Consider the following 57671-nt stretch of genomic DNA (forward strand, 5'->3'; position numbering starts at 1 on the left):
GACGAGGCCCCAGCCTCAGGCGCTATAGCTATGTTCTCGCTGGTCACAGGTGCAATCCTCCATGATCGGAGTTACACCGTTTCTTTTACAGTCCCCCGATAAACGGAGCAGCCCGCACCGTTTTTCGGGTGCGGGCCGTTCTCGGGGGAGGGGGCGGGGTCAGATGCCCAGGTCCTTGATGATCTTGGCTACGTGGCCGGTGGCCTTGACGTTGTAGAGGGCGCGTTCGACCTTGCCCTCCTCGTCGACGATCACCGTGGAGCGGATGACTCCGGTGACGGTCTTGCCGTACAGCTTCTTCTCGCCGAAGGCCCCGTACGCCGTCAGGACCTCCTTCGAGGGGTCGCCGACCAGGGTGACCTTCAGGTGTTCCTGCTCGCGGAACTTCGCGAGCCTCTCCGGCTTGTCGGGGGAGACGCCGATGACGTCGTAGCCGGCGGTGGCCAGGACCGCGAGGTTGTCCGTGAAGTCGCAGGCCTGCTTCGTGCAGCCGGGCGTCAGCGCGGCCGGGTAGAAGTACACGATGACCTTGCGGCCCTTGTGGTCGGCCAGCGAGATCTCGTTGCCGTCCGCGTCGGGCAGGGTGAAGGCGGGGGCGATGTCGCCCGGCTCAAGTCGCTCGCTCATTCTCACAGTCTCCTCGGGAGGGGATCGGTACGGTGTCGAGACTAAGCTGCTGACAGACTGTTCATGGTGGGCTACGCCCGCCAAGGGACCGACCACGACGACGGAGGCAGCGCGGTGCCGGAAGCCAGGACCCCCGCACAGATCGAGGCGGACATCGTCCGCCGCCGCGAGCAGCTCGCCGAGGCGCTCGACGAGATCGGGGTGCGCCTGCACCCCAAGACGATCGTCGGGGACGCCAAGGCGAAGGTGGTCGGCAACGTCGACCACGTCGTCGGCCGCGCGGTGGCGACGGTGAACCGCCTCGTGACCGATGCCGGTGACGGACTGCGTCACGAGGACGGCACCCCGCGCGTCGAGCGGATCGTGCCGGTCGCCCTGCTCGCGGTCGGAGTCGTGGGCCTGCTGGTGATGTCGGCGCGCCGCAAGCGCTGATGACCCTGCGGGGTGCGGTGCGGGTGCGGGCGGGTAGGTTCGCCCCGTGAGCGAGAACACCACCACCCACGACAAGCTGCCCATCCGCATGCTCCACGACCGCGTGCTCGTGAAGTCCGATTCGCCGGAGGGCGAGCGCCGCTCCGGCGGCGGCATCCTGATTCCGGCGACGGCCGCGGTGGGCAAGCGGCTGGCCTGGGCCGAGGTGGTCGCGGTCGGGCAGAACGTACGGACGGTCGAGCCGGGGGACCGGGTGCTCTACGACCCCGAGGAACGCGCCGAGGTGGAGGTGCGCGGGGCGACGTACCTGCTGATGCGGGAGCGGGACCTGCACGCCGTGGCCGCGGAGCGGCTGGAGGGGTCGGAGGACTCCACGGGGCTGTATCTGTAGGGCCCGCGATCTGTAGCCCTGCGCAGAGCTGGGAAGGGCCGAGGGCCGGTGACCATCGTCACCGGCCCTTTTCGTCGGGTTTTGCTACGGTGGGGAGGAACCCCCGACGAGACGCGCCGTACCGGGTGGCTGTCGCGCTGTTGCCGATGGCTGCATGACAAGACGACGCACCCCGTTCCGCTCTCGTCCCGGAGGTGCCTGTCATGGCCTGGGTTCTGCTCATCGTCGCTGGTCTGGTCGAAGTCGCTTGGTCGATCGGCATGAAGTTCACCGATGGATTCACCCGGCTCTGGCCGAGCGTGTTCACGGGCGCCGGCATCGTGACGAGCATGGTGCTGCTGTCGATCGCGGTCAGGACCCTGCCCATCGGCACGGCGTACGGCGTGTGGGTCGGCATCGGTGCGGCCGGTGCGGCGGTGGTCGGGATGGTCGCCATGGGGGAGCCCGTCACCGCCGCCCGGATCTTCTTCATCTGTCTGCTGCTGGCCGCCGTCGTGGGGCTGAAGGCGACCTCCGGTCACTGAGTCACCGGGTCGCTGAGTAGCTGAGTAGCTGAGTCACCGGTTTACCGGGCTACTCCAGTAGGTCCGCCGGTGGGCGCAGGCCCTCGGTCGTGCCGCCCTGGGTGCCCGTGGTGGTGCCGCCTTCGGTCTGGCCTCCTCCGGTGGTCTGGCCACCCGTGTTCTGGCCGCCGGTGGTCTGACCCCCGGTGGTCTGGCCGCCCGTGGTCTGGCCTCCGGTGGTCTGACCGCCGTCCGTCCGGCCGCCGTCGGTCCGGCCTCCGGTGCTCTGGCCGCCGTCCGTCCGGCCTCCGGTGGTCTGGCCGCCCGTCGACGGGGTCCGCGTCGGGCGGCCCGGCCGGCCCGAGGGACGGTCTCCCGGGGTCTCCGCCGGGGACTGGCTCGGGTTCGGGTCCACGGGCGGGGGCTGCGGGGGCCGGTTGGCGCCCGGCATGAGCTCCAGGTCGAAGTCCACGGGGTCGGTGTCCGCCAGGGCCGTCTTCGTGTACTGGGCCCAGATCCGGGCCGGGTAGCCGCCACCGCTGATGCGTGCTTCGCCCAGGGCCCCGTAGAGGGGTTCCAGGGAGCCGGTGTCGGGGTCCTGGCCCATCATCGAGACGACCGTGACCAGGTTCGGGGTGTACGCCGCGAACCAGGCCGAGCGGTCCAGTTCGCCGGTCCCCGTCTTGCCGGCGGCCGGGTGGCCGGCGGCCAGGGCGGCCGTGCCGGTGCCGTTGTCCACGACGCTGACCAGCATGGACGTGGTCGTGTCGGCGGCTTCGCGGCTGACGGCCTGGGCCGGGTCGCGCGGCGGGAGCGGGACGGTGTCCCCGGCCTTGGTGATCTTCTCGACGAAGGTGTGCGGGATGTGGCGGCCGTGCTCGGCGAGGGTCGCGTAGGCCTGGGTCATGTCCAGGACGCTGGCCTGCATCGTGCCCAGCGCCATGGCCGGTCCCGGATCGAAGTTCGGGGTGTTCTCGGGGATGCCGAGGGCGATGGCGGTCTGCTTGACCTTGTCGGTGCCGACGTCGACGACCATCTGGGCGAAGACGGTGTTGACGGAGAGGTCGGTGGCGGTGTTGACGGTGATGTTGCCGTAGCTGACCTGCCCCTCGTTCTCCGGCGCGTAGGGGATGCGGGTGCCGACCACGCGCCGCTTGTTGTCCCCGTTGTAGATGGTGTACGGGGTGATCGTGCGGCCGTCCTGGGTGTGCGAGTCGTTCTGCACGGCGGAGGCGAAGACGAACGGCTTGAAGGTGGAGGCCACTTGGTAGTCGTGCCGGGTGGCGTTGTTGACGTACTGCTTGGTGTAGTCGATGCCCCCGTACAGGGCGACGACCTTGCCGGTGCCCGGGTCGATGGAGACGGCTCCGGTGCGCACGACGCGGTCCGCCTTGCGCTTGTCGGGTTCGAGCTTGCTGACCATCTTGTCGTTGACGGCGTCGACCATGGCGGTCTGGCGGGTCCTGTCGATGGTCGTGGTGATGCGGTAGCCGCCCTCGGCGAGGGTCTTGTCGTCGAGGATCTTGTTCTCGACGATGTAGTCCTTGATGGCCTCGACGAGGTAGCCGCGCTGTCCGGAGAGGCCGGCGGCCGGGCGGACCTTGCCGGGCTCGGGGAACTGGGTGGCGGCGCGTTCGGCGGGCGTCATCCAGCCCTTCTTGACCATGCCGTCGAGCACGTAGTTCCAGCGGGCGAGGGCGCGGCCGCGGCCCTGGGGGTGGGCGATCACGTCGAAGGCGCTGGGGGAGTTGAGGAGGGTGGCGAGGTAAGCGCCCTCGGCGGTGGTGAGCTTGCCGACGTCCTTGCCGTAATAGGCCTGGGAGGCGGCCTGGATGCCGTAGGCGTTGCGGCCGAAGTAGCTGGTGTTCAGGTACCCCTCGAGGATGTAGTTCTTCGACTTCTCGCGACCGAGCTTGATCGCGATGAAGAACTCCTTCACCTTCCGCTTGATGGTCTGTTCCTGGCCCAGGTAGTAGTTCTTGACGTACTGCTGGGTGATGGTCGATCCGGACTGGGTGCCCTTGCCCGTCGCGGTGTTCCACGCGGCGCGCAGCATCGCCGCCGGGTCCACCGCCCGTTCGGAGTGGAAGTCGCGGTCCTCGGCGGCCAGTACGGCCTCCTGGACGGTCAGGGGGATCTGGGAGAGCGGCACGTTGACCCGGTTGACCTCGCCGTCACGGGCGAGCTGGGTGCCGTCGGTGTAGAGGTAGACGTTCGACTGCGCCGTGGCGGCCGCGTTGGCGGGCGGGATGTGGACCAGCAGGTACCCGGCGACGAGGGCGCCGCAGACGAGCAGGGCGCACAGCAGGAACGCGCCCAGCAGCATGCGCCAGGTCGGGAGGAGCCGGCGCCAGCCGGTGCGCTTGCGCTTGGCCTTCTTCGCCGCCTTCGCCCGCTGTCTCTCCGCCTTCTTCGCGCTCTTGGCGTCCATCGAGGCCTGGGCGTTCTTCGCGCCCTGGGCGTCCTTCGCGTTCCCGGCGGGTACCTGCTCTCCGGATGGCGGGGGCGCACCGGCGCCCGGAGCCTGCTGCCCGTCGGGGGTGTCGGGATCGCGAGGCGTCCAGCCGGGCGGTGGTGACGGGTCGCTCATCTCCGGGACTCCTCGGCGCCGTACGAAATATCCACATCTGTACCTCATGCTGTCTACCCGATGGCCGCCGCTTCCGCTCCGGACGGGCGTAATTCGTTCGCGTGGATCGCCCCTCCGCACTAAGCTCGCGCCCTTTGGCCGACGTAGGAACGACGCAGCAACGACCTGGGAAACGGAGGGGCGGGGTGCGCCAGCCGGTGGTGGGACGAGCCGGGCTCTACGGGGCGGTCGCGGCCGGGGGCTTTCGCAGGTACGCCACCTACGGGACCGCCACCGCGGCCGGGGTGTTCACCAACACCGTGTTCGGTTTCATCCTGGCCTACACGTACATCGCGCTCTGGGACGAGCGGCCCGGGCTCGGCGGCTACGACCAGTCCCAAGCCCTCACGTTCATGTGGGTCAGTCAGGCGCTGCTCGCCGCCGGGGCGCTGATCGGCGGCGGCTTCCAGGAGGAGTTCCAGGAACGCGTCCGTACGGGTGACATCGCCGTCGACCTGTACCGGCCGGCCGATCTCCAGACGTGGTGGCTCGCGGGTGATCTGGGCCGGGCGGCGTTTCAACTCCTGGGCCGCGGCGTAGTACCGCTGGTGATCGGCGGGCTCGCCTTCCACCTGGCGCTGCCCACCGCCCCGCTGCGCTGGCTGCTCTTCCTGCTCTCCGTGCTCCTCGGGCTCGTCGTCAGCTTCGCGCTGCGCTACCTGCTGGGGCTGGCGGCCTTCTGGCTGATGGACGGGGCCGGGATCAACATGATGGCCACGGTCGTCTCCATCTTCTGCTCCGGAATGCTGCTGCCGCTGACCGTGTTCCCGGGCGGCTTCGGGGAGTTCGTCCGCGTCCTGCCCTGGGCGGCGATGCTCCAGGTGCCGGTGGACGTCCTGCTCGGCGGGGGCGCGGGGGCCGCGCGTACGGCCGGGGCGCTCGGCTTCCAGGGCGCGTGGGCCGTGGTGCTGCTCGGGCTGGGCCGGCTGGTGCAGTCGGCCGCGACGCGGAAGGTGGTGGTCCAGGGTGGCTGAGCGGATCGCGGAGGGCGGTGTCGGGAGGCCCGTGCCGGCGCATGCGGAGCCGGAGTTCGTCCTCCCGCGGCGCAGCCGGGTCCTGGAAGGACTGCGCGGCTACCGGCTGATCGCCGCGATGTGGATCCGGTCGACGATGACGTACCGCACGTCCTTCTTCCTCTCCACCTTCGGCAATGCGGCGATCACGCTCCTGGACTTCGTCGCGATCATGATCATGTTCTCGCACGTGGACGAGCTGGGCGGTTTCACGCTGCCCGAGATCGCCCTGCTGTACGGGTCCTGCTCGGCCTCCCTGGGCCTGGCCGACCTGCTGCTCGGCAACACCGACCGGATCGGCACGCGGATCCGCGACGGCTCCCTCGACACCATGCTGGTCCGCCCGGTCCCGGTGCTCGCCCAGGTGGCGGCCGACCGCTTCGCGCTGCGCCGGCTCGGGCGGATCGGGCAGGGGCTCGCGGTGCTGGGGTGGGCCGTCTCGGAGCTGGACCAGCTGCACTGGACGGCCGGGAAGGTGCTGATGCTGCCCGTGATGATCACCGCCGGGGCGGCGATCTTCGGCGCCGTGATGGTGGGCGGCGCGGCCTTCCAGTTCCTCGCCGGGGACGCCGCCGAGGTGCAGAACAGTTTCACCTACGGCGGCTGCACCATGCTCCAGTACCCGCCGACCGTCTTCGCGAAGGACCTCCTGCGCGGGGTCACCTTCATCGTGCCGCTCGCCTTCGTCAACTGGCTGCCCGCGCTCTACGTGCTGGGCCGGCCCGATCCGCTGGGGCTGCCGGGGTGGGTGGCGTACGCGAGCCCGCTGGTGGCCTTCGTGGTGTTCCTCCCCGCGTCGCTGGCCTGGCGCGCCGGGGTCCGTTCGTACCGCAGCACGGGGAGCTGAGCAGGCGTGCCGGATGCGCTGATTTCACTGCACGAGGTCGAGAAGGTCTTCGACGTACGGCGCCGGGTGGGCCTGGTGCGCCGGGAGAAACGCCAGGTCAGAGCCGTGGACGGGATCACCTTCGAGGTGGCCCGGGGCGAGATGGTCGGCTACATCGGGCCCAACGGCGCGGGCAAGTCGACCACCATCAAGATGCTGACCGGCATCCTCACCCCGAGCGGCGGCCGGCTGCGGGTCGCCGGCATCGACCCGGCACGGGAGCGGATGCGTCTCGCGCACCGGATCGGCGTGGTCTTCGGGCAGCGCACGACGCTGTGGTGGGACCTTCCGCTGAAGGACTCGTACGCCCTGATGCGGCGGATGTACCGGATCCCGGCGGCGCGGTTCGCGCAGAACATGGAGCGCTGCGTGGACCGGCTCGACCTCGCCGCGCTGCTCGACGTACCCGTACGGCAGCTCTCGCTCGGGCAGCGGATGCGCGGGGACATCGCGGCGGCGCTGCTGCACGACCCCGACGTGCTGTACCTGGACGAGCCGACGATCGGCCTGGACGTGGTGAGCAAGGCGAGCGTACGGGGCTTCCTGCGGCAGCTGAACGAGGAGCTCGGCACCACGGTGCTGCTGACCACGCACGACCTCCAGGACATCGAGCAGCTGTGCGAGCGGGTGATGGTGATTGACCACGGGCGGCTCGTGTACGACGGCTCGCTGGGCGGACTGCACACGGCGGGAGCCGCGGACGGCGCGGCGGCGAGCGAGCGCACGCTGGTGGTGGACCTGGAGCGGGAGCTCCCGCCCATCGAGGTGGCGGGGGCGCGGGTGGTCAAGGTGGAGGGCGCCCGCCAGTGGCTGGCCTTCCCGGCCCGCGCCTCGGCGGCTCCGCTGGTGGCGGCGGTGGCGGCGGAGTACCCCCTGCTGGACCTGTCGGTGCGGGAGCCGGACATCGAGGACGTGATCGCCCGGATGTATGCGGGGCGGGGGTAGGGGTTGGGTCGGCGGGGCCGGGGTCGGTGGGGCCGGGGGTTAAATCAGGGACAACCCTGAGCCCGAGGGGGGTTCGGGGCGTACCGCTCTCCGGGGTGACTGCATACGCTGGTCCGTATGAGTGATGAGCGGCCCGAGAAGCCGTTGCCCGAGAAGGCGCAGTCGGAGACGGCGTTGCACGGAGGACCCGCTCCGGCCCCGGCCCCGCTGCCGGAGCTGCGGGCTTCCGACGCCGACCGGGAGCGGGTTGTGGACCGGCTGCGGGATGCCGTCGCCGAGGGCCGGCTCGACATGGAGGAGTTCGAGGAGCGGCTGGACGCGGCGTACCGGTCCCGTACGTACGCCGAACTCGAACCGCTGACGCGCGATCTGCCCGCGCTCGGCGCGACGGCTCCGATCGCGGCCGCGCCGGTGACCCCGGGGGCTCCGGTCGGGCTGACGAAGGCGGGGCCGGCGGGCTCGGCAGCCGCCTGGCCGGCCCGGATCGTGGGCGGCGGAAGTACGGCGGGCGGTCCTTCCATGGCCGTGGCGGTCATGTCGGGCTTCCAGCGCAAGGGCAACTGGACCGTACCCGCCCGGTTCCACGCGGTGGCGTTCTGGGGCGGCGGTGACATCGACCTGCGCGAGGCGAACTTCGAGCAGCGCGAGGTCGTGATCAACTGCGTCGCCATCATGGGCGGCATCCAGATCACCGTGCCGCCGGGTGTGGAGGTCGACGTACGGGGCATCGGCGTGATGGGCGGCTTCGACCAGCACGTCAGCCCCGGCCCGGTGGAACCGGGGGCTCCGCGGGTGATCGTGACGGGCCTCGCCTTCTGGGGCGGGGTCGACGTGAAGGTGAAACCGCCGAAGCAGCGGGCGGTCCCGAAGCAGAAGCCGCGCAAGGAGCTGTAGGGGCGGCCGGTCGGTCGCAGGGCCGGTCGGTCGGAAGGCCGGTCGGTCGCAGGGCCGGTCAGTCGGTCGGAGGGCCGGTCGGTCGCAGGTGGGCCGCGGTCCACAGACGGGGGACCAGTACGGCGCGCCGGGAACTCCCCGGGCGTCCCGGGAGTCGGATGCTAGGGAGTCGGACGCATTGCGGACGAAACCGTCGCCCGGGGGAAGGCAGGAGCACGTGGAGCAGGGCAGCACGACGGCTACGGCGGAGGAGGCCGCGCCTTCGGCGACCGCCTCGTCGACCGGGGCCGCGGCACGCGGCGGGTTCGTCTTCAGCGAGGCGGACGAGGAGCGCCGGCGCGGCGTCCGCCGGATGAAGCGGACCGCCAGCGGCCTGCTCGCCCTGGTCGCGCTGATCTACGTGGCCGCGAAGTGGGCGGAGCACGCGGGCGCGGGCGGCTGGGCCGGGTACGTCGCGGCCGGCGCCGAGGCGGGCATGGTCGGCGCGCTCGCGGACTGGTTCGCGGTCACCGCCCTGTTCCGGCGGCCGCTCGGCCTGCCCATCCCGCACACCGCGATCATCCCGACGAAGAAGGACCAGCTCGGGGTCTCCCTCGGGGAGTTCGTCGGGGAGAACTTCCTCTCCGCCGACGTGGTGCGCACGAGGCTGCACGCCCTGGGCATCGGCGGCCGGCTCGGCGCCTGGCTGGCCGAGCCCGCACACGCCGACCGGGTCACGGCGGAGCTGGCCACGGCCCTGCGCGGGGCGCTGACGGTCCTGCGGGACTCCGATGTGCAGGCCGTCGTAGGGGAGGCGATCACGCGGCGCGCCGAGACGGCGGAGATCGCGCCGGGGATCGGCAAGACGCTGGAGAAGGTCGTCGCGGACGGCGGCCACCGCCGGGTCGTGGACCTGGTGTGCGCGCGGGCGTACGACTGGCTGGTCACCCACGCCGAATCGGTGGAGGCGGCGGTGCAGGGCGGGGCCCCGGGCTGGACCCCGAGGTTCGTGGACCGCAAGATCGGCGACCGCGTCTACAAGGAACTGCTCCGCTTCGTCCAGGAGATGCGGGACATGCCGGAGCACCCGGCGCGCGGGGCAGTGGACCGTTTCCTCGCGGACTTCGCGGCGGACCTCCAGTCGGACACGGAGACGCGGGCACGCGTGGAGCGCCTGAAGTCGGAGATCCTGCAGCGGGAGGAGATCCAGGACGTGATCGCCTCCACCTGGACGGCGGTCCGCTCGATGATCATCTCGGCTGCGGAGGACGAGCAGAGCGCGCTGCGCCTGCGGGTCCGCTCCTCGCTGATGTCCCTGGGCGCCCGGCTGGCCACGGACGGCCGGCTCCAGGCCAAGGTGGAGGGCTGGATCGAGGGCGCGCTGGTCTACGTGGTCACCACGTACCGCGCGGAGATCACCTCCCTCATCACGGACACGGTGGCCGGCTGGGACGCGGAACACACCTCGCGCAAGATCGAGGCCCACATCGGCCGCGACCTCCAGTTCATCCGCATCAACGGCACGGTGGTCGGCGCCCTTGCGGGCCTCCTGATCTACACGGTGTCGCGCGCGCTGGGCGCGTAGCGGGGCGGGCTCTGCGGCTCGGCCGTACTCGGGGCGGTGCTGGGGGCGGTACTACGGCTCGTGCTCGTGGCGTCGACGCGCGAGATGGACGGTGATGTCGGCGGCGATCTCGACCCGCGCCGGCAGGACCTGCGCGATCCGGCGGAACACCCGTTCCCTCACCACGGGCGGCAGGACGAGATAGGCCGAGACGGTGGACAGGTGGCCGAGGTACTCGCCGGCGCTCATCGTCAGGCGGCGGCCGATCACCACCTGCCGGACATCGGTGAACAGGGCGGACTGCCGGAGCTCCGTACCCGGCCACTGCATGTCGTGGCCGGGCGGCGTCCCGTCCGGGGAGGGAACCTCGTCGCTCTCCAGGAACGGAGCCCGTGCCGTGCGTACGGCTTCCTCGACGGCGGGATCGGCCGGCTGGACCGGTCCGCCGCACGAGGCGAAGACGCCCCCGGGCTCCAGGAGGGAGGCCACCCGCGCCCACCGGCCCGCCGGTCTCGTCCAGTGCAGCGCGGCCGCCGCGTAGACCAGCGCGTACTCCCGTCCGTGCTCCCGGACGTACTCCTGTCCGTACCCCTGCCCGTCCCCCCCGGCCCGGGCGCAGGTCCTCGAAGGCCGCCTGCACCGTCCTCACGTTCGCCGGGACCTGCTTGCGCAGCTCGGCGAGCATCGCCGCGTCGGGCTCGGTCGCGGTGACCGCCACACCCCGCCGGGCGAACAGGCGGGTCGCCTTGCCCGTCCCGGCACCGATTTCGAGGGCGGTCTCCACCGGGCGGCCCGCGTACTCCCGCACCAGGTCGAAGAGTTCCGCGGGATACCCCGGCCGGAACCGCTCGTAGGCTTCCGCCATCGCTCCGAAGCTCAGCGCGCGCTCAGGCATACCGGCGATCCTGGCACGAATCCGGGGCGGCCCCTGCCGCCAGGGGAGTCAGCCCCTGCCGCCCGCCGGGGGCGTCAGCCCCGGTCGGCGACGGCCCAGGACGCGGCGGCGACCACGCCCGCGGCGCCGATGACCGCCGGCCAGGCGCCGACCTTCTTCGCCAGCGGGTGCGCACCGGCGAACCCGGCGAGGTACAGCGCGCCGAGCCCGGCCGCCGCGGGGGCGCCCCCGCGCTTGTGCCACTCCCGCCCGGCGACGATGCCCGCGGCGCCGAGCACGACACCGCCGAGCGGCCGCTTCTTGGTCCACCGTGCGACGGCGTACCCCCCGACCAGACCGGCGGCCGCCACTGCAGAGCTCGGAACCCGTGCCATGCTGTCCAACTCCCTCACATCATCGGTTCATCGGTTCATCCGCGCACACCCATTCGCCCCCGAGGCTAACTCGACCCCTTGACCACCCGTCGGGCCCCCACCGCGCCCAACACCAGTACGGCCCCGCCGATCACCGGATCCGGCACCGCGTCCCGTACCCCGCGCGGCAGCACCGCCACCACTCCCAACACGAGCAGGAACGCGAGCCCGGCCCCGCCGGCGGCCCGAAGCAGTCTGTCCACGCGCTGCTCAACGCGGCCGCCCGGCCGCCCGACACGGACCGCGCCGAGGGGATTTGTCGCACACTCGCCGGATCCGCGCGATGTCTGTTCAGGGAACCCGATGGGCATAAATTCAATCTCCCACCCAAAGGGGCAAACCACCTCCGCCCCTCCCTCCCCACCCACCCACATCAGGAGCCAGGACACCGTGATCTGCTACGGACAGGCCGTCCTCGACCTCGCGGACGAACTGGTCGACGCCTACGCCGACGTCTTCTCCGCCCCGCCGTGGAACGAAGACGAAGAAACCATTCGCCAGTTCGCCGCCCGCCTGCCGGCCGACGCCCGGCGCCGTGGTTTCCGTACGGCCTTCATCCAGTCCGCCACCGGCATCGACGGCTTCGCGACGGGCTGGGTCACCCCGGTGGCCTTCCCGAAGAACCGCGCGTACGCGCAGGTCGCCGCGCAGCTCGGCTCGGCCCGGGTGAAGGAGCTCCTCACCGGGGCACTGGAGATAGACGAACTGGCGGTACGCCCCTACGCGCGCGGCCGCGGCGCCGCCCGGGACCTCCTCACGGAGATCACCACCGACGCCCCGGACCGCCGCGCCTGGCTGCTGACCAGCCGCCTGGCCAAGAACACGGTGGCCACGTACCGCCGCCTGGGCTGGCACGAGGTCACCCCCCTCCCCGGCACGGAGACGGGCGTCATCGTCTTCCTCTCCCCGGACCACCCGAACCGGGCGGCCTGACGGGGCGGCCCGTCCGGGCCCCCGGACGCCCCGGCCTGCCGGGATCGGCGCGGGCACCCGTACGCCGCCCGATGCGACCCGCCGCAGCCCTGCCCGTCCGCGGCCCCGGACGCCCCGGCCTGCCGGGATCGGCGCGGGCACCCGTACGCCGCCCGCTGCGGCCTGCCCAACCCCCGGCCCGCCCGGAGCGAAACCGGCATCCGGCGGCTGCCCATAGGGAGCCGCCCCGCCCTCTGCGGGGCGCCATCCGGGAAACGGCACCGCCATCGGGTCGCGGCCCGCCGAGAGCCGCCCCGTGCTCCCCAGAGCGCCATCCGGAACGGCGCCGACATCCGCCCGCGGCCCGCTGGGAGCTGTCCCGGCTCTGCGTGGCCCGCCCCGGAATGGCATCGGCGTCCGGCCCCCGTCCGCCGGGATCTGTCCCCGTCCTCTGCGGGCCCCCGCCCCGTACAGCATCGGCATCGGCCAGCGGCCCAACGAGAGCTGCCCCGCCCTGCATGAGCTGCCCCGTCCTCCACGAGCCGTTGCCGGTCCTACGCAGAGTGCGTCCCGAACTGCATCGGGCCGCGGCCCGCTGGGAGTCGCCCCTCTCCTCCGAAGAGCGCCCGTGCCCATCCGGAGAGGGGATGCACGCCGCCATTCCTCGGCCTACCGGCCCGGCGGACCGGAGAGGCGAGTTCCTCGACCGCGTTCCCCCAGCGGGACCGGGCCCGGTAGCCATGCCATGCCACGTGATGCCGTGTCATGCCATGCGACGCGTCACTGAACGGCTCGGCACACGCACCCCCAGGCGCCCGGCCGGCAGCTTCGAAAGATCCTCCGGCGAGGCGTCCGATCCACTCGAGCGGGGCATACCGGGCGCATGAACCCCACCACACGCCCCACCCACCCCACCCACACGGCAACGGCCACGCACCCGGCACACCCTCCACGCTCCGTGCCCGCCTCCCGGTCGGGGCCGCCTGCCTGGTCCACCGCCAATCCCGTGCCCGCCTCCCGGTCGGGGCCACCCTCCCGGTCCACCGCCAATCCCGTGCCCGCCTCCCGGTCGGGCCCACCCTCCCGGCCCACCCCCAATCCCGCGCCCGCCTCCACCCCCAAATCCACCTTCACCCCCACGCCTAAACCCATCCCCACATCCACCCCCACCTCCGCTCCCACCCCCAAACCCACGCCCGCCTCCACCGCCCGCCGCCAGCTCAACCTGGCCACGCGCCACCAACTCACCACCACCGCCGGCATCCCACCCGGCACGATTACCTCCCGCACCCGCCCCGGCGGGCCCTGGCAGCGCCTGCTGCCGCGGGTCTACCTCCTCCAGACCGGCCCCCCGGACCAGCGCCAGCGCGCCCTCGCCGCCGTCCTCTACGCCGCCGAGCCCGGCTCCGACCCGCTCTCCGGCGACACCGCCGCCCTCACCGGGGGCGCGGCCCTCGCGCTGCTCGGGATCCGCGAAGCCCCGTACGAGCCGGCCGACGTCCTGATCCGCGCCCCGCGCAAGCTCACCGGCGCACCGCAGGTGCGGCCCTTCCCGACGACCCGCTGGCCCCGCACCATCACCGTGTCCGGCATCCCGAGCACCCGCCCGGTGCGCGCGGCCGCCGACTTCGCGGCCCGGACCGGGGAGCCGGCGCACCGGATCCGCTCGGTCCTCGCGCAGGTCGTCCAGTCCGGCTGGTGCCACCCTCAGGACCTGCACGCCGAACTCCGTGCCGCCCGCCTCCTGACCCGACCCGCGATCCGCGCCGCGGCCGCGGAACTCCTCGCCGGCGTCCGCTCGGTCGCCGAGGCCCAGGCCCGCGACACCCTCTCGGCCACGGACCTCCCGACCCCCCTGTGGAACGCCCGCCTCCACACCCCGGACGGCACGTTCCTGGCGAGCCCGGACGCCTACTGGCCCGACGAGGGCGTGGCCCTGGAGATCGACTCGGCGGAGTACCACTACACCCGCGACTCCTGGCACGCCACCCTCCACCGCCGCCTCCGCCTGGAGTCCCACGGCATCCTGGTGGTCAGCGCCACCCCCTCGATGATGCGAGACAACCCCGGCGGAGGTCATCGCAGCCCTCCGCACCCTCCTCACCCTGACCACCACCCGCCCCACCCCACCCACAGCCCTGGCCCGCGGCCACGTTCAACTGGAGCTTCCCGTGGCGTGACAATGACGAGGTGGAAGCCCTTGAGAGCACGCCAGGCGACCGTGCTCGTATGAGCCGGCAGAAGAGCAAGGACACCGGGATCGAAATGGCCCTGCGGCGGGCCTTGCACGCGGCGGGCTTGCGCTATCGAGTCCATCGTCGGCCGGCGAGGGGAGTGCGACGCGAAGCCGACATCGTGTTCGGGCCCACGAAGGTCGCCGTCTTCGTCGACGGGTGCTTCTGGCACGGATGTCCCGATCACGCGACGTGGCCCCGACGAAATGCCGAGTTCTGGCGGTCCAAGATCGAGGGCAACCGGGCGCGCGACCGTGACACCGACGCACGCCTCGCCGAGTCCGGCTGGCTCTCACTCCGAGTGTGGGAACACGAGAGTCCGGATGAAGCCGCCGTCCGCATTGCACGAGCAGTCGAGGAACGGCGTGTCGCCCGCGCGTCCGCCGGGCGGTGACGGGCTGCCGCGACCCCTGGGTGAGCCCACACCGTCACCGCTATTTGACATCGCCTGACTCGTCAAAACTCCGCTGTTAGGGTGATCGTGACCCACACAATTGCGACCCTGACCAGCGGAGGAAGACGCATGGAGCAGCCGGGCGAGGAGTTCGGTCCGTGGCTCTCGCGTCAGTTGAGCCGCATGGACATGACGCAATCCGATCTTGGTGATCGGCTGGGGCTGACTCGGGCGGTGCTCTCCGCGTGGGTCAATGGACGGGGCGGGCCGCGAGACGAGACCAAGCGCGCTCTCGCCGAGTTGTTCGGCATCGATGCCGCGTCGGTGCCCAGCCGAACCACCGCTGTCTCACCTGAACACCCCCGACGCTGGCACCATCGTCCGGCCCACGCCGACGGAGGCCGTGAATACGGGAACGCCGCAACCTTCGCCTTCGATGCAGACATGTCGGTGCTGGCCCGGGAAGCGACCCAGAACTCTCTCGACGAGCGCCACGACCCGAGTGCTCCCGTGCGCATGCACTACACCCTGCACGAACTGAGCGGAGAGTTCCTGACGGACTTCCTCGCTGCTCTGCGCTGGGAGGATCTGCGACCGCACTACGACCAAGCGGCGTCGGCCGAGCAGAAGGTCTCGAGGAGTCTGCGGGCGGCACTGGACGATCTGGAGACGCGGAAATCCCTTCTCCTGCTCCGCGTCGACGACTACAACGCCAACGGCCTCACCGGCCCCGAGTATCAGGACGGGCGCTTCGCCGCCGTGGTCAGGCGTCAGCTCGACAGCCACAAGGAGGCCGGTGGTCGGGCGGGCGGGTCGTACGGGCTGGGGAAGGCCACGCTGTGGGCCGCGAGTCGCTTCGGCCTCGTGTTGATCAACTCCACCCTCTCCGAGCCGTATGAAGGGCGTACGGAGCGACGTGTCATCGGACGGTTGGATCTGCCTTGGAGGCAGGTGGGAGGTGAGGCGTTCGCGGGCCCGGCGTGGTTCGGCGAGCCCGACTCCGAACCTGCCCACAAGGACGTGTCGCGCTCCTGGTGGGCGAGCGGGGACGTGGTCCGCAGCCTCCATCTCGAAAGGAGGGACGAGGCTCCTGGCACGTCCTTCCTCGTGGTGGGCGCGCATGATGCCTCGGGAGACGCGGAAGAGCTTCAGGACCTCCACGAGAAGTTGGTCCGCTCACTTGCCGACGGGTTCTGGGCAGCCATGATCGGAGGACGGGACGCGGGCCCGCTGTTGGACGTCCGGGTGAGCGCCCTGCGCAACGGCCACGTGGTCATCGGGGAAGAACGAGTCGACCCGCATTCCCGACATCCGGCCCTGTGCCGAGCGTTGCAGTGCCACCTCGACGGCAGGGTGGTGGATGTGCTCACATCAGCCGAACAGGTGGCCCGTGTGGAGGTCCCGCTGATCGTGACGCCCCGAAAGGGCCAAGGGCGGGCGCGTGACAAGGGCAGGGAGCACCGCGCGGTCCTGTTGCTCACGCCGGCGGCCGATACGGATGAGAAGCACAGCCGTGTCGTCTGCATGCGTGGCAACCGCATGACCATCACGGAACACAGGCCGCGCGAGTTGCCACTCGGCACCACGCCGTTCCAGGCGGTCCTCCTCGCCGGGTACGCGACGGATCGCATGGGTGAGGACGTGGACCTTGCCGAGGCGTTCCTGCGGGCTTCCGAGCCGCCCGAGCACGACCGTTGGGACCGTACCGAGGAACTGACGTCCCTCTACGAGCGTGGCGCCGTCAGCCGTCTCAAGGAGTTTCGCGGTGACGTGGACAAGGCGGTACGCGGCCTCGTGGGGAGGCGGGACGTCAACCGAGCCCGAGGCCCTGCGGTGTTGAGGGACCTCCTGAAGTTGGGCGTGCCGGCAGCGGCGCAACGGAGGACGCAGAGCTTTCCCGTGGTCCAGAGCGTCGATGCGCGCGTCGACGATGCCGGAGCTTGGAACATGACCGTGGAGATCAAGCTGCCTGATGCGGAAGACCCCTGGCTGCTGACGCCGGTGGCGAAGTTCGACGTGCGCTCCGGTGGCAGACCTGTGGTCGATTGGGCCGAGCTCGTCGCGTCCGTCGACTGTCGTGTGGAGGCGGGCGATCTGGTGGTCGACCCAGGGGTGCGCACCGCCGTGTTCCATGGTGTGACCGATCCGCGCACCCACCCGGTGCACGGCGGGTTCGCCCGTCTCGTGGTGGAGGTCCAGAAGGCGCGCGGGGGTGTGAATTGACCGCGGTGTTTCCTTACCCGACGATCTTCGGAGACATCGATCTGAAGGTCGTTTCCGTCTCCGTCGACGGCACGGAGCTTCCATACGCCATGATTTCCGCTGCGGACCGGGCAGTGGCCCTGCACCGGTCCGGGCGGGACGAATGGGACCGTGCCAGGCTCCGGGTCGTCGTCACGGCTCCGAACGAGGAACTCCTCTCGGGGCCGTGGTCGGATGTCGCCTTTCTCGCGGTCCTCTCGGAGAAGGCCACCAATACGCGCTCCGCGACGGTTCTTCTGCGGGGCGCGGACGGGACGATGCAGGGAACGATCGAGCTGGACAGGGCGTGCCACGTCAGCCGTGCGACGCTGAGCGTCCTCGTGGTCGCGACCGTCGGCGGCGTTCCGGGCCGTCTGGTCGGTGTCTCAACGGAGGACTGGGCCGTCGACCTCAAGGCTTCCGTGCCTGTCCGGCAGCGTGAGATCGACATCGTCGAGGTGGACTTCAAGGAAGGCCCGCACGAGTGGCTGCGGCCGTACAAGGAATCCGCGTGGATCGTCGAGACCGCGGGGGAGATCCCCACCGTCTACCTCAACACGGGCGCCGTGGAAGGACTGATCGAGGCGCTCGCCGGCACCGGGGGAAATACCGCGGTGAGGACCCTGCGTGAGCTCAGCGCGAGTCAGATCGCGCAGGATGCCTGGACGGCGATGTTCCACACCGCGATCAGCGACCTGGACGTCGACGAGGACGGGACCCCGCTGATGCCCACCGGTTGGCGAGAGGCGGTTCTCCGCGTGATGCTTCCCGACGTGCTGCCCGGCCGGCAACTCACCGACGCCCTGTACGAACTCACCGAACGGCGTACGAAGGGACACGGCTGGGCGGAGGTCCAGACGGGTGTGCAGTTCGCTGCGGGACGCCGCAGTCGCACGACGCGGAATCTGACCAACGCGGTGCGCTCGGTGCACGGCGAGGAAGGGACGGGTGTCTCCAGGTGAGAGGCGTGAACCGTGAGGATCTTCCCCTGACACTGGGTCTCCTGTCCGATGCTGCGGTGGCCAAGCATCTGAGCCGCGCGGTGCAGACCGGCCAGGCCACACCGCCGCAGATTGCCCTGCGCAAAGCATCCGAGGAACTTGCGCGTGCCTCTCGCTGGCGTACGGCGCCGGTACGTGACCTCGTGGAGCAGGCGATGATCCGACACGAAGGCAACCGGGCAGCGGCGGACGGGTGGTTGGCCCCGCGCCTGCACGCGACGCTGCGCATGACACGTGCCGAGGCCGCGGACAACCGGCTGTGGAACCACCTGGCCATGGTCGTGGCACCGGATTACGTCGCTTGGCGGCATCGCCGGTCGGACACCGACGCGGGGCAGGGCGCGGCGACCGTCACCCGTTTCTCGGGCCCGCACTACACGCAGGCCTTCTCGCGGCTGTGGTGGGTGGCCGAGCTCTTTCGGGACGGATCGGACTACCGTCCGGTCGAGGTCGCCTGCCGCCTGCAGGACGTGCTCCAGACGACCATGCGCCTCGACGTCATCGATCACCGTCCGACGGCACAGGCGATCTTGAAGATTCTCGGCAGGCGGCTGGCTGCGGGGGAGCGGCGTATGGCGGATCAGGTCAATGCTCTGTCGGCTGCGGTGAACGCGGCCGGCAGTACATTGGTCTACGAGGTGCTCGCTCCCGACGGAGGACCGGAGATCGATGCCCTTCGCGACTGGATCGACGAGTCGGAGCACGCAGCAGCGGTCCCTTGGGAGCGGCTGCCGGAGGGCCCCGAGGACGGAACGGTGCGGCAGGCCTCTGTCGATGCGTTGGTTCCGATCTTCGACCGGCTCCTGGCCGAGGCCCCATTGCGCGACAGGGGGACGAGGAAGAAGAGCCTCGCGGAGCCCGTCTCGGCCGGCGTGAGCCTCGCCAAGCCATCGGACCGTGCGTGAGAACGCCGGTACCGGCGTTTCACATGCGCGGTGCCAGGTAGGTGTGGATGGCCTCGGCCAGGGTCGAGCCGAGGCCGACGGGTACGGCATTGCCGATCTGGCGGGCGATCTGAACCTTCGTCCCGAACCACTTGAATTTCGGCGGGAATCCTTGAATGAGGGCCGCCTCGTAGTGGGTGATGGGGCGATCCGCCGTGGGGTGGAGATAGCGCCCCTTTTCCGGCTTGTAGAACTCCGTGCGAATGGTGACGGAGGGCGTGTGCATCCGCAGACGCCCCATCACGTCACCTGACCCGGAATTGTGATTGTCCCAGCTCGGCGTCGAAAGATAGGTCTCTTCTCCCTCGAGTTCGGCGTACCCGGCATCCGTGGAGAGGTGGATATCGCCTGCCGTATCCATGCGGTAGAAAATTCCGCGCAGGTCGTTCCGGTTTCCGTTCTTCTTGATCGCCATATACCTCGCGCGGGACAGGCTCTCGGGGTTGCGGCGGAAATGGAGATCCGTGGTGAGGTAGTGCCCGGGCACGCCGTCGACGAGCGCCTTCCCCCCGCCCCGAGGTCCGGGCATCTCCTCTAGGAGGGGGCGCTTGGCGGACGTACCGAAAACCTTCGAAACGGGTTCCCAGCGAGGCCTGAACGCAGACCTTTCGAAGAGCGATTCCTGTGCGGGATCGGCATCGATCACCGGCCCGTTCTTCGTGTGCGTCGGCTCGGGGTGCCGGAGCGGGGCCCCGAAATCCTTGTGCGTGCAGATCACGATCACGCGGCGGCGAGCCTGCGGGACCCCGTAGTCGGCAGCGTTCATCATCGCCGGCACCACGGTGTAGTCGTACAGGGGGTGCCCCGGCGTTTCGGAGGCCGTTCGGAGGTCGTCGAACTGGGGAGACCTCAGGAAGCGGTCGACGTTCTCGATCACGAACAGTTTGGGGTGGACCTTGGCCACCACCTTGACGTACTCCTGCCACAACTCGTTTCGGGGGTCGTCCGGGTTCTGCTTGCCGAGCCCGGAGAAGCCCTGACACGGAGGCCCGCCCATGATCACGTCGACCTGGCCCTTGTAGGGGGTTGCGTCGAAGTGCGCGATGTCATCCGGGTATACGTGTGAATCACCGAAGTTGGCCGCGTAGGTGGAGGCCGCCGCTGGGTCGAACTCCACTGCCGCGACCGACCTGAAGGGGCTCACACCGCTCGGCTTGTATCCGGCGAAACCAGCGGAAAAGCCACCAGCCCCGGCAAATAGGTCCATGACCCGGATCTCTCCGGGCTGAGACGACTGGGGCTGGTTCTTGCTCATGAGGGTCAAGTGTAGTCACCGGTGTCGGTCGTATTGCAGGGGTTCGATGATGGTCAGGCGCGCAGCGCGGAGGCGATGGCGGTACCGAGGGCGCGGCCCACGGGAGGCGGTGAAGCATGGCCGATCTGGCGATATCGAGCCGTCTTGCGACCGGCGATGCGCCACTCGGGTGGGAATCCCTGCAACAGGGCGGCTTGGTCGACGGTCAACGGCATCATTCCGCGTCGGCCGAGCGCCGGATCCCAGCGGAAAGCCTCGTCGGGTACGTCATCGGCGACGGTCCCTCCGTCAACGCCCATGCGGGCCCAGGCGCCCTTGGACCCCGTAGGACCCAAATCGGCTCCTCCCCGAGCCCAGGACCCGCCCACAAGGGTCGGGGCCGGATCGACGGCCTGCGCCGCCCATCGCGCGGCATCGGGCCAGCCCCGCCGGGCCATCGATTCGACCAGGGCCTCGCCCACCGAGAGGTGTCTGTTCACGGTCGCGAGCGGTTCGACGAACGCGTCGAGACCATCGCCTTTGAACGCGACCAGGATGCCCTGACGTCGCATCTGGGGCACCCCGTAGTCGGCGGCGTTGATCACGAGCCACCTGTGCCGATAGCCGAGGTGGGAGAGTTCCGCGGCCACATAGTCGCGGATCGCCTCGTAGGCCGGCTTGGTTGCCAGGTCGGGCACGTTCTCGACGAGCAGGGCCTTCGGCTGCACTCCGTGCATGAGCATCATGGTGGCGCGCAGCAGTTCGAGCTCGACGTCGCTGTTACGTCGACCGGCAGTGGCCGTGGCCTTCACGCGGGGCAGACCCGCGGACAGTAGGTCGACGTCGTACGTCTGCTGGTGCTCGCAGGGGTCGAAGCCCAGGAGGTCCGTCTCCAGAACCTTCCAGTGAGGCCGGTTCCACCTGAGCGTCTCGACGGCCACGTCCCGATTGTCGAGAAGCAGCGCAGGGTCAAACCCCGCCTGCTCCAGGCCCAGCGCGAGACCGCCGGCGCCCGAGCAGACGTCCACGGATCGCATCCGTTCCACGACCGTCACGCGTACCGCCCCTCGACTCCCGGATCAGCCCTTGTCGATCTCCGCCCTGTCGATGATCGCACTCGCCGCCGAAGAGACCGTCGTGAATTGGACAACCCGACCGTTGGCGCTCTGCGCGGTTGCCGGGGCGACGAAGGCGAAAGCGATGACGACCTTGTCCGCGCCGATGCGACCCTCGGAGTCGATGGACGCGCGGTGATGCCGCTCGAGCACCGGATAGAGGACGAGCGCGCCGCGGCGCTCCCCCACGAGTTTCTCCGTTGCGGCGTCGCCGGAATTCGGGAGGGCGCCCGCGATCCGATGGGCGACTCCACGGTGCTTCCGGTCGCTGATGGCGCCGAACAGAGGATGCCGGTCCTTGCGGCGGTCACGGGAGAACCAGGAGTAGCTGCGGCCCGATGCGCCGAGCCTCAAGGTTTTGCTGTCGGAGGCCAGGTGCTGGGGGGCGAGGACGAGCCAGTCGTCGATCTTGCCGGGGGTGGCCCTGGTGATCTCCTCGAGGTAGCGGAGGTGAGGATCGAAGGGTTCGGCGGTCTCCCAGCGCAACTGCTGGAACACCGAAAGCATCGCCTCGGCGGGCACGGTGCCGGTCAGCGCCGGGAACCGGTGCGTGGTGCCCTCTTGCGGGAAGTGGTAGGCGTACGTCGCGGGCACTTCGCCCAGGCTCTCCAAGACGGGCAACCACAGGGCCGTGTTGTTTTCCAGGCCCTTCTGGGGATAGGCCGTGGGCTCCTCCCAGCGGCCGGCAGATCGGACGAGTTCCAGCCGGGCGTTGTACATCTTGTTCGGACTCGTCGGCTTCAGCCACGGCGCATGTTGTGAGACGAGCGGCGGGATCTGGTCGGGGGTGATCTGAGGGCGCCCGTCGACCATTTCGGAATAGCGTTCCAGCTCCGATCGGAACGCCTCCTCGTCCCGGCAGATTGCTTGGAAGCCGTCGTAAAGATCGAATTCAGACCCTCCGATCGTTTCCTTTCGGCCGAGATATAGGCGGACGAGGTCTCGATATCCCTTTCGGAATCCGAACCAACGGCCCATTTGCATGAGGGTGGAAGCGTTACCGGCCCGGCGCCGAAAGAAGGACACGGTGAGTCCCTCGACCGTGAAGCCACGGGCGAGTTTCTGGCCACCGATGAGGATCTTCCAGATCGCGCGCTTGTCGAAGTCGGCCTCGCCCGTTTCGAGGTCCTGGTCGCCGTTCACGACGATGATCGGTTGTTCGTCGCCGCCGATGCGGACGACCGCAGGTCCCACGTAGGGCAGGAGTTCGTCGTAGGAGGCGGGGACGGCATGCCCGTCGGACCGCACGGCGGAGACCAGGGAGACGTCGGTGTCGAACAAGTGGCGCAGCCGAGCGTGGCCCTGAGGTCCCGTGTAGCCGGATTCGTGCCACAACCCGAGGACCCGCTCGTGCAAGGACCGATGTACATGGGTTCGTACCGACTCGTGGATCAGCATCGTGTGGTGCTGGAAGAATCCGTCTCCGAGGCCCCCCAGGTCCTCTCGATACAGCTTCATCGCCGCACTCAGGACGAACATGTCCATTGCTTGCTGCATGCAGGTGTCGTCGTCGGCATCGTCCACGATGTCGCGCACGTGTGCCTTCTCGTTGGAGTTGGCGAAAGTGAGCTCGCCGGCCTCCAACGCGGAGTCCAGATCGTGAAAGTCTCGCGCCCCCATGTACCCGTCGGGGCGGGGGAGGGAGATGATGAAATCCTTGGGGAAGATGTCCTCGGTGTCACTGGGGTCGACGAAGACGTTGGCGAACGGTGTGGCGGTGTAGCCCACGTATTGGGCCCGGGGCAGCATCTTCAGGAGCTTGGAGATCTGCTCGTTGATGGCGCTGCGCTGAGCCGCATCGGGCTTCGACGTGTTGACGGAGGCTTCGTCCGACTCGTCGTCGATGATCAGGACGGGGATTTCGGAGAGCGGCGTTCTGATCTTGCCGAGGTCCTTGACGAGCTTGGCCAATACGGTCTTGTTCTTCTTGACCACCATGAGGCTCGCGGACGAGCGGTGAAGGTTCTCCCGGTCGTACAGCGGGAGCGCCGGCTCTCGCTTCTCGAATTCCAGAGCCGTGATGCCTTGGAGGAGACTCTTGTAGTCGTTCTTCCGCGTCGTCATGCGGACGATGTCGAAGGCCCCCAGCGCTGACGGCATGCCGCCGAAGGTGATGAACTTGCCGGCCTTCCAGGCCGGGTCGTCCGCGTAGTCCGACTCCATTTCGTCGGCCCCGCGCATGATGTTCTCCCGCCCCACGAGTTCCATGTCGAGACGGCGTTGGGTCTGGGCTCGCAGCATGTTGAGCGTGCCCCCGAGGACGATCACCAGGCGGTATCCGGCATCGACGGCCTTGGCCACGACCCCGGTGAAGTTGGCGGTTTTCCCGGACTGGACGTACCCGACGACGAGGCCCTTCGATTGGTAGACCTCCTCGTCCGTGGGGTCGGCCAGCCGTTCGACCACCTGGTCCGTCGCGATATCGAGACTGGCGATGGCGTGCGGGGGCCATCCCTTGTCGGCGAGGAGTTTGCGGTACGCCGGCCAATAGTGAGGGCGGCTCCGCTGAGACTCCGGGGTGTACCACGGCTTGAACGTCTCGCTGATCACGAGGGGACCGGCGGTCTTGGGGACGGGGATGAGCTCGTCGAGCAGCTTGCAGGTGGCGTCTTCCAGCTTGAGCAGGCGGTAAATCTCGCTGCGGCGCTCGTCTGTTCGCGCCACCGTATCCCCCCAGGCGGGACGCTCCGCGTAGTCCCACTTGGCGAGCTGGCGGCGCCACAATTCGACCAGCTGGTCGGTGGCTCTGGCGTCCCGCAAGGCCGACTGGAAATCGCCCTCGGAGGCGAATGCCCCGGCATCGGGATCCATGTCTTCGGCTTGATAGACCAGAGCGCGGGCCAAGTTCTTGGGCTTGCTGCCGTCCAAGTCGGCCAGCACGGCGCCGTGCAATGCGAGCCTGAGGGTGTCGTTGCCTGTCATCGGGAATCCTCGTTCGTCACGGGAGACGGAAGTCTGTGAGATCGACCGGGGATCCCGGCACGGGGCTCAGGTGGTTGACGTGAATGCAATAGTCGATCGAGGAAACGTGCTCCCTGACCGCGGCGGGAAGCATGTCCGTGGTCATCCTCGGCAGGTGGTCTGCCGGAACGAGCAGTGGTTCCGTACGCAGGGTCCAACGCTCGTCGTCCCGTTCGTCGGAGGACCATCCCGCCGAGGCGAGGGAGCCTTCGATGGACATTGCGGCGATGCGGTCGGCAGTGCGGGCGTCGCGGAGCACCGCGGCGGCCGAGTCCCCCAGGGAACGCCCCCCGATTCCGCCTCGTGTCAGCTGGACCGAGGCAAACCAGAGCGAACGCCCTTCTGACTCCTCGAGCTGCCTGATTCCGTGGACAGTGTGCCGGCGCTCTTCGGACGTCGTCGTCTTCACCTCGAGGTCCGTGGTGGCGAGTCCGAAATCGTGCTGTTCCCCACGAGGGCCCGTCCAGGACCGGGCCGCCGCCTCCCAGCCGTGCGACCGGGCAAGAGCCTGCAAGACGGCGAGTTCCCCGTGGAGACCTATGCGCTTCTCCAGACCGAGTCCGCGAGGTCGACCGAGCAGATCGCCCCAAGCGCGGATGGTTTCGTCGAGTGCTTCTTCCAGCGTGCGGTCGCCGGTGACGATTCGATCCGCCACGGCCATCAGGAGGTCGTGGAAGTCGCGTACGAGGGCCACCTGGGTGGTGCTGATGCGTGCCATGCGGGTGCCGTGATGGTTGATTTGGTCGATGGACACGGCAGGCAGGGGGGAACGAGGCGGCCTTTGGTGGCGGTCCAGTTCCACGGTGAGCGAGATGTCGCGCCCGCCGTGGCCGATCTCGTAGCGGACCGCACGCCGAGCCCCGGCATCGGAAAGTCGATAGCTCGTGGCCTGGCCCGCGCCCAAGTAGTGCTCGACCGTCGACCAGCCCAGTTCCGGGGCCGTGCCACGGTCAGTCATCGTCGCCCATCCGTTCCAGCTCCACTCGTGCCGCGGCGACCAGAACGGACTGCCACAACTGCAGGTTGTCCTTCTCTCGACTACCGCTGTACTCCTTCTCGAACACCTGGTGGAGAAGAAGGTAAACGAGGGCCTTGACGGTCGGAGCATCGTTCAGCCCACCACGGCGCCCGCCCAAGAGGGCAGTCCTGTAGTGCTGATTGAGAACGATGGTCCGCTCTTCGCGATCGATCTCGAAGAAGACGCTGTTGTCCAACTTCTGCCAACGGACCGAGATGGGTTCCTCACCTGGAAGCAGGGGGAGTTCATCCTCGATCGTTTCGCGCAGGGCGGGGTCGAATCCCTTGCCCGGCCCGATGACGGCTCTCCGGGTCGTGCTCGCCCGCTTGCGAGAGTCCCGATAGACCGCATCGGCCTCGGCCACGTACCCGGGGAACCGGCGCCCCTCGGAGTCCACGGCTCCCTCAAGGGCCGAGATGAACTCGGGGGAGACTTCCACTCCCTCCTTCTTCACGGTGAGTCGAAAGACGTCCGCAGTATCGGAGGGAAGATCGACGGCAACCCGCGCCAGCGCGAGGTGTTGTTCGGGCTGGCGGAAGTTGTTCCAGCCGCCCGCTTGAACCAGCCTGCTGTTGCGGTAGAAGTAGAAGCCCTGCCGGTCGAGCCCGGTGCCGACGGCTTTGAAGCCGTCCAGCGTGGATTTGGCCGGCCAGATGTGAGCCTCGAGGGACATCCGGGGGATCGACGGGCAGTCGACGGTGAACCGGCGGGGGTGGTCCGGGTGACCGGACACCGGATAGGCGAAGGGGTCGAGTGGCTCGACGCCGAAGTTCATGTATTCGGTTCCGGTATTCACGTCCTCGACGGCAATGGTGATGTTGAAGTCGTCGCGGGCCAGGAAGCGATGGAGGTACAAGCCGAGCTGGAGCCCGAGACGGTTGATGGTGCGCAGCAGATACCGATTGGTCTGCCCGCCCCCTCCGTGGCGCGGGAAGTCCTTCACACCGTCCCAGCGGATGACCGTTCCCTGCCACGTGATCGGCCGCCCGGAGTAGCGGTCGATCAGGGACTGGGCGTAGTCGCCCGCGACGATGTCGCACTGGTACCCGCTGACGGCCCGCTCCATGAGCCAACGTCGCCCCACGGCCCTCGTCCGTCGCGTCTTGCTCACCACGGTCACTGCGGCGGCATGACTCAAGGAGGCCGACTTGAGCCCCGTCCCGAACATTCCCAGGGACTGGGGGTCGTATCCGCGACGGCCACCGACGGTCATCGCGACGTCGAGTTCCTCCTCGGTCATGCCCTTGCCGTCGTCGATGACCAAGAGGCTGACCAGCCGGTCCTCGTCACGCAGGAAGTGGATGACGACGTCGCGCGCCCCGGCGTCGATCGAATTGTCGACGAGGTCGGCGATGGCGGTCTCGAACCCGTAGCCCTGGCTGCTGAGCGCTTCCATGTACCGGGAGTCCGGCGGGAGGTGCTTGGTTCCGATCGTGGGTACATCGAACTGCCAGTCGTCGGTCATTTCCTGCCTTGGAGACTCGCCATACGGAGTGACTAAGGGTAACGGCGGTCGTGATCCATGGACAGGGCCCTACGTCCCCACGGCCGGGGCGAGCAGGTCAGGCCGCCCCGTGGCACTCCCCGTAAGCCCGGCCCGACGTGCACCAGCAGGCCGTGGACGGGGTCGGGGGCCACGGGGTGGCTTTGCCTCGGGCGGCCAGGGTGGTGGCGTATTCCACCAGGAGGGAGGGGGAGGAGGGGGAGGTTTTCTCCGAGGCGGCGAAGGCTTCGTACGAGGGGACGCTGGCCGTGACGATGCCGAGGTTCGTGGTGCCCGAGGCGGCCAGGGTGCGGAGGGAGGATTCCACCTGGGCGAGGTGGGCGTCGTGCGAGGGGTACTCCGCGGACAGAGTGGGGTACGAGGTCAGGAGCTCTGCCAGTTCGCGGGCCGGCCAGTGCAGGATGGCCACCGGGAAGGGGCGGGAGAGCGCGGCGCGGCGGTCGCCGAGTTCGGCGCGCAGGCGGGCGATCTCGGCGCGGAGTTCGGCGGGGTCGTCGGAGCCGAGGGCCCAGATGCGCTTGGGGTCGTGGAGTTCGTCCAGCGGGATCGGGCCGATGTGGCGGGTGTCCGCGACCATGTCCCAGTCGTCGTGGGGGAGCCCGAGGAGGCGGCGGACGCGGTGGCGGCCGGTGAGGAGCGCGGTCGTGGCCGGGGTCAGGGGGGTGTTGTCCGGGGCCAGGAGGGTGGCCGCCTCGGTGAAGCACTCGTGGGAGGCCTCGAGTTCGTCGTGGGCTTCGAGGGCCTCGGCGATGACCTCCCAGGGGGCCGGGTCCGTGGGGGCTGCGGCGCGGATGCCCTGGATGAGGGCGCGGGCCTCGGGCTCGTGGCCGTACTCCCAGAGGTTGGCCGCCTGGAGGGCCTTGACGAGGGACGGGTCGTCCGTCGTGTCGGCGGCCAGGAGTTGGTCGTAGAGGGCGCTCGCCCGCTCGCGTTCGTCGGCCAGTTCGAGGTGGGCCGCGGCCTGGAGGAGCAACGGCTCCTGGTCCTCGGGGTAGCGGGTCGCCGTGCGGATGAGGCGCTCGGCTTCGGCGATGTGCTCGGCAGGCGTGTCGGGGCGCATGCTTTGCAGCGTACTGCCGCTGGTCAGTTGAGGGGGGAGGACTTAAGGTGCCGCCCGTGCGAGATCGCGTGCGGGTCGTGGTGCAGGGCAGGGGCCGGCGGTCGCGCCGGGCCGGTTTCGCGGGGGCGCTGTGGGCGGTCGGCGAACTGGCCGTCACCGTGGGCGTGGTGGTGATGTTGCTGGTGGTGCACCAGGTGTGGTGGACCAACCGGCAGGCGCTGAGGGCCGCACACGCGGTGGTGCGGGAGCTGGAGCAGGGGGAGGGGCAGGGTGCCTCGTCTTCCGAGTGGTCGGAGGGGGAGGGGGAGGGCGGGGCCGAGGGGGAGGCGGATGCCGATCCCTCCGTAGGGCCGGCCGAGGCGGCCGACGGATCCTCGGGCGAGGCGACCGGGAGCTCCGGGCCGCGTGCCGCCAGGCCGCAGCCGCGGGAGTCCGCGTACGGCATCCTGCGCATTCCGCGCCTCGGCGTCGCCGTGCCCGTCGCGCAGGGCGTGGACAAGCGGTCCGTGCTCGACAAGGGGTACGCCGGGCATTACACCGGGACCGCCCAGCCCGGGGCCGAGGGTAATTTCGCGCTCGCCGGGCACCGCAACACGCACGGGGAGCCCTTCCGGTACATCAACCGGCTCAGGGCCGGGGACGAGCTGATCGTGGACGTGCGGGGGAAGCGGTACGTGTACCTGGTCGGGCAGACGCTGGCGCAGACGACCGAGCACGACACCGGGGTGATCGCGCCCGTCCCGCGCAGCACCGTCACGCCGGGGGCCGGGTACAGCGAGCCCGGGGCGTACATCACGCTGACCACCTGCACGCCCGAGTACACCTCGAAGTACCGGCTCGTGGTGTGGGGCACCCTCAAGCGTTGACGGGTGAGCGGGCGGCGGGACCGTAGGGTGGGGCGGTGGGCCGAAAAAGGGTGAAACGACCGCAGTTGGCGTGGCTTGCCGCGCCGTTCGTCTTGTTCGTCGGAGCGCTGCCGTTCGCGAACCGGGTGGAGCCGGCGCCGGGCGGCGTACCGTTCCTGCTCCTCTGGTTCATCGGGGCGACGCTGCTGACCCCGCTCGCGGTCTGGCTGACCTGGCGCGGTGATCACCGGTGAGCCAGGCGGCCGTGGCGACGGGCGTCTTCGGCGTGTTCATGGTGGCGACCGTCGCGCTCGGGCTGCTCGCGGTGCGCGGACGCGGCGGGGGCGGCGGCGGACTCGCCGAGTGGTCGGTGGGCGGGCGCTCGCTCGGCACCGTGTTCATCTGGGTCCTGATGGCGGGCGAGGGGTACACGAGCTTCAGCTACCTCGGCGCGGCCGGCTGGGGCTACAACTACGGGGCCCCCGTGATGTACGTGGTCGCGTACATGTCCTGCGGCTACGCCGTCGGTTACGTCGTCGGCCCCGTGCTGTGGGACTACGCGCGCCGCCACGGCCTCGTCGGCATCACCGACATGGTGAGCCACCGGTACGGGCGCCCCTGGCTCGGCGCCGCGGTCGCGGTGCTCGCCACCGTCTTCCTGCTCCCCTACATCCAGCTCCAGATCACCGGCATGGGCGTGGTGGTCTCGACGGTCACCTACGGGGCGGTGTCCCTGGAATGGGCCTACTTCACCGCCTTCGCCGTCACCACCGGCTTCGTCGTGGTGAGCGGGCTGCGCGGCAGCGCGTGGGTGTCCGTGCTCAAGGACGTGCTGGTCATCGGCACCCTGGGGTTCCTCGCCGTCTACGTTCCCCTGCACTACTTCGGCGGCTACGGGGAGCTCTTCGAGCGGCTCACCGCCGAACGCCCGCAATGGCTGACGCTCCCCGGCGCCGGGAGCGGGCAGGGCGGCCGGGGCGAGCTGGGGATGGGGTGGTTCGCCTCCACCACCGTGCTGAACGCGCTGACCGTGGTCATCTTCCCGACCACGGTCGCGGGGTACCTGGGCGCGCGGAGCGCCGACGCGCTGCGCCGCAACGCCATCCTGCTGCCCGCGTACAACGTGCTGCTCTTCGTACCGATGCTGCTGGGCATGGCGGCGCTGTTCGTCGTACCGGGGCTGACGGGCGCGGAGTCCAACCTCGCGCTGTTCAAGCTGGTCGTGGACTCCCTGCCGGCGTGGGCGGTGGGGGTGATCGGGGTGGCGGCGGCGCTGTCGTCGATCGTGCCGATGGCGGTGTTCATGCTGGTCATCGGCACGATGTGGGGGCGCAGCGTGCTCTCGTTGCTGCCACGCTGGAGCTCGGGCGCGCGGCAGAAGCTCGCCTCGCAGGTGGTCGTGGTGGCCGCCGGGACGATCGCGCTGGTGATGACGTACACGGCGCCGAACACGCTGGTCAGGCTCTCGCTCGTGTCCTACGAGGGCATGGCGCAGCTGGTGCCGATGCTGCTGCTGGGTCTGGTGTGGCGCCGGTTCACGACGGCGGCCGCGGTGTGCGGGCTGGCCGCGGGGGTCGCGGTGGTCTGCGGGCTGGTGTTCACGGGCAACGACCCGGTGTGGGGCGTGAACGCCGGCATGGTCGCCCTCGCGCTGAACCTGGCGGTCGCTCTGACGGTGATCTGGCTCGGCCCGCGGGAGGGGGCGGGAAGCGGGGCGGGGGACCCCCGGCCGGACGAGGAGGTCCTGGCGCGCGATCCGCTGCCCGGAACCGGGGATCAAAACGAGTCCCCGTCCGTTGTCGGTGCACGCGGCTAATATCGATCGCGAGCACGATCGTGAGTGCGAGTGCTGGCAACGGGTGCGTGTCGCGGGTCTCTTACGGGGGTTCGTGCGCGGGAGCGGGAAGGGGGAGGTCCACATGGCAGAGCACAGCGGGCTTCGCCCCGGGCGGCTGCTGGCGCTGCTGACTTCCCTCCTGGTGCTCGGCGGCTTCCTCGGGCTGTTCGCCGGGGAGGGCGGGCTCGGAGCGGTGGTGGTGGTCCTCGCGGCCACCTTCGCCGTGGGCGCCTCCGCCCTGGCCGCCCGGCTGGTCCGGCCGGTGCCCCCGCACCGAATACGTACCGCGATCCGTGATCGCGAGCAGCGCACGGCGTTCCTGCCGCAGCGCGACCCCGACGCTTCCGGCCGGTCACGGCCCAGGGCGCCCGGCCGTCTCCTTCCGACGGCCGCGTAGGGGCGCGCAGCTCCTTCCTCCCGATCACTTCTGATCGCCACACCTTGCCGCCCCTCGCGGGTCGTCACGCCGAAACGCATCTCTTTCGACGTTCGACGCATCCCTTCGGAGGGCCCACGTGTCCGTATTCATCGACCTCGTTTCCGTGCTGGGCCGGCTGCTGGAGCCGGTGCTGGCCGAGTCCGCGACCGCTGCCGCGATCGTGCTGTTCACCGTGCTCGTGCGGCTCGCGCTGCACCCGCTGAGCCGGGCCGCCTTCCGCGGGGCGACCCCGGTGGCGGGGATCCTGCCGGTACTGCTCCAGCTGCCGGTGTTCTTCCTGATGTACCGGGCGTTCTCCTCGGCGGAGATCGGCGGGGCCGCCAACGAGCTGCTCGGCCACCGGCTGTTCGCCGCGCCGCTAGGGGACCGGTGGGCCGAGGCGCTGGGGGAGGGCGGCCTCTTCGGCGCGCAGGGGCTCGTGTTCCTGGGGCTGTTCGCGGTCGTCGCGCTGGTGGCCGCGTGGAGTGCGGCACGCGGACGCAAGGCGGCAGCGCTGGCCGCCGCGACCGCAGCCGCCGCGGCGGCCACGACTGCCGCTTCCGGGGCCAAGACTGGCAAAGCAGGCATGGCCGGCAAGGCGGCCAAGACCGGCAAGACGGCCAACGCCGGCAAGGCAGGCATGACCGGCAAGGCCTCCGGGGCCGGTGCGGGCGTCGTCGTGACGGCCGAGCAGCAGGAGCTCATGCGCAAGCTGGGCGGCGTCCTGCCCCTGCTGTCCTTCGGCACGCTGATCACGGCTGCCCTGGTGCCGCTGGCGGCCGGGCTGTACCTGGTCACGACCACGGCGTGGTCGGTCGCCGAGCGCGCCTGGCTCCAGTACCGGAAGGACCGGGCTGAGCGCGTGGAGCACGCGCTCAGCGGAGGTGAGCGTTCCGCCATGTGAACAGGGTCTTGCGGATGAGGCCGACATCTTGGAGGATCGACCAATCCTCCGATGGCCGCAACCCATCGTCCGGCCCGGGGCATGCCCATGGGCCGACCACCCTCGACCACGGGAGAATGCCCATGAAGCTGCTGCGTGTAGGACCCGTCGGGTCGGAGCGCCCCGCGCTGCTCGACCAGGACGGGACCCTGCGGGACCTGTCCGGCCTGATCACGGATGTGGACGGCGCGCTGCTCGCCGACGACTCCGTGCTGTCCCGAGTACGGGACGCGGCCGGATCCGGTGAGCTCCCGGTGCTGGACGCCGAGGGTCTGCGGATCGGGTCCGCCGTCGGCCGCATAGGCAAGGTCGTGGGCATCGGCCTGAACTACCACGGGCACGCGGCCGAGGTGGGGGCCGAGGCCCCGGCCGAGCCGATCGTGTTCCTCAAGGCCCCGGACACCGTGGTCGGCCCCGACGACACCGTGCTGATCCCGCGCACCAGCGTCAAGACCGACTGGGAAGCCGAACTCGGCGTCGTCATCGGTGCCACCGCCCGCTACCTGGCCTCCCCCGAGGAGGGCCTCGCGCACGTCGGCGGCTACGTCCTGGTCAACGATGTGACCGAGCGCGCCTTCCAGACCGAGCGCGGCGGCACCTGGGACAAGGGCAAGAACTGCGAGACCTTCACCCCGGTCGGCCCCTGGCTGGTCACCGCGGACGAGATCCCGGACCCGCAGGCGCTCGACGTCAAGCTGTGGGTCAACGGTGAGCTCAAGCAGGACGGTCACACCTCCGACCAGATCTTCCCGGTCGGCGAGGTCGTGCGGTACGTGAGCCAGTTCATGACCCTGTACCCGGGCGACGTCATCGTCACCGGCACCCCGGCCGGTGTGGCCGCGGGCCAGCCGGAGCCGAAGCCGTTCCTGCGGGCGGGCGACGTGGTGGAGCTGGAGATCGACGGCCTCGGCCGTCAGCGTCAGGAGTTCAAGGACGCGTAGTCGCGACGCGCAGTCCGAAGGGAAGGGAAGGGGCGGTGCCGTCGTCGACGGCGCCGCCCCTTCCTGCTTCGACGGGTCGGCCGGTCAGCGCTCGGAAGCCGTCCGCCGGCGCCGGTTGACGAGCACGAGACCCGCGCCCGCGGCGAGCGCCGTGGCGGCCCCGCCGGCGATCCAGCCGTTCTCGGCGCCCGCGCCCGTACGGGCGAGGTTCCCGGACGTACCGCCCGCCGGGGTCGGCTGGTTCCCGGTACCCGTACCCGTACCCGTGCCGGTACCCGTGCCGCCGTTGGCGCCGTGGTCGACGACCGGAGTGGTGGTGCCGCCGTCCTCGTCCCCGCCCCCGTCCCCGGAGCCTCCGTCCGGCTTCCCGGCCGCTTCCTCCGCGGCCTTGTCCTTCTCGCGCGCCACGTGCTGGCCGGTCTTGAGGAACTCGATGCGGTCCTCGGGCGTGCCGCGCAGCGCCGCATCGGCGGCCTTGCGCACCTCGGGGCCGCCTACGCTCGCGATCTGCGTGATGAGGAGGGAGTTGTCGATGTCGCGGAGTTCGTGCTGCGTGGTGGTGACGAACGTGCGCAGCTGGGCGGGGGTGGGGTTGCTGTCGAGGAACTTCTGGATGCCCTGCTTGAGGGAGGGGCCCGCGTCCTGGAGCATCCGCAGGATCGCGACCCTGTCGTCGTCCGCGCGGATCGCGTGCTGCTCCGTCTCGACGAACGCGCGGATCTCCTCGCGGGTTCCGTGGCTGAGCAGGTGGTTGACCCGCTCCGTGATGCCCTTGCCCGCGCCCTCCAGCATCCTCAGCATCTCGAAGGTGTCGTCCTCCAGCCGGGCGGTGTGCTGCCCGTTCCTGAGGAACTCCGTGAGCGCGGCCTGGGTGCCCGCCTCCAGGGCCTTCTTGGCCTCGCGCCGCACGCCGACACCCCCGGTGCTGAAGATCTGAGTGACCTTCACCTGGTCGTCGACGTACTGCTGCTGGGCCCAGACGACGTCCAGGAAGTGCCGCATGTCCGCCGCGGTCCCCTTGAGCGCCTTCCGGGCCGCCTCGCGCACGCCGGGGCCGGACTCCGGGTCCGCGAGGATCGACTCGATCTTCTTACGGTCCTTCGCCGCCTGCCCGTCGTCCTCCGGGGTGCCCGCCTCGCCCGGCGAATCCGCCGGGCCGCCCACCGCCGGGCCGCCGGCCGACGGACCACTGCCCGGCGCGCCCTGGTCCGGCGCGGAAGGCGTCGGGGGAACGGCGGGTGACGGCCCGTCGGCGGCGAAGGCGGGGGAGGAGAGCAGGACGGCCGGGGCTATCGCGCCGACGGCCAGGGCCGAGGCGAGACGGGGCAGCTTCACGAGGGACACCATTCTTCACACATGCGATGATCTTTCGCTTATGCAAACCCTAGGTCGACCTCTCTCCGCGATAGGCCCATTTTCATTACAGATAGGACACATTGGTCCCGGGCTCATCCGTTCACGGGCTCACAGGTTCACGGTTCGCCCGTCCTGCGACGATGCGCGGGCCGCTTCCAGTACGTCCAGGCAGTGCGCCGCCTCCAAGGCCGTGACGGGGGCCGGGCCGCCGTCGCGCAGGGCCGCCGCCACGGCCGCGTAGTACGCCGGGTAGTCGCCCGGCACCGTCCGCACCGGCGTGCCCCCGCCGGTCAGCGGCGAGTCCCCGGAGCCCAGCCGGCCCCACAGGTGCTCGGGCTCCTCGCCCCAGGTCCGCTCGGGGTCGCCGGGGCGCAGGCCCTCCCGCAGGGCCCCCTCCTGCGGGTCCAGTCCGTACTTGACGTAGCCCGCGCGGGAGCCCAGGACCCGGAAGCGCGGGCCCAGCTGGGCCGTGGTGGCGCTGACGTAGAGGTGGGAGCGGACCCCGCTCGCGTGGGTGAGGGCGATGAAGGTGTCGTCGTCGGCCTCGGCGCCCGGGCGGCGCACGTCGGCCTCGGCGTAGACCCGTACGGCGGGACCGAACAGCACCAGCGCCTGGTCCACGACATGGCTGCCGAGGTCGTACAGCAGCCCGCCGATCTCCTCCGGGGCGCCGGACTCCCGCCAGCCGCCCTTGAGCTGCGGGCGCCACCGCTCGAAGCGGGACTCGAAGCGCTGCACCTCGCCCAGCTCGCCGTCCGCGAGGAGGCGGCGCAGGGTGAGGAAGTCGTTGTCCCAGCGGCGGTTCTGGAAGACGGACAGGAAGGTCCCGGTCCGGTCGGCGAGCGCGGCCAGCTCGCGGGCCTCGGCGGCCGTGGCGGCGAGCGGCTTGTCCACGACCACCGGAATGCCGGCCGTGAGGGCGGCCGTGGCGAGCGGGACGTGCGTCTTGTTCGGGGAGGCGATGACGACGAGGTCGGGGGCGGGGCTCTGGGCGAGCAGCTCGGTGGCGGTGGCGGCGATCCGGACGTCCGGGTAGGCCTCGCGGGCCTGGGCGGCGCGGCCCGGGTCGGAGGTGACGACGGTGTCGAGGACCAGGCCCTCGGTCGCGGAGACCAGCGGGGCGTGGAAGACGGAACCGGCCAGGCCGTAGCCGACGAGTCCGACGCGGAGGGGGGAGGCGGGGGCGGAGGCGTTCATGCTCCTACTTTGGCAACACTGTTGCGTAAGTGCAAGGAGGGTGGACAATGGCCAGGTGGACAGGGGTAGCAGGGGTAGCAGGGGTAGCAGGGGCGAGGCGAGTGGTGGCGGCGCGGGCGTGAATCTGCCGGTGCTGCGCGGGCACAACGAGGCGCTGGTACTGGACCTCCTGCGCGGAGCCGGACCCGCCGGGCTCGGCCGCGGTGACCTCGCGGTGCGTACGGGGCTCACCCCGCAGGCGGTCAGCAAGATCGCGGCCCGGCTCCGCGTCGAGGGGCTGGTGGCCGACGCCGGACGCGAGCCGTCCACGGGCGGCAAACCGCGCACGCTGCTGAGGCTGGTGCCGGAGGCGCGGTACGCGGTCGGGGTGCACCTGGACCGCGACGAGCTCACGGCGGTACGGGTCGACCTGGCGGGCCGCGTCGTCGCCGACGGGCGGGTTCCGCTGGACTTCGGGGCCGGGCCGGAAGCGGCGGTCGAGGAGGCGGTGCGGGCGGTCGGGCGGGTGTGCGGTGGGGGCGGCGGCGCGGAGCGGCCGGTGCTCGGCGTGGGGGTGGCCGCGCCGGGGCCGTTGGACTGGCGGACCGGGGTGCTGGGGCGGGTGACGGGGTTTCCCGAATGGGAGGGGTTCCCGTTGCGGGAGGTGCTGGAGGGGCGGTTGGGGGTTCCCGTGCGGGTGGACAAGGACACCAATGCGGGGGTTGCGGCCGTGGCGGTGGCCGCGGCTGGCGGTGCCGGCGTCGGCTTCGGCGTCGGGGAGGCCGTGGCGTACGTGCACGTCGGCACCGGACTGGGGGCGGGGCTCCGGCTGGCCGGCGGCGGAGAGGTCTACCGGGGGCGGCGCTCGGCGGCGGGGGAGTTCGGGCACCAGGTGCTGCAACTCGACGGGCCGGTCTGCCGGTGCGGGGGGCGCGGGTGCGCGGAGGTGCTGTGCCTGGACGCGGTCGCGGGGGGCCGCCTGGAGGAAGCGGCGCGGATCGTGGGGGAGGCGGCGGCGAACCTGGTCGCGCTGCTGGATGTGGACCGGGTGCTGCTCGGGGGGCGGGTGGTGGCGGCTGCGCCGGGCGTGTTCCTGGCGGGCGTGCGGGGGGTTTTGGGGGCTCGGGCGTTTGTGGGGGGTGCGGTGGGGGTTGGGCTTGCGGAGGGGGGTGTGGCGGAGGGGGCGGCGGAGTTGGTGCTTGGCCCGTTGTTCGGGCGGGGGGAGTGAGGGGGCGGCCCCCTTGGCCGCCGTGGCCTGGTCCTTGGCCTCCGGGCCTCCGGGCCTCCGGGCCCCCGGGCCTCTGGCCCCTGGCCCCTGGCCTTGGCCCCGGGCTTAGGTGTGGCTCGTGCGTGCCGGCGGGTTGGCTGGCCCCTTCGGGGCCGGTCTGCCGGTGCGGGGTGGCCCTGCGAGGCGGAGTCCCCTACCCGCCCTTCCACCGTTCCCCGGGCGCTGCCCGGACCCCGGTCCTCAAACGCCGGACGGGCTGGGAGGGGGTGCCGGGCTGCGCCCGGACCCCCTGGGGCTCCGCCCCAGACCCCGGTCCTCAAACGCCGGACGGCTGGATTTGCTGCGCCCGGGCCCCAATGCTCAAGCGCCGGGCGGCCGGATTTGCTGCGCCCGGGCCCCGCTGGGGCTCCGCCCCGGGCCCCGGTTCCCAAGCGCCGGACGGCCGGATTTGCTGCGCCAGGACCCCTCCGGGCCTCGATCGCCGGGCGGCTGGATTTGCTGCGCCCGGACTCTCTGGGGCTCTGCCCCGGGCCCGCCCGTCCTCAAGTGCGGGGCGGCTGGATTTGCTGCGCCCGGGACCCGCTGGGCTCCGCCCCGGGCACCGCTCCTCAAACGCCGGGCGGCCGGATTTGCTGCGCCTGCCCCCCCGCGAACGCCGCCGGGGCCGGGTCCCCCCGACCCCATGCGCCAAACGGGCGGAAACCGACAGAAGGTGGGCGTGGTGCTGGACAGGGGGTTGGGCGGGCGTGGGAGGGTGCGGGCAAGGCCGGGGTGATTGTCGGGTTGTGTGGCGATCGTTTTATGGGTCCGTTCGGTTGGCGTCGGCGAGTAGGGGTTCCTCATGCGACTGCGCAAAGCCCTTGCCCTGGCAGCCGTCTTCGTGGCTGCCGGCGCCCCGACCGTCACCACCGCGTCGGCGGACATCGGCAACGGCGGCGGAGCCCGGCCCGCGCCCGCGCTGCCTTCGCGGGTGGAGGCCAGTTGCGGTGACGGGAAGAGCGCGCAGTTCCCGATCGGGGCCCGGATCCGCGGGGGGCCGGCCGTGTTCCGGACCGGCGGTCAGGCGCAGACCTGGTACCTCGACCTCACCAACACCACCACCACCCGGTGCACCGCCATCCACCCCGTCGTGGTCTTCACCGACCCGGCCCACGCCCTGCGCCCCGCCCATTTCCGGATGGAGTTCGACGCCACCGGCGCGGCCGCCCCGGGGCACGCCCTCCCCGTCAGTCTGGAGCGCACCGACCGGGACGAGATCGTCGCCGTCTTCGACGGCGGCGACGCCTTCTCCGGCTTCACCGTCGGCCCCGGCGGTTCCGTGACCGTCCCCGTCCGGCTCGCCTTCGCCGCCGACGCCCCCCGCGGCGAGGTCGTCGCCGACGCCGCGCTGGTCCAGCGCAAGGGAGACGACGGCGACTGGATCGGCGAGGCGGGCGGCTACCGCTTCGAGGTCCAGGGCCCGGACGCCACGGACGCCACCGATGCCGCGGACGCCGCGGACGCCGCAGGCGCCGGCGAGGCCGGAGCGCTGGCCGAGACCGGCCGCGCCCCGGGGGCATGGGCGTACGGGGCCGCTGCCGCGGCCGCCCTGGCCGGCGGTGGCGGACTCCTGTTCGGGGCCCGCCGGCTGCGGCGCAAGGGGCAAGGCCCGCAGTCCGCGTAGGGGCGGCCCACGTAGAGTCCGAGGGTGGAAGAACCGACTGCGTACGCGCACCACCACCAGCCCGGCCTGCCCGTCCGCTCCGGCATCCCCGAGCACGGCCGCATCCCCAAGTACTACGCCGTCAAGGCCCGCATCGCCGGGCTGCTCGACGAGCTCGGCGAGGGCGGACTCCTCCCCACCGAGCGCGATCTCGCCGAGCAGTACGAGGTCTCCCGCGAGACCGTCCGCCAGGCCCTGCGCGAGCTGCTGCTGGAGGGCCGGCTGCGCCGCTCGGGCCGCGGTACCGTCGCCGCCGGGCCGAAGCTCGAACAGCCCCTGTCGCTGGCGAGTTACACCGAGGGCGTACGCCGCCAGGGGCGTACCCCGGGCCGCCACCTGATCGGCCTGGAGCGCTTCCCCTGCCCGGCCGCCGTGGCTCCCGGGATCGGCGCCGAGCCCGGGGAGCCGGTCTGGCACCTGGAGCGGGTGCTGCTCGCCGACGAGGAGCGGGTCGGGTTGGAGAGCACGTACGTCCGGGTCGCCCGCGCACCGCGCCTCGACGTCGATTTCCAGCCGGACTCCTCCTTCTACGGCTACCTCCACGACAGCCTCGGAATCTCCTTCGGCGACGCCGACGAGAAGTTGGAAACGGTCCTCGCCACGCCTCGCGAAGCCCTGTTGATCGGCACCCCGCCCGCGCTCCCGATGCTGCTCATCCACCGCTTCTCCCGGGACCGGGAGGGCAGGCCGCTGGAGCGGGTGCGTTCTCTCTACCGTGGCGACCGGTTCAGCTTCACGACCCATCTCCAGCCCGAATAGTCCCGGCCAAGGCCCCTGTACGGGATCAAAAAGGGTGAATCAATATCACGGAGCGGTAACGGGTCTAGTCCAAGCGTCGGAGGCTGTTCACCGGAGCGTCGCCCGCGGGATCCTCCCGGGTCACGGACCGCCGCCACCTTGGAGCACGTGAGAGTCATAGTCGTCGGAGGCGGCGTGGTAGGCACCATGCACGCCTGGCAAGCAGTGGAACGCGGCCACGAGGTCGTCCAGATCGAGCGAGAAGCGGAGGCCCGCGGCGCGTCCTTGCGCAATTTCGGCCAGATCTGGGTCAGCGGCCGGGCCGGGGGCGAGGAGCTCGACACCGCCCTGCGGGCCCGCGAGCTCTGGGAGGCGATCGGTGAGCGGGTGCCCGGCCTGGGCTTCCGCGCCATCGGCTCGCTGACCCCGGTGCGCAACTCCCGCGAGCACGCCGTCGCCGAGGCCGCCGTGGCCCGCCCCGACGCCGCCGCCCGCGGCTACAAGCTGGTCACCGCCGGGGAGGCCAGGGCGCTCAACCCCGCCCTGCGCGGCGCGTTCGAGGCCGCCCTGTGGTGCGAGCGGGACGCGGCCGTGGAACCGCGCACCGCCCAGCTCCACCTGCGCGAAGCCCTCAAGGCGTCCGGCCGCTACACCTTCCTCCCCGGACGGGAGGTGCGCGAGGTCGTCGGGAACGGAGCCGTCCGCGACGACCACGGCGACGTCCACCGGGGCGACGCCGTGATCCTGGCCACCGGGGCCTGGCTCTCCGGCCTGGTCCGCGAGCTGGTGCCCGAACTGCCCGTGCGCCGCGTCCGGCTGCAGATGATGCAGACCGCCCCCCTCGGCGAAACCCTGACCACCTCGGTCGCCGACGCCGACAGCTTCCGCTACTACCCCGCCTACAAGAGCGAAGCCCTCGACGAACTCAACGCCGAGCAGGCCCAGGCGCCGATCGCCGCCGCGCACAAGATGCAGCTCCTGATGGTGCAGCGGCAGGACGGCGGACTGACCATCGGCGACACCCACGAGTACGAGCACCCCTTCGCGTTCGACACCCTCGAAGACCCCTACACGCACCTCACCGAGGTCGTCGAGTCCTTCCTGGGCCGCCCGCTGCCGCAGATCAGGCACCGCTGGGCGGGCGTGTACGCGCAGTGCACCGACACCACCCGCGTCGTCCACCGCCAGCAGGTGGCCGACGGCGTCTGGCTGGTGACCGGACCCGGCGGGCGGGGCATGACCTGCTCTCCCGCCATAGCCGAAACCACCGCGAACGAACTGGGCTGGTAAGCACCATGACCGACACCGACACCGACAACAAGACCAACGCCGACACCGACACCAACGCCGACACCCCCACCCGCCGCCTCATCGTCCTCGACATGGCCGGCACCACCGTCGCCGACGGCGGCCTCGTCGAGCGCGCCTTCGAGCGGGCCGCCGAGCGGCTCGGCGTCGAGCCGGGCAGTGCGGACCACGTCGCGAAGCTCCAGTACGTGCGCGACACCATGGGCGAGTCGAAGATCTCCGTCTTCCGCCACCTCTTCGGCACCGAGGACCTCGCCCAGCGCGCCAACTCCGCCTTCGAGCAGGCCTACGGGGAACTCGTGGACGGCGGCCTCATCGCTCCGATCCCCGGCGCCCGCGAGGCCGTCGAGAAGCTCCGCGCCGACGGCCGCACCGTGGTCCTCACCACCGGCTTCGCCCGCGTCACCCAGGACGCCATCCTCGACGCCCTCGGCTGGCAGGACCTGGCCGACCTCACGCTGTGCCCCGCCGACGCGGGCGGCCGCGGCCGGCCCTTCCCGGACATGGTGCTGGCGGCCTTCCTGCGCACCGGCGCCGTGGCCGACGTGCGCGAGACCGTGGTCGCCGGCGACACGGCGTACGACATGCTCAGCGGGGTCCGCGCCGGCGCCGGGATCGTGGCGGGCGTCCTCACCGGCGCCCATGACCGCGCGGCCCTGACCGAGCACGGAGCCACCCACGTCCTGGGCTCCGTCGTCGAACTCCCCGCCCTCCTGGCGCAGTCGGAGCAGGAGCGGGAGCCCGGCGCGTGAGCGGCATCCGCTTCGACTCCGTCTCGGTCGCCTACGGCGCCGCCACCGTCCTGGACTCCCTCGACCTGACCGTCGAGCCCGGCGAGGTCATGGCGCTGCTCGGGCCTTCCGGCTCCGGCAAGACCACGGCCCTGCGCGCGGTCGCCGGCTTCGTGCGGCCCGCCTCGGGCCGGATCCTGATCGGCGGCCGGGACGTCACCGCGCTGCCGCCGCACAAGCGCGGCATCGGCATGGTCGTCCAGCAGTACGCGCTGTTCCCGCACATGCGCGTCGCGGACAACGTCGCCTTCGGCCTGCGGGCGCAGAAGGCGCCCAAGGCGGAGATCCCCGGCCGCGTCGCCGAGGCCCTGGAGATGACCGGGATGGCGGCCTACGCCAAGCGCTACCCCCGCGAGCTCTCCGGCGGACAGCAGCAGCGCGTGGCCATCGCCCGCGCCCTCGCCATCCGCCCCGGGGTCCTCCTCCTGGACGAGCCGCTGTCCGCGCTCGACGCCCAGCTGCGCTCCGGGATGCTCACCGAACTGGCCCGGCTCCACCGCGAACTCCCCGACGTGTCCATCCTCTACGTCACCCACGACCAGGTCGAAGCGCTCACCCTGGCCGACCGGATCGCCGTCATGGACCAGGCCCGCCTGCAGGACTGCGGGACCCCGCAGCAGCTGTACCGGGCCCCGCGCACCGAGTTCACCGCCTCCTTCGTCGGCAACGCCAACCTGCTGCCGGTCACCGTCGCCGACGGGGGCGCGCTCTTCGCCGGGCACCCCCTCACCCTCGACTCCGGCCGCGCGGCCGCCGGTGCGAGCGCCACCCTGTGCGTCCGCCCGCACCTGCTCGGCCTCGGCGCCGGCCCCAACGCGCTGAGCGGGACCATCACCGAGGTGCAGTGGCGCGGCTCGACCCACCGGCTCTACGTGGACATCGAGGGCCACCGGGTCAAGGCGGACCTGCCCGAACTGCGCGAGACCCCGGCGCTGGGCGACCAGGTCACCCTGCACTTCGAGCCCCGCGACGCGGTCCTCCTGTCCGCGGGGGTCACCGATGGCTGAGGCCACGGACCGACGCACCCCCGGGCCGCCCGCCGCCGCCCCCGAAGCCGCAGCCATTCCCCAACAGACCCAACAGCCCCAACAGCCCCTACGAGGCCCTGCCCCCGGCACGCCCGAAGGCCCGGCCGGAGCCCCCGACGGCTTCGCGGCGAAGGCCGCACGTGCGCCCCGTAGCGTGCCCGGCTGGCTGTGGACCGTGCCCCCCGTCGCCGTGCTCGCGGTGGTCTTCCTCTATCCCCTCGCGCTGGTGGTCCAGCAGTCCCTGTCCCCCGAGAACGGGGGCGGACCCTTCGACGCCTACGCCTCGGTCTTCGCCTCGCACTCCTTCCGCGAGGCACTCGGCACCACCGTCTGGCTGGCCGTCGGCGCCACCATCGGCTGCCTGGTCCTCGGCTTCGCGCTCGCGCTGGTCATCGCCTTCGTGCCGTTCCCCGGGGCCCGCGCCGTCGCCAAGTTCATCGACGTCTTCCTCTCCTTCCCCTCCTTCCTCATCACCCTCGCCCTCCTCTTCGTCTACGGCACCGTCGGCATGGCCAACGGCCTGTGGACCGACACCTTCGGCGTCGCGGAGGGGCCCTTCCACTTCCTGACCACCCCGTGGGGCGTCCTCCTCGCGGAGATCACCTACTTCACGCCCTTCGTGATGCGCCCGCTGCTCGCCGCCTTCTCCCAACTGGACACCGCCCAGCTGGAGGTGGCCTCCTCGCTCGGCGCGAAGCCCGGCCGCATCGTCCGCCGGGTGATCCTCCCCGAGTCCCTCCCGGCCCTCGCCGCCGGCGGCAGCCTCGTCCTGGTCATGTGCCTCAACGAGTTCGGGATCGTCCTGTTCACCGGAGCCAAGGACGTCACCACGCTCCCGATGCTCATCTACGGCAAGGCGATCCTCGAATCCGACTACGCCGCCGCCTGCGTGGTCGCCGTCGTCAACATCGTGATCTCCGTCGGCCTGTTCGGCCTCTACCGGGTGGTGAGCAAGCGTGCTGGTGCATAGCAAGAGCGGCCGCTGGGCCGCCTGGAGCCTCTTCGGCATCCTCTTCCTGCCCCTCTTCGCCCTGCCGCTGCTCGTCGTGGTGGCCGCGTCCTTCTCCACGCACTGGTCCGGGGCCTTCCCCTCCGGCCCCACCACCGAGAACTACGCCGCGGCCGTCCGGGGCGAATCCCTCCAGGCGCTGACCACCTCGCTGCTCACCGCCCTGGCCGCCAGCCTGATCGCGCTCACCGTCGGCACCTGGGCCGCGCTCGCCGCCGCCGGACTGCGCAGGCGCGGCAGGAGCGCCCTGGACGCACTGTTCGTGCTGCCCGTCGCCGTGCCGTCCGTGGTCGTCGGACTCGCCGTGCTCGTCGCCTTCAGCAAGCCGCCGCTGCTCCTCAACGGCACCAGCTCGATCGTGATCCTGGCGCACACCATTCTTGTCACCGCGTTCGCCTACCAGTCGGTTTCGGCTGCCATCGTGCGTCTCGACCCCGCGTACGAGCAGGCGGCGGCCTCCCTGGGCGCCCGCCCCGCGTACGTGCTGTGGCGGGTCAAGCTCCCCCTCCTGCTGCCGTCGCTCACCGCGGCCGCCGGGCTCTGCTTCGCCCTGTCCATGGGCGAGCTGAGCGCCACGATGATGCTCTACCCGCCGGACTGGATGCCCCTCCCGGTCCGGATCTTCACCGCCACCGACCGCGGCTCGCTCTTCAGCGGCTCCGCCGTCGCCGTGGTCCTCATGGCCACCACCCTGCTGGTCCTGCTGGCCGTCTCCCGCGTCCGCACCAGGGCCACGTACCGCTAGACCCCGGTACGGCCACTGCCACCCCCTGCTGATTCCCCTGCCGACTCCCTTTCCCCGTAAGGAAGTTCCATGTCCAGCAACAGATACCTCCGCATCACCGCCGCCGTCACCGGCAGCCTCGCCCTGGCCGCCGGCCTCACCGCCTGCGGCGGTTCCTCCTCCGCGGACTCCGCCGGCTCCGCCGACACCAAGGGCGGCGGCGAGAAGGTCGTCACCGTCTACAGCGCCGACGGCCTCAAGAGCGACAAGGGCGACGGCTGGTACGACAAGGTCTTCGCCGACTTCACGAAGAAGACCGGCATCGAGGTCAAGTACGTCGAGGGCGGCTCGGGGGAGATGGTGCAGCGCGCCGTCCGCGAGAAGACCAACACGCAGGCCGACGTCCTGATCACGCTGCCCCCCTTCATCCAGCAGGCCGACGGCAAGGGCCTGCTCCAGGCCTACACGCCGCAGGGCGCGGACAAGGTCAACGGGGCGAACAAGTCCTCCGAGGGCAAGTGGACCTCCGTCGTCAACAACTACTTCGGCTTCATCTACAACAAGAAGGAGCTGACCGAGGCCCCCAAGACCTGGGAAGAGCTGCTCGACGCCAAGTACAAGGGCAAGCTCCAGTACTCCACCCCGGGCGTCGCGGGCGACGGCACCGCCGTGCTCATCAAGGCGATGCACGACTTCGGCGGCAAGGACCAGGCCAACGCGTACCTGAAGAAGCTCCAGGCCAACAACGTCGGCCCGTCCTCCTCCACCAGCAAGCTCGCGCCGAAGACCGACAAGGGCGAGCTGCTCGTGGCCAACGGCGACGTCCAGATGAACTTCGCGCAGTCCAAGACCATGCCGAACCTCGGCATCTGGTTCCCCGCCAAGGACGGCGGCAAGCCCACCACCTTCTCCCTGCCGTACGCGGCCGGCCTCGTCGACAAGGCCCCGCACACCGAGAACGGCAAGAAGCTCCTCGACTACCTGCTCGGCGAGGACGCCCAGAAGCTGGTCAGCGGCATCGGCGGCGGCTTCCCGGCCCGCACGGACGTCCAGCCCACCGATGCCAACGCCGTCGAACTCACCAAGCTCATGACCGGAGTCGAGATCTTCGAGCCGGACTGGGCCGACATCGACAAGAACCTCACCGGCTACGTCGACGCGTGGAAGTCGGCCACCGGAAGCTGACTGGTCGCCTCCCGGTCACCCACGACCGGGATAGTGACGCTCGGATAACGGGTCTGGACCGAACCTCGTCTCCGGTCCGGACCCGCCGTACGCCCGCTCGCGTTGCCGCACGACCGCACGACCGCACGACCGCACGCCTCGTACGTCCCGCACGCCCCGTACGTCCCCTGCGCCTTCCCCACGATTACTCCCGGAGGAGTACGTGCCCACTGTCCTGTCCGGACGGACCCTCGCCGTGGCCGCCACCGCCACCGCCCTGCTCGCCACCGGCCTCGCCGCCCACGCCGCGACCGCCGACGAAACCGGCGGCGGTGCTGCCGCCGCCGTCACGAACAAGGTCCTCGTCATCGGCATCGACGGCACGGTCCTGGACCGCGTCAAGGTCGCCGACGCGCCGAACCTGAACGGCCTGATGGCCCAGGGCCTGACCGCCCGCAGCACCCTGTACGCGAACCCGATGGCCGCCACCTCCTCGGGCCCGGGCTGGTCCACGATCGCCACCGGCGTCTGGCCCGACAAGCACGGGGTGAAGGACAACTCCTTCACCGGCAAGAACTACACGGCCTACCCGGACTTCCTGACCCGCATCGAGAACGCCAACCCGGCGCTCAACACCTACGCGGCCGCCGACTGGGAGCCCATCACCTCCACCGACCAGAACGGCCCGATCTTCTCCGCCAAGGTCGACAAGCGCCTCAACCTCAAGGGCGACCGCGACGGTTACGGCAGCGAGGACCCGAAGATCGCCGCTGCGGCCTCCGCCGAGCTCCGCGACCAGAACCCCGACGCCGCCTTCGTCTACTTCGGCGAGATCGACCACGCGGGCCACTCCTCCGGCGCCGCGAGCCAGGAGTACCTGAACACCATCGCCCGCGTCGACAAGCTCGTCGGTCAGCTCCTCACCGCCGTCCAGAGCCGCCCGACCTACGCCCAGGAGAACTGGAAGGTCCTGGTCACCACCGACCACGGCCACACCGACGCCGGCGGCCACGGCGGCTCCACCATCCAGGAGCGCGGCACCTTCGTCCTCGCCAAGGGCGCGGGCATCCCGGCCGGTTCGGTGCGCAACGACGTGAAGCTCGTCGACGTCGCGGCGACCGCGCTCGCCCAGGTCGGGGTCAACCCCGGCGCCGCGATCGACGGCATCGCGCTGGGCGCCCCCGACGACGGCGACGCCTTCGACACCCTGCGCCCCAGCCTCCAGGCGCGCGTCGACGAGACGGGCATCCCGGCCGGCACCAAGGGCTTCACGCACACCCCGCCGGCCGGCTGGTCGGTCGACAACTCCAAGATGGGCACCGGCGGTGTCACCGAGTGGGCCGGCTGGGCCTTCGCCACCGACGAGTTCTGGAGCCAGTCCCAGCGCGACCAGTGGCGCGAGCTGAACGTCCGCTCCCGTGACGTGTTCGCCGTCGCCGACTCCGACGAGTGGGACGACAAGAGCCACACCGGCTCCTACGACTCCACCCTGGCCACCCCCAAGTGGGCTGTCACCGGCGGCACCACGCGCAACCTGACCTTCCAGACGCACTACCACCACGAGGCCGGCCAGACCGCCCAGGTCCTGGTCTCCTACAACGGCGGCGCCGCGTCGGTCGTCAAGAGCTACACCGCCGACGCCGTCGCCCGCTCCGAGTCGATCGCGCTCCAGGTCCCGGCCGGCGCCACCGACGTCCAGGTCCGCTTCCGCTACGCCGGCACCAACAACTGGTACTGGACCGTGGACAACGTCAAGCTCGGCTGAGGCCCTTTCCGGCGGATGCCTGCCGGCGGGTACGGAGCTTCGGCGGGGGCCCTCGACGGGCCTTCGCCGGAGCCCGTAGCGCCGTACGGTCCGGGCCGTGGACGCCCACCGCGTCCGCGGTCCGGCCCGGATAAGGTGGTAGAGACCAGAGGTCACAGACGTCACAGACGTCAGACGCCACCGAGAGCGGAGAACAGTCCAGTGGCAGAGCGCAAGCCGATCGAATCCTGGCTCACCGACATGGACGGGGTCCTCATCCACGAGGGCACCCCGATCCCCGGAGCCGACGCCTTCATCAACCGGCTGCGCGAGTCCGGAAAGCCTTTCCTCGTGCTGACGAACAACTCCATCTACACGCCGCGCGACCTCCAGGCCCGGCTGAGCCGGATGGGTCTGTCCGTGCCGGTGGAGAACATCTGGACCTCGGCCCTGGCCACCGCGAAGTTCCTCGACGACCAGCGTCCGGGCGGCACCGCGTACGTGATCGGCGAGGCCGGCCTGACCACCGCCCTGCACGACATCGGCTACGTCCTGACCGACCACGAGCCGGACTACGTGGTCCTGGGCGAGACCCGCACCTACAGCTTCGAGGCCATGACCAAGGCGGTCCGCCTGATCAACGCGGGCGCCCGCTTCATCTGCACCAACCCGGACGAGACCGGCCCCTCCACCGAGGGCCCGCTGCCCGCCACCGGCGCCGTCGCCGCGCTGATCACCAAGGCGACCGGCAAGCAGCCGTACTTCGCCGGCAAGCCCAACCCGCTGATGATGCGCACCGGCCTGAACGCCATCGGCGCGCACTCCCACAGCAGCGCGATGATCGGCGACCGGATGGACACCGACATCCTCGCCGGGCTGGAAGCGGGCATGCAGACCTTCCTGGTGCTGACCGGTCTGACGTCGGTCGAGGACACCGAGAAGTTCCCCTACCGGCCGACCCACACGTTCGACTCCATCGCCGATCTGGTCGATCTGGTTTAGGTCGTACGGCTGACACGTACGGGCCAAGCGGGCGCCGCTCCGGATGCGGAGCGGCGCGCCGCGCGTGAATCTCCTTGTTGAGGAGGTTCACCATGCGCAGTGATTTGATCGCTCTCCGTGTCACCGGGGTGGCCGTCGCCCTGACGGCCCTGTCCGCCGTGGCCGCTCCCTTCGCCTTCGCGGGGGAGGACGACTGGAACCGGGACCGCGGCAGCGTCTCGGCCGACCCCAATCCGGCGGAGCCGGGGGCGCAGGTCAAACTGCGCGTCCGCGGCTGCGAGGAGGACTGGGCCGTCGCCTCGTCCGCCGTCTTCGTCTCCGAGGTCCGCCTGTCCACCGGGCGCGACGACCGCCGCACCCTGTGGGGTGACGCGATGATCCGTTCCTGGGCCGATCCCGGCCGCCACGACATCAAGATCAAGTGCGGTGGCCGCGGCGGCGAACGCGAGTGGGGCACGATCGAGATCGAGCGCCGCCGGGAGCACCGCCCCGATCCCCATCACACACCCGTCTGGCCGGTCCACGCGGGCGGCGGGGGCATGTCCGAGGAGATCGCCGCGAAGTCGAAGGCGGCGGGCGCGGCGCAGGCCGCCGGGGCCGCCGACTCCGCGCAGCTCGCCGCGGCGGCGAAGAAGAGCCACACGGGCGACGGCCCGGGCCTGCCGCACACGGTGATCGGCGCCGTGCTCGCCGCCGCCGCCACCCTCGCGGTCGCCGGCCGGGCGCTGACCCTGCGCCGCCGCCGCAGCGGCGAGTGACCGGGTGATCGGGTGAGCGCGGAGCAGCGGAGCTCGGGCGGTTCCCGGCTGCTGACCTTCGCGGCCTGGTCGGTGCTGGTCCTCGGGCTGTGGCTGTGGGGCCGCGAGATCACCGGCGTGGCGATACCCCTGCCCGGCCAGAGCGGCGGACAGGCCGCCCCGGGCATGCCCGCGGCGCACAGCCCGCTGGGGCCGGCCGCGCCCGCGCGGGTCGACGTGCCGTCCCTCGGCGTCCAGGCCCCGGTGATCGTCCGGGACCTGGACGCGAAGGGGGCGATCGAGCCGCCCCCGTACGAGAATCCGGGCACGGTCGGCTGGTGGCGCGGCGGCGCCCAGCCCGGCACGGCCGGGACCGCGCTGCTGGTCGGGCACGTGGACACGAAGTCGAAGCCGGCCGTGTTCTACGGCCTGAGCTCGGCGAAGACGGGCGACAAGGTCCGCGTGGTGCGGGCCGACGGCTCGGTGGCGGAGTTCACGATCGAGGACGTACGGGTCCACGAGCGCGCGGGCTTCGACCCGGCCAAGGTGTACGGGCCCAGGGTCCGCGGCCGGGCCGAACTGCGGCTGGTCACCTGCGGCGGCACCTACGACAAGGCGGCCAAGGAGTACTCGGCGAACGTGGTGGTGTCGGCGTACCTGACGGGCGTCGGAGTCCGCCCCGGAACGGCGGCCTGAACCGCCGCGCCCCGGAGCACGAAGAAGCCCCTCGCAGCTTGCGCTGCGAGGGGCTTCTTTGCGTCTGTGCGCCGCCAGGGACTCGAACCCCGGACCCGCTGATTAAGAGTCAGCTGCTCTAACCAACTGAGCTAGCGGCGCTTGGTGACAGGGAAAACTCTACCCCACCGCTGCGGGTGCTCGTGACAAGCCGCGCGCGTTCTGTCCGATTAACCCATGTTTGGGGGTTTTGTCGTGCACGATATGTCTGGGCCAGGCCGGATCTGATGCCCCGCCAGATGCGGTCCCGGCCGGCCGGCGACGAGCAGGGGAGTGGACGGAACCGCATGACGATGCAGCCTCCGACGCATGTGTACGAAGTGACGCCGATGGCCGAGGCGATGCCGCCGATGCCGCTGCCCTCCTTCGAGGAGTACGAACCCACCGGCGACTGCCCGTGCCAGGGCTGCGCGCGGCGCCGCCGCACGCTGGCACGCGCCCGGGCCATACCGCTGCGCGACGGCGGGCACCCCGCCGCGCGCGGAGCCCGCCGGGTGCTGGTGCTGGCCACCGCCGCGGGGGTGGTCCTCGGCGGAGGGGGCGCATCCCTGGCAGCGGCGGCGACACCGGGGCCGGGCGGCCGCGTGGCCATGGACGACCCCGGCACCCCGCAGGGCGGCCGGGCCCCGCTGCACGGGCCGAAGGGCGGCAAGGGCAGCACCGCCAAGCCGGCCGGACTGCCGGGAGCGCCCTCCGCGGTGCGGCGGACCGACCGGGCGACGATCATCAACCGGGCGAAGCTGTGGCTGGACGCGCAGGTCCCGTACAGCATGGAGCAGTACTGGTCGGACGGGTACCGGCAGGACTGCTCGGGCTTCGTCTCGATGGCGTGGAACCTCGGCACGAACGAATGGACCGGCAGCCTCGACAAGTTCGCGACCCGGATCACGAAGGACGAGCTGCTCCCGGGAGACATGCTGCTCTTCCACAACCCGGCCGACCCCAACAAGGGCTCGCACGTCGTGCTCTTCGGCGGCTGGGTGGACGAGACGCGCACGCACTACGTCGCCTACGAGCAGACGAAGCCGACCACGCGGAAGCAGGCCACGCCGTACGGCTACTGGAACAACGCGCTGAAGTACCTCCCGTACCGGTTCAACGGGGTCGCGGGCGGAGTCGTGCCCGAGCCCCCGGCCACGGGCGAACCCCCGGCGCCGGGCGGCACGGGCGGCGTCTCGGCCACCTATCCCGGAGCGTCGAAGTTCGGGCCGGGCGCGGACAACGTCTACGTCACCCAGCTCGGCCGGATGCTGTCCGACCGAGGCGGCCTGCGCTTCTACCCGAAGGGCGTCGGCTCGAAGTGGACCGACGCCGACCGGCTGGCGACCCAGGCCTTCCAGCGCGCCCAGGGCTGGACGGGCGCGGACGCCGACGGCATCCCGGGCGCGCACACCTGGCGGCTGCTCGCCCAGCACCAGGGCAAGGACATCCCGCCGACCGCGGGCGGCGCACCGGGCCCGGCGGGCAAGCCCGCCTATCCCGGGGCCTCCTTCTTCCGGCCGGGCGCGTCCCACCCGTCCATCACCGCCCTTGGCCGCCAGTTGGTGAAGAAGGGCTTCGGCAAGCACTACACATCCGGTCCGGGCCCCCGCTGGGGCGAGGCCGACCGCCGCAACGTCGAGGCGTTCCAGCGCGCCCAGGGCTGGCGCGGCGCCGAGGCCGACGGCTACCCGGGCCCGGAAACCTGGCGGCGGCTGTTCGCATGACGGAGGCAACGATGTACCCCACGCGCACCACATCGACCACAGGCACCTTCGAGATCCCCCCACACCCGACCCCCCGCGCAACGACCCACCCCCGGTCCTCCACGACCCCGGCCGAGCCGACCGGGGCGCCGGAGCCCGCGACCGGCGACACGGCGGCCGTGGCGGGTGCTGCCGCACCGGGTGCTGCCGCCCTGGCCGGGGCCACGCCGACGGCCGCCGGGCCGGCGGGAGCCGTGCCGACCGCCACCGCGCCGGGCGGAGCCGCCCCGGCCGCCGCGGGTACGGGCGGAGCGGGTGCCGAAGCCGGCCCCCAGACCGGGGCCACGCCCGCCGGGGCCGGCCCCCGGTGGGGCGTTCCGGCCGGGCCCGACCGGGCCGGGTCCGCGCCGATCCCGGCACGCTGGGCCTCCGCCGAGGCCGACGCCGAGCGGGGAGCACGCCTGGCGACCGCGCCCGAGGAGGCCGCGCACGCGCATGCCGCAGGGCGGGCAGTGACTGAAGCCGCTACGGAGCCGGGCTCGCACCTGCCGGTCGAGCACGACCGGGGCACGTCCGCGCAGGTCGAAGCCGGCCGGGTCTCCACCGGGGCTCACGCCGAGCGGGGCTTGCACCTGCCGGTCGAGCACGACCGGACCGCCTCCGCGCCGGTCACGGCAGGGCGGGCTTCCGTCGGGGCCGACTCCGAGCGGAGCCCGCACCTGACGGCCACGCCCGACGAGGGTGTGCACGCGTCTGCCGCAGCCGTGCGGGTTGCCTCAGGGCGGGCAGAGGCCGGGGCCGGTAGCGACCGGGGCTCACACCTGCCGGTCGAGCACGACCGGACCGCCTCCGGGCGGGTTCCTGCCGGAGGTGATGCTGATCGGGGCGGGTACTTGTCCGGCGAGCCCGACGGGGCTGCGGCCGGTTGGTTCTCCGCCGGGGCGTACGCCGAGCGCGGCTCGCACCTGCCGGTCGAGCACGACCGGACCGCGTACCTCTCGGCGTCGTCCGACCAGGCCGTGTCCGAGCAGTCCGTGCCCGAGTGGGCGTCGTCCGGCCGGGCCGTGCCCGAGTGGACGGCGTCCGAGCGGTCCGTGTCGGAGCGGGCCGCATCCGAGCGGTCCGTGTCCGAGTGGGCGTCGTCCGACCAGGCCGTGCCCGAGCGGGTGATGTCCGACCGGGCCGTGCCCGAGCCGTCCGTGTCCGACCGGGCCGCATCCGAGCCGTCCCTGCCCGAGCGGGCCGCATCCGACCGGACGTCGTCCGAGCGGGCCGCATCCGACCAGGCCGTGTCCGAGCGGGTGATGGCCGGCCGGGCCGTGCACGAGCCGGTTGTTTCCGGGTGGGGGGCGGGTTCCGGGGACGGGCGGGGCGAGGGGGATGGGGCGGTGGCTTCCGGGGGTGTTGTGTCCGGGGTGGCCGTGTCCGCGTGGGCGGCGCCGAGTGGTTGGGCGTTGGCGGCCGAGCCCGTTGCGGGGGGTGGTGACGGGGCCGTGGCCGCGCAGGCTTCGGCCGGTGCGCCGCACGGGTCCGGTGCGCGCAGCGACGTACCCGCGGCGCGGGTCCAGGCCGAGCCCGGGGTCGACATCCCGCATCCCCAGGACGAGGCGGCCCACGCCGGTGCGGCCACGCTGCGGCTGCGGAGCCCCGACGCCGAGACCGCCCGGCCGCACCCCCAGGGGGACGAGGCCTGGGCGCCGGCCGCCGCGGCCGCGGTGCGGACCCCGTCCGGCGAGGGCCCGTACACCGCCGCGGAGCACGCCCCGAAGCATGCGGGTCCGCCCGCTGCCTGGGACCTGCCCGGGCAGGGCGGATCGGCTGCCGCGCAGCACGCGGTTCCGGGCCCCGCCCCGGAGGCCGGGTCCGCCGACCCGGCCGGCAGGCGGGAGGTGACCTGGTCCGTGCCGGCTCCGGGCACCGCCGGTGACGCCGGCCCGGTGGGCGGCGGGCCCGTCGACGGCGGGCCGGGGCGGGAGGCCGCGGACTCCGACGGGGCCACCGCCGACACGGCCACCGCCGAGTCGGCAACCGCCGAGGCCGGCCGTGGTGTCGTGCCCGGTCCCGGGGTCGCCGACGGCGGTGACGTCGCCGAGGTCGTCGCCCGGGCCGTGGCGCGGATCACCGAGGACGACACGCAGGACCTGCCCCGCATCGCCCCGGCCCACATCACCCCGGTGCGCGGCCTCGCGGTGACCGAGGTGCCGGTGCACCTGCCGTTCCGCGGCGCCGCCCACCCGCAGCCGACCCGGCCGCAGCCGGGCCAGCCGGGCCAGCCGGCCCAGCCGGAGGCGGAGCCGCGGCCGAAGCCCCGGTCCGCCCCCGGACGCCGCGTACCCCGTGGCGACGACCGGCTCCACGAGCACCGCGGCCCGGTGCTGCCCGGCTGGATCGCGGTGGCCGTCGGCGGGATCGCGCTGGCCGGCTGCGCCGTCGTGCTCTGGCGGGCCGGGGCCGTCCCCGACGCCCTCGCGCTGGCGTTCGGCGCCGAGCCGCGCCCGTACCGGGGGCTGCAGGCACGGTTCTGGCCCCCGCTCGCCTTCCTCGGGATCGTCGCGCTGCTCGCCCTCGGCGGCCTCGGTCGCAGCCGGGCCGGCCACGCCTGGGTGCTGACCCTCTTCGGCCGCTACCGCGGTACCGTCCGCCGTACCGGCCTGACCTGGATCAGCCCCCTGCTGCTGCGCCGCCGGGTCGACGTCCGGCTGCGGCACTGGCGCAGCGACCCGATGCCGGCCGTGGACTCCGGCGGGCTCGCCCTCCAGGTGGTGGTCCAGGTGGTCTGGCAGGTCAAGGACACGGCCCGGGCGACCCTGGCGGTGGAGGACCACGTCGACTACCTCGCCGAGCAGGTCGAATCGGCCATGGCCCGGGTCCTGTCCCAGCTCCCGGCCGACGCGTTCCACGAGGACGCCCCGACCCTGCGCGACGCCGAAGCCGTCGGCGACGCGCTGACCCGGATGCTGGCGGCCGAGACCGAGGCGGTCGGGGTGGAGGTGTTCTCGGCGCAGCCCACCCGGATCGAGTACGCCCCCGAGGTCGCGGACGCCATGCGCCGGCGCCGGGTCGCGGCGATCGACGCGAAGCACCGGGACACGGTCCTGACCTCGGTGGTCGATGCGGTGGACGACACCGTCCACCGCCTCACCTCGCGCGGGATCGTGGAGCTCGACGACTACGAGCGCAAGGCCCTCGTGAAGGACCTGACGGTCGCCTTCTACACGGGCCGCGTCGAGTAGCCCTCACCGGCGCGCGAGCCGCCCTACGCGGGCCGGCAGGAGAACGGGTGGAATCCGGGTGGTCCGGACCACCCGTTCTTCCGTTGGTCTGGACATGGCCAACTCCCGTCAATACTGTGGAACTTGGTCTAGACCTACACCAGAGCTCGTGAACGGGCCGTGCCGCCGAAACCGGTACGGCCCATCCCCACGCGTGCGCACGCTCTTTCCGGACTTCCCCCCACGTTCAAGGAGCATCAGCCTCATGCGTTCCTTCCGCATGCCCAGAACCAAGCGGGCCGCCGCCACGGCCACCGCCACCACCGTCGGCCTCGGAGTCGTCGCCGCCCTCGCGCTCGTCACGGCCCCCACGGCCAGCAGCCACGGGTACACCGACACCCCGATCAGCCGCCAGAAGCTCTGTGCCAACAAGACCGTGTCGGACTGCGGCCCCATCCAGTGGGAGCCCCAGAGCGTCGAGGGCCTCAAGGGCTTCCCCGCGGCCGGTCCCGCCGACGGCAAGATATGTGCGGGCAACCACTCGGAGTTCGCGCAGCTCGACGACCCGCGCGGCGGCGCCTGGCCGGCCACCCCGGTGACCAGCGGGCAGAGCTACAGCTTCCGCTGGCAGTTCACCGCGAACCACTCCACGACCGACTTCCGCTACTACGTCACCAAGAACGGCTGGGACTCCACCAAGCCGCTCACCCGTGCCGCGCTCGATCCGCAGCCCTTCCTCACGGTCGCCTACAACGGCGCCCGTCCCGCCATGACCACCGTCCACCAGGGCACCATGCCGAGCGGCAAGACCGGCCGGCACATGATCCTCGCCGTGTGGACCGTCAACGACACCCCGATGGCCTTCTACTCCTGCTCCGACGTCCAGTTCTGATCGCCGAGGCCCGCCGCGGCGTTCAATTCTGACGGAACGTCAGCTACTCTCCGGCGGCATGCGGACGACGACACCAGAGACCGTCGCGGAGCTCATCGCGAGCCAATGGGGCGACCACCGGCCCGGTCTGAAGTACGCCGACGGCGTGCTCAGCCACCACCGGACCGCCCGGGAGGCCGCGGCGCGCGCCGCGCTCCTCGTCGACCTGCTGCCGCCGGGTGCGGAGCCGCACATCGGGGTGCTGCTCGACAACACCCCCGAGTTCCCGTTCTGGCTCGGCGCGGCGGCCCTCGCCGGGGCCGCCGTCGCCGGGATCAACCCGACCCGGCGCGGCCCCGAGCTGGCCCGCGACATCCTGCACACCGACTGCCGGATCCTGGTGACCGAGCGGAGCCACCTGCCGCTCCTGCGCGGGCTCGACCTGCCCGGCGTACGCCTGCTCGTCACGGACACGGACGAGTACGAGGCCCTGCTCGGCCCGTACGCGGGCGCGAAGCCCGGTGACGCGACGCTCGGCCCCGGCCCGGGCCCGTCCTCGCGCCTCCTGCTCTACTTCACCTCCGGCTCCACCGGAGCCCCGAAGGCCGCCATCTGCACCCAGGGCCGCCTGGCCGGTGCCGGGGCCTCGCTCGCACGTCACTTTTCGGTCACCCCGGACGACGTCCACTACATCTGCATGCCCCTCTTCCACGGCAACGCCGTCATCGCCGACTGGCTGCCCGCCCTCGCGGGCGGGGCCGCCGTGGCCCTGCGCCGCCGCTTCTCGGCCTCCGCGTTCCTGGACGACGTACGGGCCTACGGGGCGACGTACTTCACCTACGTAGGCCGGGCGGTGCAGTACCTCCTCGCCACCCCGCCCCGCCCCGACGACCGCGCGCACCCCCTGCGCCTCGGCTTCGGCACCGAGGCGGGCGCCGTCGACGCGGCCCGCTTCGCCGGGCGCTTCGGGGTCCGCCTCGTCGAGGGCTACGGGGCCACCGAGGGCGGAGCCTCCGTCCAGCGCACCCCCGACACCCCGCAGGGCGCCCTGGGCCGGGCCGGCGCGGGCGACGACCTGGCCGTCATCGACCCGGAGACGGGCATCGAGTGCCCGCCCGCCGAGCTCGACGCGCGCGGCCGCCTCCTCAACGGCTCCGAGGCCATAGGCGAGCTGGTCAACAAGGGCCGCAGCCTCTTCGAGGGCTACTGGCGCAACCCCGACGCGGAGGCCGCCCGCACCCGCGACGGCTGGTACTGGACCGGTGACCTCTTCTTCCGCGACCCCGACGGCTTCCTCTACTTCGCCGGCCGCACCGACGACCGGCTGCGCGTCGACAGCGAGAACCTGGCCGCCGCGGTGATCGAGAACATCCTGGCCCGCTGGACCCGGGCGGCCGCGGTCGCCGTGTACGCCGTACCGGACGAGGTGGCGGGCGACCAGGTCATGGCCGCCGTGGCCCTGCGCGAGGGGGCCGTCTTCTCCCCGCAGGGGTTCGCGGCCTTCCTCGCGGCCCAGCCCGACCTCGGCACGAAGATGGCCCCGCGCTACGTGCGCGTCGTCGGCGCCATGCCCACCACGGCCACCAACAAGGTCCACCGGGTCTCCCTGCGCCGCGAGGCCTTCCGGACCACCGACCAGATCTGGTGGCGGCCGCGCGGCGAGGACGCGTACCGGAGGCTGGAGGCGGAGGACCTGACCGGGCTCCTGGCGGCCTACGAGGCCCAGGGGAGGGCGGAGCTGCTGGGCCGCTGAGGCCGTCCCGGAAGCGGTTTTGAGCACTCCTGAGGAGCAGGTAGTATTTTCTCTGTCAGCAGGCGCCGCTAGCTCAGTTGGTTAGAGCAGCTGACTCTTAATCAGCGGGTCCGGGGTTCGAGTCCCTGGCGGCGCACCTGTCCTTCGGGCGGTTTCCGGTTCACCGGGAACCGCCCGAAGTGTTTTCCGGGCCGCTGAACCCCGCCCCCGCCCCTCAGAGGGTGAGCGAGAGCAGCAGCGGCGCGGCCTTGCGGTTCAGCACGTCGGCCGCGGCCCGCAGCCGGTGGGCGTGCTCCACGGGCAGGGACAGCGCGAGGCAGCCCACGGAGGCTCCCGCGGTGATCGGGACGGCCGCGCAGACCGTGCCGACGGCGTACTCCTGCAGGTCGAGCGTGGGCACCGTGGCCGGCTGGCTGTCCAGCTTCGAGAAGAGGATCCGCTCGTTCACGATGGTCTTCGACGTCAGTCGGGCGATCTTGTGCCGGGACAGGTGGTCGCGGCGGCCGTCCAGGTCGAGCTGGGTCAGCAGGCACTTGCCGACGGCGCTCGCGTGCGCCGCGGAGCGGAAGTCGACCCACTCGTGGACCTTGGGGGTGCGCGGGCTGTCCGCGAACTGGGTGATCCGGACCTCGCCGTCCACGTACCGGCTGATGTAGACCGCGGCGCCGACGGAGTCCCGGAGCCGGTCCAGGGTGTCCTGGAGCTTGTCCTGAAGCGCCTGCTGGCGGTCGACACCGGATCCGAGGAGGACGAGCGAGTCACCTATGGAGTAGGCGCCGTCGGACACCTGCAGTACGTAGCCCTCCCGGCGCAGCATGAGGAGCATGGGGGCGAGATGGACCGCGGGCAGGCCGGTCTCACGCGCGATCTGTACGTCGGTCACGCCGCCGGTGTGGCGGGCGACCGTTTCGAGTACGCGCAGGGCGTACTGCACC

The 57671-nt window shown here is 71.5% G+C and carries 51 protein-coding genes, 2 tRNA genes and 1 pseudogene (1 of these 54 running past the window's edge); 38 read left to right on the top strand and 16 right to left on the bottom strand.

The window, feature by feature from the left end; all coding sequences use genetic code 11:
- Window positions 1–159 precede the first annotated feature (159 nt).
- Complete coding sequence (bcp, locus tag ACIA8F_RS16915; protein ID WP_399379501.1) at window positions 160–627, bottom strand: thioredoxin-dependent thiol peroxidase; 468 nt, start codon at window positions 625–627, stop codon at window positions 160–162.
- Between the two features lie 63 nt (window positions 628–690).
- Between bcp and ACIA8F_RS16920 the strand changes: the two genes are divergently transcribed.
- The 3 genes from ACIA8F_RS16920 (at window position 691) to ACIA8F_RS16930 (ending at window position 1974) form a co-directional block, all read left to right on the top strand.
- Window positions 691–1059, top strand: coding sequence for a DUF3618 domain-containing protein (locus ACIA8F_RS16920; RefSeq protein WP_399379503.1), 369 nt, complete (start codon window positions 691–693; stop codon window positions 1057–1059).
- A 46-nt stretch (window positions 1060–1105) separates the two neighbouring features.
- The gene (locus ACIA8F_RS16925) at window positions 1106–1450 is read left to right on the top strand and encodes a co-chaperone GroES (protein WP_243337241.1); all 345 of its coding nucleotides are present in this window, start codon (window positions 1106–1108) and stop codon (window positions 1448–1450) included.
- Window positions 1451–1653: 203 nt separating this feature from the next.
- A complete protein-coding gene (locus tag ACIA8F_RS16930; protein WP_399379505.1) occupies window positions 1654–1974 on the top strand; it encodes a DMT family transporter in 321 nt (106 codons plus the stop codon).
- Between the two features lie 49 nt (window positions 1975–2023).
- Here ACIA8F_RS16930 and ACIA8F_RS16935 read toward each other — a convergent pair whose 3' ends face one another.
- Complete coding sequence (locus tag ACIA8F_RS16935; RefSeq protein WP_399379507.1) at window positions 2024–4543, bottom strand: transglycosylase domain-containing protein; 2520 nt, start codon at window positions 4541–4543, stop codon at window positions 2024–2026.
- A gap of 185 nt (window positions 4544–4728) precedes the next feature.
- On the opposite strand from ACIA8F_RS16935, the gene ACIA8F_RS16940 reads away from it, so the two are divergent.
- The 5 genes from ACIA8F_RS16940 to ACIA8F_RS16960 all read left to right on the top strand — a co-directional run bounded on the left by ACIA8F_RS16940 (window position 4729) and on the right by ACIA8F_RS16960 (window position 9884).
- On the top strand, window positions 4729–5556 hold the full coding sequence (locus ACIA8F_RS16940; RefSeq protein ID WP_399379509.1) for an ABC transporter permease: 828 nt from the start codon (window positions 4729–4731) through the stop codon (window positions 5554–5556).
- Complete coding sequence (locus tag ACIA8F_RS16945) at window positions 5549–6442, top strand: ABC transporter permease (RefSeq protein WP_399379511.1); 894 nt, start codon at window positions 5549–5551, stop codon at window positions 6440–6442. The genes ACIA8F_RS16940 and ACIA8F_RS16945 overlap by 8 nt, the downstream gene beginning before the upstream one ends.
- Before the next feature lie 6 nt (window positions 6443–6448).
- Window positions 6449–7426, top strand: coding sequence for an ATP-binding cassette domain-containing protein (locus ACIA8F_RS16950; protein ID WP_399379513.1), 978 nt, complete (start codon window positions 6449–6451; stop codon window positions 7424–7426).
- Window positions 7427–7543: 117 nt separating this feature from the next.
- Window positions 7544–8320, top strand: a complete 777-nt coding sequence (locus ACIA8F_RS16955) for a DUF1707 domain-containing protein (RefSeq protein ID WP_399379514.1) — start codon at window positions 7544–7546, stop codon at window positions 8318–8320.
- A 217-nt stretch (window positions 8321–8537) separates the two neighbouring features.
- Window positions 8538–9884, top strand: a complete 1347-nt coding sequence (locus ACIA8F_RS16960; protein WP_399379516.1) for a DUF445 domain-containing protein — start codon at window positions 8538–8540, stop codon at window positions 9882–9884.
- Between the two features lie 51 nt (window positions 9885–9935).
- Here ACIA8F_RS16960 and ACIA8F_RS16965 read toward each other — a convergent pair whose 3' ends face one another.
- The 4 genes and pseudogenes from ACIA8F_RS16965 to ACIA8F_RS16980 form a co-directional block, all read right to left on the bottom strand.
- Window positions 9936–10352 (bottom strand): hypothetical protein, encoded by a 417-nt coding sequence (locus ACIA8F_RS16965; RefSeq protein ID WP_399379517.1) that lies wholly within the window; start codon window positions 10350–10352, stop codon window positions 9936–9938.
- Window positions 10353–10536: 184 nt separating this feature from the next.
- Window positions 10537–10758: pseudogene (locus tag ACIA8F_RS16970) on the bottom strand (class I SAM-dependent methyltransferase); the annotation flags it as partial.
- A 74-nt stretch (window positions 10759–10832) separates the two neighbouring features.
- The gene (locus ACIA8F_RS16975; protein WP_375949072.1) at window positions 10833–11132 is read right to left on the bottom strand and encodes a hypothetical protein; all 300 of its coding nucleotides are present in this window, start codon (window positions 11130–11132) and stop codon (window positions 10833–10835) included.
- Between the two features lie 65 nt (window positions 11133–11197).
- Window positions 11198–11374 carry a hypothetical protein gene (locus tag ACIA8F_RS16980; RefSeq protein WP_399379519.1) on the bottom strand — a complete coding sequence of 59 codons (177 nt, stop codon included), beginning with the start codon at window positions 11372–11374 and terminating at the stop codon, window positions 11198–11200.
- Window positions 11375–11561: 187 nt separating this feature from the next.
- Between ACIA8F_RS16980 and ACIA8F_RS16985 the strand changes: the two genes are divergently transcribed.
- The 6 genes from ACIA8F_RS16985 (at window position 11562) to ACIA8F_RS17010 (ending at window position 18858) form a co-directional block, all read left to right on the top strand.
- Window positions 11562–12104: a GNAT family N-acetyltransferase gene (locus tag ACIA8F_RS16985; protein ID WP_383948625.1), complete on the top strand. Its 543-nt coding sequence runs from the start codon at window positions 11562–11564 to the stop codon at window positions 12102–12104.
- A gap of 1033 nt (window positions 12105–13137) precedes the next feature.
- On the top strand, window positions 13138–14316 hold the full coding sequence (locus ACIA8F_RS16990; protein ID WP_399379521.1) for a hypothetical protein: 1179 nt from the start codon (window positions 13138–13140) through the stop codon (window positions 14314–14316).
- On the top strand, window positions 14313–14711 hold the full coding sequence (locus tag ACIA8F_RS16995; protein ID WP_399379523.1) for a very short patch repair endonuclease: 399 nt from the start codon (window positions 14313–14315) through the stop codon (window positions 14709–14711). The genes ACIA8F_RS16990 and ACIA8F_RS16995 overlap by 4 nt, the downstream gene beginning before the upstream one ends.
- 129 nt (window positions 14712–14840) lie before the next feature.
- A complete protein-coding gene (locus tag ACIA8F_RS17000) occupies window positions 14841–16934 on the top strand; it encodes a helix-turn-helix domain-containing protein (RefSeq protein ID WP_399379524.1) in 2094 nt (697 codons plus the stop codon).
- Complete coding sequence (locus tag ACIA8F_RS17005; protein ID WP_399379526.1) at window positions 16931–17914, top strand: hypothetical protein; 984 nt, start codon at window positions 16931–16933, stop codon at window positions 17912–17914. The genes ACIA8F_RS17000 and ACIA8F_RS17005 overlap by 4 nt, the downstream gene beginning before the upstream one ends.
- 5 nt (window positions 17915–17919) lie before the next feature.
- Window positions 17920–18858: a DUF6339 family protein gene (locus ACIA8F_RS17010; protein WP_399379528.1), complete on the top strand. Its 939-nt coding sequence runs from the start codon at window positions 17920–17922 to the stop codon at window positions 18856–18858.
- Between the two features lie 19 nt (window positions 18859–18877).
- Here the strand turns inward: ACIA8F_RS17010 and ACIA8F_RS17015 are convergent, their stop codons facing one another.
- From ACIA8F_RS17015 to ACIA8F_RS17040, 6 genes are all read right to left on the bottom strand, one after another.
- Entirely contained in the window at window positions 18878–20152 is a 1275-nt protein-coding gene (locus tag ACIA8F_RS17015; protein ID WP_399379530.1) for a DNA cytosine methyltransferase, read from the bottom strand.
- Window positions 20153–20205: 53 nt separating this feature from the next.
- Window positions 20206–21168 carry a DNA cytosine methyltransferase gene (locus ACIA8F_RS17020; RefSeq protein ID WP_399379774.1) on the bottom strand — a complete coding sequence of 321 codons (963 nt, stop codon included), beginning with the start codon at window positions 21166–21168 and terminating at the stop codon, window positions 20206–20208.
- A gap of 42 nt (window positions 21169–21210) precedes the next feature.
- Window positions 21211–24168: a Z1 domain-containing protein gene (locus ACIA8F_RS17025; protein ID WP_399379532.1), complete on the bottom strand. Its 2958-nt coding sequence runs from the start codon at window positions 24166–24168 to the stop codon at window positions 21211–21213.
- A gap of 16 nt (window positions 24169–24184) precedes the next feature.
- Window positions 24185–25165, bottom strand: coding sequence for a PD-(D/E)XK motif protein (locus ACIA8F_RS17030; RefSeq protein ID WP_399379534.1), 981 nt, complete (start codon window positions 25163–25165; stop codon window positions 24185–24187).
- Window positions 25158–26690 carry an ATP-binding protein gene (locus tag ACIA8F_RS17035; RefSeq protein WP_399379535.1) on the bottom strand — a complete coding sequence of 511 codons (1533 nt, stop codon included), beginning with the start codon at window positions 26688–26690 and terminating at the stop codon, window positions 25158–25160. The genes ACIA8F_RS17030 and ACIA8F_RS17035 overlap by 8 nt, the downstream gene beginning before the upstream one ends.
- A gap of 97 nt (window positions 26691–26787) precedes the next feature.
- Window positions 26788–27789, bottom strand: a complete 1002-nt coding sequence (locus ACIA8F_RS17040) for a tetratricopeptide repeat protein (protein ID WP_399379537.1) — start codon at window positions 27787–27789, stop codon at window positions 26788–26790.
- A gap of 56 nt (window positions 27790–27845) precedes the next feature.
- Here ACIA8F_RS17040 and ACIA8F_RS17045 point away from each other — a divergent pair, with 56 nt between their 5' ends.
- The 6 genes from ACIA8F_RS17045 to ACIA8F_RS17070 all read left to right on the top strand — a co-directional run bounded on the left by ACIA8F_RS17045 (window position 27846) and on the right by ACIA8F_RS17070 (window position 32773).
- Window positions 27846–28655, top strand: a complete 810-nt coding sequence (locus tag ACIA8F_RS17045) for a class E sortase (RefSeq protein ID WP_399379538.1) — start codon at window positions 27846–27848, stop codon at window positions 28653–28655.
- Window positions 28656–28720: 65 nt separating this feature from the next.
- Window positions 28721–28888: a DUF3311 domain-containing protein gene (locus ACIA8F_RS17050; RefSeq protein WP_399379540.1), complete on the top strand. Its 168-nt coding sequence runs from the start codon at window positions 28721–28723 to the stop codon at window positions 28886–28888.
- Window positions 28889–28926: 38 nt separating this feature from the next.
- Window positions 28927–30450, top strand: coding sequence for a sodium:solute symporter (locus tag ACIA8F_RS17055; RefSeq protein WP_399379775.1), 1524 nt, complete (start codon window positions 28927–28929; stop codon window positions 30448–30450).
- 103 nt (window positions 30451–30553) lie between these two features.
- Entirely contained in the window at window positions 30554–30868 is a 315-nt protein-coding gene (locus tag ACIA8F_RS17060) for a DUF6412 domain-containing protein (protein WP_399379542.1), read from the top strand.
- Between the two features lie 118 nt (window positions 30869–30986).
- Complete coding sequence (locus ACIA8F_RS17065; RefSeq protein ID WP_399379543.1) at window positions 30987–31793, top strand: hypothetical protein; 807 nt, start codon at window positions 30987–30989, stop codon at window positions 31791–31793.
- Window positions 31794–31915: 122 nt separating this feature from the next.
- Complete coding sequence (locus ACIA8F_RS17070) at window positions 31916–32773, top strand: fumarylacetoacetate hydrolase family protein (protein ID WP_399379545.1); 858 nt, start codon at window positions 31916–31918, stop codon at window positions 32771–32773.
- Between the two features lie 84 nt (window positions 32774–32857).
- Here ACIA8F_RS17070 and ACIA8F_RS17075 read toward each other — a convergent pair whose 3' ends face one another.
- Both ACIA8F_RS17075 and ACIA8F_RS17080 read right to left on the bottom strand, forming a co-directional pair.
- Complete coding sequence (locus ACIA8F_RS17075) at window positions 32858–34108, bottom strand: LPXTG cell wall anchor domain-containing protein (RefSeq protein WP_399379547.1); 1251 nt, start codon at window positions 34106–34108, stop codon at window positions 32858–32860.
- A gap of 129 nt (window positions 34109–34237) precedes the next feature.
- Window positions 34238–35326: a Gfo/Idh/MocA family oxidoreductase gene (locus ACIA8F_RS17080; protein WP_399379549.1), complete on the bottom strand. Its 1089-nt coding sequence runs from the start codon at window positions 35324–35326 to the stop codon at window positions 34238–34240.
- A gap of 118 nt (window positions 35327–35444) precedes the next feature.
- On the opposite strand from ACIA8F_RS17080, the gene ACIA8F_RS17085 reads away from it, so the two are divergent.
- The 13 genes from ACIA8F_RS17085 (at window position 35445) to ACIA8F_RS17145 (ending at window position 49176) form a co-directional block, all read left to right on the top strand.
- Window positions 35445–36533: an ROK family protein gene (locus tag ACIA8F_RS17085; protein ID WP_399379551.1), complete on the top strand. Its 1089-nt coding sequence runs from the start codon at window positions 35445–35447 to the stop codon at window positions 36531–36533.
- Window positions 36534–37374: 841 nt separating this feature from the next.
- Entirely contained in the window at window positions 37375–38196 is an 822-nt protein-coding gene (locus tag ACIA8F_RS17090; protein WP_399379553.1) for a hypothetical protein, read from the top strand.
- A gap of 24 nt (window positions 38197–38220) precedes the next feature.
- Window positions 38221–38994 (top strand): GntR family transcriptional regulator, encoded by a 774-nt coding sequence (locus ACIA8F_RS17095; RefSeq protein WP_399379555.1) that lies wholly within the window; start codon window positions 38221–38223, stop codon window positions 38992–38994.
- A 147-nt stretch (window positions 38995–39141) separates the two neighbouring features.
- The gene (locus tag ACIA8F_RS17100) at window positions 39142–40263 is read left to right on the top strand and encodes a TIGR03364 family FAD-dependent oxidoreductase (RefSeq protein ID WP_399379557.1); all 1122 of its coding nucleotides are present in this window, start codon (window positions 39142–39144) and stop codon (window positions 40261–40263) included.
- 92 nt (window positions 40264–40355) lie between these two features.
- On the top strand, window positions 40356–41033 hold the full coding sequence (locus tag ACIA8F_RS17105; RefSeq protein ID WP_399379777.1) for a phosphonatase-like hydrolase: 678 nt from the start codon (window positions 40356–40358) through the stop codon (window positions 41031–41033).
- A complete protein-coding gene (locus ACIA8F_RS17110) occupies window positions 41030–42079 on the top strand; it encodes an ABC transporter ATP-binding protein (protein ID WP_399379558.1) in 1050 nt (349 codons plus the stop codon). Before ACIA8F_RS17105 ends, ACIA8F_RS17110 begins: the two co-directional genes overlap by 4 nt.
- A complete protein-coding gene (locus ACIA8F_RS17115) occupies window positions 42072–43070 on the top strand; it encodes a 2-aminoethylphosphonate ABC transporter permease subunit (RefSeq protein ID WP_399379560.1) in 999 nt (332 codons plus the stop codon). The genes ACIA8F_RS17110 and ACIA8F_RS17115 overlap by 8 nt, the downstream gene beginning before the upstream one ends.
- Window positions 43057–43854 carry an ABC transporter permease gene (locus tag ACIA8F_RS17120; RefSeq protein ID WP_399379562.1) on the top strand — a complete coding sequence of 266 codons (798 nt, stop codon included), beginning with the start codon at window positions 43057–43059 and terminating at the stop codon, window positions 43852–43854. Before ACIA8F_RS17115 ends, ACIA8F_RS17120 begins: the two co-directional genes overlap by 14 nt.
- A 69-nt stretch (window positions 43855–43923) precedes the next feature.
- A complete protein-coding gene (locus tag ACIA8F_RS17125) occupies window positions 43924–45018 on the top strand; it encodes a 2-aminoethylphosphonate ABC transporter substrate-binding protein (protein ID WP_399379563.1) in 1095 nt (364 codons plus the stop codon).
- 202 nt (window positions 45019–45220) lie between these two features.
- Window positions 45221–46762: an alkaline phosphatase family protein gene (locus ACIA8F_RS17130; RefSeq protein WP_399379565.1), complete on the top strand. Its 1542-nt coding sequence runs from the start codon at window positions 45221–45223 to the stop codon at window positions 46760–46762.
- Between the two features lie 201 nt (window positions 46763–46963).
- Entirely contained in the window at window positions 46964–47743 is a 780-nt protein-coding gene (locus tag ACIA8F_RS17135; RefSeq protein ID WP_243337185.1) for an HAD-IIA family hydrolase, read from the top strand.
- Window positions 47744–47835: 92 nt separating this feature from the next.
- The gene (locus ACIA8F_RS17140; RefSeq protein ID WP_399379566.1) at window positions 47836–48501 is read left to right on the top strand and encodes a hypothetical protein; all 666 of its coding nucleotides are present in this window, start codon (window positions 47836–47838) and stop codon (window positions 48499–48501) included.
- 12 nt (window positions 48502–48513) lie between these two features.
- On the top strand, window positions 48514–49176 hold the full coding sequence (locus ACIA8F_RS17145) for a class F sortase (protein WP_399379568.1): 663 nt from the start codon (window positions 48514–48516) through the stop codon (window positions 49174–49176).
- 67 nt (window positions 49177–49243) lie between these two features.
- Here ACIA8F_RS17145 and ACIA8F_RS17150 read toward each other — a convergent pair.
- A tRNA-Lys gene (locus ACIA8F_RS17150) sits at window positions 49244–49317 on the bottom strand.
- 248 nt (window positions 49318–49565) lie between these two features.
- Between ACIA8F_RS17150 and ACIA8F_RS17155 the strand changes: the two genes are divergently transcribed.
- The 5 genes from ACIA8F_RS17155 to ACIA8F_RS17175 all read left to right on the top strand — a co-directional run bounded on the left by ACIA8F_RS17155 (window position 49566) and on the right by ACIA8F_RS17175 (window position 56872).
- Window positions 49566–50921, top strand: a complete 1356-nt coding sequence (locus ACIA8F_RS17155) for a peptidoglycan-binding protein (RefSeq protein ID WP_399379778.1) — start codon at window positions 49566–49568, stop codon at window positions 50919–50921.
- Complete coding sequence (locus ACIA8F_RS17160; RefSeq protein ID WP_399379569.1) at window positions 50918–54133, top strand: SPFH domain-containing protein; 3216 nt, start codon at window positions 50918–50920, stop codon at window positions 54131–54133. The genes ACIA8F_RS17155 and ACIA8F_RS17160 overlap by 4 nt, the downstream gene beginning before the upstream one ends.
- A 244-nt stretch (window positions 54134–54377) precedes the next feature.
- Window positions 54378–55004 carry a lytic polysaccharide monooxygenase gene (locus ACIA8F_RS17165; RefSeq protein ID WP_399379571.1) on the top strand — a complete coding sequence of 209 codons (627 nt, stop codon included), beginning with the start codon at window positions 54378–54380 and terminating at the stop codon, window positions 55002–55004.
- Between the two features lie 58 nt (window positions 55005–55062).
- Complete coding sequence (locus tag ACIA8F_RS17170; protein ID WP_399379572.1) at window positions 55063–56736, top strand: AMP-binding protein; 1674 nt, start codon at window positions 55063–55065, stop codon at window positions 56734–56736.
- Between the two features lie 62 nt (window positions 56737–56798).
- Window positions 56799–56872: transfer RNA gene (locus ACIA8F_RS17175), tRNA-Lys, on the top strand.
- Between the two features lie 78 nt (window positions 56873–56950).
- Here ACIA8F_RS17175 and ACIA8F_RS17180 read toward each other — a convergent pair.
- Window positions 56951–57671 carry the 3' portion of an IclR family transcriptional regulator gene (locus ACIA8F_RS17180; RefSeq protein WP_399379574.1) on the bottom strand. Its footprint extends 38 nt past the window's final position, so only the last 721 of its 759 coding nucleotides appear in the window; its start codon lies beyond the right edge, outside the window; its stop codon occupies window positions 56951–56953.

This window comes from Streptomyces sp. NPDC051563, assembly GCF_044454225.1.
Taxonomy (GTDB): domain Bacteria; phylum Actinomycetota; class Actinomycetes; order Streptomycetales; family Streptomycetaceae; genus Streptomyces.

Bases quoted from the DNA above. Each gene is read 5' to 3' on its own strand.
- ACIA8F_RS17155 (WP_399379778.1), top strand. From the start codon at position 49,566: ATGCCGCTGCCCTCCTTCGAGGAGTACGAACCCACCGGCGACTGCCCG.
- bcp (WP_399379501.1), bottom strand. From the start codon at position 627: ATGAGCGAGCGACTTGAGCCGGGCGACATCGCCCCCGCCTTCACCCTG.
- ACIA8F_RS16975 (WP_375949072.1), bottom strand. From the start codon at position 11,132: ATGGCACGGGTTCCGAGCTCTGCAGTGGCGGCCGCCGGTCTGGTCGGG.
- ACIA8F_RS17165 (WP_399379571.1), top strand. From the start codon at position 54,378: ATGCGTTCCTTCCGCATGCCCAGAACCAAGCGGGCCGCCGCCACGGCC.
- ACIA8F_RS16930 (WP_399379505.1), top strand. From the start codon at position 1,654: ATGGCCTGGGTTCTGCTCATCGTCGCTGGTCTGGTCGAAGTCGCTTGG.
- ACIA8F_RS17115 (WP_399379560.1), top strand. From the start codon at position 42,072: ATGGCTGAGGCCACGGACCGACGCACCCCCGGGCCGCCCGCCGCCGCC.
- ACIA8F_RS17020 (WP_399379774.1), bottom strand. From the start codon at position 21,168: ATGCGATCCGTGGACGTCTGCTCGGGCGCCGGCGGTCTCGCGCTGGGC.
- ACIA8F_RS17055 (WP_399379775.1), top strand. From the start codon at position 28,927: ATGGTGGCGACCGTCGCGCTCGGGCTGCTCGCGGTGCGCGGACGCGGC.
- ACIA8F_RS17140 (WP_399379566.1), top strand. From the start codon at position 47,836: ATGCGCAGTGATTTGATCGCTCTCCGTGTCACCGGGGTGGCCGTCGCC.
- ACIA8F_RS16920 (WP_399379503.1), top strand. From the start codon at position 691: ATGGTGGGCTACGCCCGCCAAGGGACCGACCACGACGACGGAGGCAGC.
- ACIA8F_RS17090 (WP_399379553.1), top strand. From the start codon at position 37,375: ATGCGACTGCGCAAAGCCCTTGCCCTGGCAGCCGTCTTCGTGGCTGCC.
- ACIA8F_RS17025 (WP_399379532.1), bottom strand. From the start codon at position 24,168: ATGACAGGCAACGACACCCTCAGGCTCGCATTGCACGGCGCCGTGCTG.
- ACIA8F_RS16935 (WP_399379507.1), bottom strand. From the start codon at position 4,543: ATGAGCGACCCGTCACCACCGCCCGGCTGGACGCCTCGCGATCCCGAC.
- ACIA8F_RS17070 (WP_399379545.1), top strand. From the start codon at position 31,916: ATGAAGCTGCTGCGTGTAGGACCCGTCGGGTCGGAGCGCCCCGCGCTG.
- ACIA8F_RS17060 (WP_399379542.1), top strand. From the start codon at position 30,554: ATGGCAGAGCACAGCGGGCTTCGCCCCGGGCGGCTGCTGGCGCTGCTG.
- ACIA8F_RS17000 (WP_399379524.1), top strand. From the start codon at position 14,841: ATGGAGCAGCCGGGCGAGGAGTTCGGTCCGTGGCTCTCGCGTCAGTTG.
- ACIA8F_RS16955 (WP_399379514.1), top strand. From the start codon at position 7,544: ATGAGTGATGAGCGGCCCGAGAAGCCGTTGCCCGAGAAGGCGCAGTCG.
- ACIA8F_RS17170 (WP_399379572.1), top strand. From the start codon at position 55,063: ATGCGGACGACGACACCAGAGACCGTCGCGGAGCTCATCGCGAGCCAA.
- ACIA8F_RS17125 (WP_399379563.1), top strand. From the start codon at position 43,924: ATGTCCAGCAACAGATACCTCCGCATCACCGCCGCCGTCACCGGCAGC.
- ACIA8F_RS17080 (WP_399379549.1), bottom strand. From the start codon at position 35,326: ATGAACGCCTCCGCCCCCGCCTCCCCCCTCCGCGTCGGACTCGTCGGC.
- ACIA8F_RS17035 (WP_399379535.1), bottom strand. From the start codon at position 26,690: ATGACCGACGACTGGCAGTTCGATGTACCCACGATCGGAACCAAGCAC.
- ACIA8F_RS17160 (WP_399379569.1), top strand. From the start codon at position 50,918: ATGACGGAGGCAACGATGTACCCCACGCGCACCACATCGACCACAGGC.
- ACIA8F_RS17040 (WP_399379537.1), bottom strand. From the start codon at position 27,789: ATGCGCCCCGACACGCCTGCCGAGCACATCGCCGAAGCCGAGCGCCTC.
- ACIA8F_RS17105 (WP_399379777.1), top strand. From the start codon at position 40,356: ATGGCCGGCACCACCGTCGCCGACGGCGGCCTCGTCGAGCGCGCCTTC.
- ACIA8F_RS16995 (WP_399379523.1), top strand. From the start codon at position 14,313: ATGAGCCGGCAGAAGAGCAAGGACACCGGGATCGAAATGGCCCTGCGG.
- ACIA8F_RS17030 (WP_399379534.1), bottom strand. From the start codon at position 25,165: ATGACTGACCGTGGCACGGCCCCGGAACTGGGCTGGTCGACGGTCGAG.
- ACIA8F_RS17015 (WP_399379530.1), bottom strand. From the start codon at position 20,152: ATGAGCAAGAACCAGCCCCAGTCGTCTCAGCCCGGAGAGATCCGGGTC.